Here is a 56,904-nt window from a genome sequence, read left to right on the forward strand (position 1 = left end):
GCCCGACGAGCTCTACCTCACGCTCGCGCGCTGGACCGACGACGTCGGTCACGGCGGCCACCGCGGCCCGGCCTCCGACTACGCGGGGCAGCAGGTGTTCTTCCGCTCCCTGCAGGAGCGCGAGACCGACCTGCTCACGATGTACGACTACCTGTGGCGCTGGGACACCGACTGGTTCTGGTGCTCGGGCGCCTTCGGTGCGCAGAACCCCCGGATCCGCCGGTTCTGGCCGCGCTCGCTGCGCCGTTCCGACGTCTACATGAAGCTGCTCGGGCTCGACCGCCGCTTCGACATCGCCGACCGGCTCGACCGCCGCGCCGGCCGGCCCCGGCGCGAGCGCGTGGTGCAGGACATCGAGGTGCCCAGCGCCCGGCTGCCCGAGTTCCTGACGTGGTTCGACGCCGAGGTCGGGATGCGCCCGGTGTGGCTGTGCCCGCTGGTCGCCCGACGCTCGTGGCCGGCGTACCCCCTGGAGGCGGGCGAGCCCTACGTCAACGTCGGCTTCTGGGGCACCGTGCACGTCGGTCCCGACGCTCCCGACGCCCCGCGCAACCGCGCGATCGAGGCCAAGGTCCACGAGCTCGGCGGCCACAAGTCGCTCTACTCCGAGGCGTTCTACGACCGCGAGACCTTCGACGACCTCTACAACGGGCCGCACGTGGCCGCGGTCAAGGCGCGCCACGACCCCGACCACCGCCTGACCGACCTCTACGACAAGACGGTCCGCCGTCTCTGAGCCGAAAGTGAGCACGCTCTTGCCCACCCCCTCCTTCAAGATCGCCGACGTGGTCGCCGATCTCACGCGCGGCGGCATGCCGCTGCGCTTCACCGCCTACGACGGCAGCGCCGCCGGTCCCGAGGACGCCGAGATCGGTCTCGAGCTGGTCAACCAGCGCGGCCTGCAGTACCTCGTGACCGCCCCCGGCGACCTGGGCCTGGCCCGGGCCTACGTCGCGGGCGACCTGGTCGTCCACGGCGAGCACCCCGGCAACCCCTACGAGGTGATGCAGAAGCTCAAGGACCACACCAAGTTCCGGGCGCCGTCGGCGTCCGAGCTGGTGACGATCGTGCGCGGGCTCGGCCTCTCCAACCTCAAGCCGCCGCCCCCGCCGCCCCAGGAGCACCTGCCGCGCTGGCGCCGGGTGATGGAGGGGGTCCGCCACTCGCTGAGCCGCGACGCCGAGGCCATCTCCCACCACTACGACGTGTCCAACGCGTTCTACCGCCACGTCCTGGGCCCTTCGATGGCCTACACCTGCGCGGTCTACCCGACCGCCGACGCCACGCTCGAGGAGGCGCAGACCGAGAAGTTCGACCTGGTCGCCCGCAAGCTCGACCTGCAGCCCGGCCAGCGGCTCCTCGACGTGGGCTGCGGCTGGGGCGGCATGGTCATGCACGCCGCCAAGGAGTACGGCGTCAAGGCGCTCGGCGTGACCCTGAGCCGCCACCAGGCCGAGTGGGCCAAGCAGGCCATCGACGCCGCCGGGCTCGGCGACCTCGCCGAGGTGCGCCACCTCGACTACCGCGAGGTGCTCGAGGACGGCTTCGACGCCGTGTCGTCGATCGGGATGACCGAGCACATCGGCGTCAAGCAGATGCCGGCCTACTTCTCCTTCCTGCGCGACAAGCTGCGCCCCGAGGGGCGGCTGCTCAACCACTGCATCACCCGTCACAACAACCTGCCCGCCCGCACCGGCGCGTTCATCGACCGCTACGTCTTCCCCGACGGCGAGCTCACCGGCTCGGGCCGGATCATCACCGAGGCCCAGGACGCCGGCCTCGAGGTGATGCACTCCGAGAACCTCCGCCACCACTACGCCCTGACCCTGCGCGACTGGAACCGCAACCTGGTCGAGCACTGGGACGAGTGCGTCGCCGAGGTCGGCCTCGGCACCGCCCGGGTCTGGGGCCTCTACATGGCGGCCTGCCGGGTGGGCTTCGAGCGCAACGAGGTCCAGCTCCACCAGGTCCTCGCCGTGCGCACCGCCGACGACGGCGCCGACGGGTTCGCGCTGCGCCCGACCTGGGGTTCCTGACGCACCCACTAGTCTCGACCCGATGAGCACCAAGGCAGCGACGTTCGAGGCAGAGGTGCTGTCGCGGACCCCGTTGGCGGCCCACCTCGTCCGGCTCGTGCTCGGCGGGTCGGGGCTGGCCGGGTTCACCAGCACCGGCATCCCCGACGAGTGGGTCGGGCTCGTGGTGCCCGGTCAGTTCCAGAGCCGCTACTACACCGTGCGCGCGTGGGACGGCGAGCGACTCACGCTCGACGTCGTCGTGCACGACGTCGGCCTGGTCACCGAGTGGGCCGCGGGGCAGTGCGTCGGCGACACGGTGACGATCACCGAGCCCAAGGGCTCCTTCGCGATGCCCGAGGGCGCTGCGTGGCTGATGCTGGTCGGCGACCTGACCGCGTTGCCCGCGATCGCCCGCATCGCCGAGACCGTCGAGGTGCCCACCCGCATCTGGGCCGAGGTGCCCGACGACATGTCGACCTATCTCCCGGCCGCCGAGGTCGACTGGCTCGGCCAGCCCGGTGACGGCGAGAGCCGCCTGGCCGACGTGGTCTCCGACCTGGTCTGGCCGCAGGGTGACGGCTACTTCTGGATGGCGGGGGAGTCCGCGCAGATGCGGGCGATCCGCAAGCACCTGATGCGTGAGCGGCAGCTGCCGAGCACGGCGTACGACGTGATGGGCTACTGGCGCGCGGTCGCCGGCCGGCAACCCCGCGCCGTCGACCCCGTGCGACAGACCGAGACAGGGACGAGACCATGACCGAGCCCACCCCCGAGGCCCCCGAGGCCCCCGAGCTGCAGGCCCACAAGAGCGGCTTCGCGTCGTTCGTCGGGCGGCCCAACGCCGGCAAGTCGACGCTGACCAACGCGCTGGTGGGCAGCAAGGTGGTCATCACCAGCTCCAAGCCGCAGACCACCCGTACCGTCGTGCGCGGCATCGTGCACCGGCCCGACGCCCAGCTGATCCTGGTCGACACCCCCGGCCTGCACCGGCCGCGCACGCTGCTGGGCGAGCGGCTCAACGACCTGGTCAAGACCACGCTCGCCGAGGTCGACGTGGTCGCCGTGTGCTTTCCGGCCAACGAGAAGATCGGTCCCGGCGACCGCTTCATCGTCAAGGAGATGGGCAAGGTCAAGCGCACCACCAAGGTCGCGATCGCCACCAAGACCGACCTCGCGACCCCCGAGCAGCTGGGCCAGCACCTCCTCGACATCGCGACCCTCGGGGCCGAGACCGGCACCGACTGGGCCGAGATCGTCCCGGTCTCGGCCCAGGCCGGCCACCAGGTCCAGCTGCTCGCCGACCTCCTGGTCGGGCTGCTGCCCGAGGGCCCGCAGCTCTACCCCGACGGCGACCTGAGCGACGCCCCCGAGGAGATCATCGTCGCCGAGCTGATCCGCGAGGCCGCGCTCGAGGGCGTGCGCGACGAGCTGCCCCACTCGATCGCCGTCGTCGTGGAGGAGATGAACCTGCGCGAGGACCGTCCCGCCGACAAGCCGCTGCTCGACATCCACGCCAACCTCTACGTCGAGCGCGACTCCCAGAAGGGCATCATGATCGGCCACAAGGGCGCCCGCCTCAAGGACGTCGGCACCCGCGCCCGCCAGCAGATCGAGGCGCTGCTCGGCACCCCGGTCTACCTCGACCTGCACATCAAGATCGCCAAGGACTGGCAGCGCGACCCGCGCCAGCTGCGCAAGCTGGGGTTCTAGCCGGCGCCGGAGGCGCACGAGGGCAGCGGCGGGCCACGCCCCCGGTGCGGCTGGTGTGGTCTCGAGACGGTCGCCAGGGCGACCTCCTCGACCACCGTGGGTGGCGGTCCGGGTCGACCTCAGTCAGGCGCCCAGCACCGGACGAACGTCTGGCCGGCCGCCCACTGCTCGGCGTCGGGGCCCTCGTAGGCCCACTCGTAGTCGAGCGGGTCGGCGGCCACGCCCGCGGCGGCGTCCTCGCAGGCGGCCCCGGTGTCGTCGACGGCCGGCGCCCCGGGGTAGCGACCGGGGTCGAGGGCGATGACCGAGAAGGCGCGCCAGGTGTGCGGGGCGCTGCAGGGCACGCGCTCGAAGGTGCGGGCGGCAGGACTGGCGGTGCCGCACATGCCGTAGCGGTCTCGTCCCGCGGGGGTGTCGAGCACGCCGGCCAACGACCCGCGGACGTCGAGGAGGTCCTCGGCTCCGGCGAGCGCGACGACGTCGCAGCGGTACCAGGCGGCGCCCTTGCCGGCCTGTTCGAGGCTGGGGGTGAACCAGACCGACCGCAGCATGCTGAGGCGCTGGTCCTGCAAGGTGCCGCCGACGACCGCCCCGAGGGCGGCCGGGCAGGTCTGCGCCACGTCCTTTTGGACCCGGTCGGAGTCGACGGCGAGCAGGTGGCCGCCGACGACGTTGTCGATGCGGCCGACCTGGTAGGTCTGGGCCGTGTGGGGAGCGGTGCACGGGACCGGTGACTCGCCGTTGGTGGGTGACACGGCCTGGCGGTAGGTCAACCGGTAGCAGGCGTCGTCCGCGGGGACGGTGACCGGGGTGGCCCGCGGTGGCGGCGTCGGCGTGGGCGTCGCGCTCGGGGTGGGTGTCGCGGTCGGTGCGGGGGTCGGGTCGTCACCGGAGCAGCCCGCGAGGACGCCCGAGGCGCCGACCGACACGAGGGCCGCCGCGAGGGCGGTCGCCGCGCTCTGTCGCCTACTCATCGGTCGCGGCCCAGCACACCGAGCGGCGGTTGCCGGCGGCCCACTCGGCCTCGTGGAACCACGTGTAGCCGTAGTTGAAGGTGGGTGGGTAGTTGAGGTAGGCCTGCACCGACTTCTTGCAGAAGTCGCGCGAGCGGACCTCGGAGAGCCGGTCGCCCGGGTAGGGGTCGTCGACCTCGCCGAGCTTGATGGTGGTCACCGCCCGCCAGGTGTGGGGCTGGCTGCACGGGATCTTGACCGAGTCGGCCACCGAGGGGCCGTCGACGCAGGCGACCCACCGGTCGTCGGGCCGTCCCTCGAGGAGGCCGCGGGCGGTCTCGGGCAGGGTGACCAGCGACGCGCTCTGCTCGCCCCCGCCGACCACGTCGCAGCGGTACCAGCGGGCGCCGGCGTCCCACGCCTTCTCCGAGGGCCGGAACCACGCCCAGCTCAGCACCGTGCGCATCGCCGTGCTCTCGTCGGCGCCCAGGAAGGTCTGCAGCCCGGAGCTGCACGTGTCGTAGGCGAACGCCCCCACCTCGGGCGAGTCGTACGCTGCGTCGCGCAGCCCGGTCGGCAGGTCGCCCACGGCGAAGGTCTCGGCCGTGTGCTTGGCGCTGCAGTCGACCACCCGGGTCGCGTTGGTCGGTGCGGACACGTCGGTCAGCGTGAGCTGACGGCACGCGCCGAGGGCGGGCGCCTCCACCGCGTCGACCTGCTCGGGGTCGGCGCCGGCCGGGGCCGGCCCTGCCGGGTCGCTGCACGCCGACAGCCCCGAGCCGAGCAGCACGAGCAGGGCGGCCGCCGCTGCCGACGTCCTGCCGCGAGTCGTGCGTTCCCGGGTTGCCACGAGGGGCGATGCTACCTGCGCACCGACACGCCCCCGCGCGGGTCAGGCCAGGAGCGCGGCCAGGGTGCCGCCGAGCTCGTAGGCCTGCTCGCGCTCCCGGTCGCCCACCTCGCCGAGCACCTCGAGCACCGGCGCCGCCTGCGCCCACGGCAGGGCCGCGACGATCGACTGCACGCTGCGCACCGCGCCGGTCGTGTCGTAGCGGCCGTGCACCCACAACCCGTAGGGCTTCCTGCCGGCCGCTGTCGCCGTCCCCGAGCCGTCGGCGTCCAGGGCGCCGCCCACCTCGAGGAAGACCGTGTCGAAGAAGTGCTTGAGAGCACCGCTCATGTAGCCGAAGTTGGCGGGCGTGCCGAGCAGGTAGCCGTCCGCGGCCAGCACGTCGGCGGCCGTGGCGTCGAGGGCGGGCCGCACCACGACCTCCACCCGCTCGATCGCGTCGTCGCGCGTGCCGGCAAGCACCGCGTCGGTCAACGACCGGACCAGCGAGGTGGGGGAGTGGTGGACGACCAGCAGGCGGGGCACCAGCGCAGGGTAGTGCGGTCCTGAGGGGCGGCCCCGGGGTGTGGCCTGCGTCGCACCGGCGGGGTGATTCCTCCCTGGTCCAATCCCCCGGGGGGTCGTCGACGAACACTGCACGTCCCCTCCCTCCGAACGTGAGAGGAGTTCGCCATGAACTCCACGCCCCGCAACCGCACCAAGAAGACCCTCGCCGCGATCGCCGGCCTCGCCCTGCTCGCCCTGCCGCTCGCGGCGTGCGGCAGCGAGGACGAGGACAGCGCGGGCGGCAAGCCCGAGGCCATCGCGATGATCGGCGACCTGAGCACCGACGGTGGCACCACCGCCGTCAAGCTCGACGCCGGCACCCTCGAGGCCCTCGACGGCCTCGGCGTCGTGCCCGGCACCTTCGGTACCGCCAAGATCACCGACGGCTCGATCATCTTCCCGATCACCGGCGGCAACGTGACCGTGTTCGAGAAGGACGCCGTGCCGCGCTACGTCGTCGGCCAGGTCCAGCACGAGGGCTCGGGGCTGTCGCTGACCGCCGGTGGCAAGACCGTCGTCGTCGGCAACTTCAACGTCGACCCCACCGTCTCGCTGGTCTACGGCGACGTGGCCCTCGACAAGAAGGTCGTCGCCACCAGCATCCCGATCCTGCGCCTCGACGGCCGCACCCTGATGACCCCGACCTTCAACGACGGCAAGGCCGTCCTCGAGGGCTCCGGCGTCTTCCTGACCGACGGCGCGGCCGACCTGCTCAACAGCACCTTCGGTGTCGACGCCCTCAGCGGCAGCACCAAGATCGGCGTCGCCAAGATCACGGCCAACATCCCGGCCGCTTCCTGATCCAGACCCCGGTCCCCCCGCCCGCACGGGCGGGGGCACCCACCCTGTGGCCCGCGACGCACGTCGCGGGCCACAGGTCGTTCAGCCCTCCTCCAGGCGTACGGCGGGCAGCGCGAGCCACAGCAGGCTGAAGAACAGCAGGGCGACGCCGCTCGCCGCGACGGCAGCGCCGGTGCCGACGGTGACGTCGAAGACCAGGCCGAGGACGCCGGCGCTGGTGAGCGCGAGCATCGTCAACCCGGCCCGGGCGGCCTTGTCGGCCGCCGCGACGATCCACCGACGTTGGTGGTGGTGGAAGAGCAGCCGGTGGAACGCCACCGGGGCCACGACGAACCCGGTCGACAGGACCGCCCCGCACAGCACGGCGAGGTACCACCGCACCTGGCCGTCGGTGAGGTCAGCGTACCGGTCGGAGAACGGCACCGTCAGCAGGAACCCGGCCGTGATCTGCGCGCCGGTCTGCGTCACGCGCAGCTCCTGGAGCAGCTCGTTCCAGTTGCGGGTCAGCCGGTCCTCAGGACTCTCGCGCCTGTCGCCGGGGCTGTCGTGCGGGCTGTCGCTCGGGCTGTCGTCCACCATCCGGGCACGTTAGCCCCCTCGTGCTCCCGCAGGCGGGCTATGGTGGAGGAGTCATGATGCCGCGTCCCCTCCTCCTTAGCCGCCGCAGCGAGGTCTGAACCGCCGACCTCCTCGCTGCGGAGAGCGTGCTGCGCCGGCGAACCGCCCAGCCACCTTGCAGGAGAAGATCGTGACCAGCACCCGTCCCCAGCCCGGCGTCCACCACACGGGCGCGCAGCGCAGCAGCGGCATGCCGCACCAGCGCTACGAGCCGTTCATCCCCGTCGACCTGGTCGACCGCACCTGGCCGGCCAAGCGCATCGAGAAGGCCCCGCGCTGGTGCGCGGTCGACCTGCGCGACGGCAACCAGGCCCTGATCGACCCGATGTCGCCGGCGCGCAAGCTGACGATGTTCAAGCTCCTGGTGCAGATGGGCTACAAGGAGATCGAGGTCGGCTTCCCCAGCGCGAGCCAGACCGACTTCGACTTCGTGCGCCAGCTCATCGACGAGGACCTGATCCCCGACGACGTCGTCATCCAGGTGCTGACCCAGGCCCGCGAGGAGCTCATCGAGCGCACCTACGAGGCGATCCGGGGGGCCAAGCAGGCCATCGTCCACCTCTACAACTCGACCTCGACCCTGCAGCGTCGCGTCGTCTTCGGGCTCGACGAGGACGGCATCGCCGACATCGCCGTCCAGGGCGCGCGGCTGTGCAAGAAGTACGAGGAGGGCGTGCCCGAGACCGAGGTCTTCTACGAGTACAGCCCCGAGTCCTACACGGGCACCGAGCTCGAGTTCGCCGTCCGGGTCTGCAACGAGGTGCTCGACGTCTTCGGTCCCACCGCCGACAAGCCGGTCATCATCAACCTGCCGGCGACCGTCGAGATGGCGACGCCCAACGTCTACGCCGACTCCATCGAGTGGATGGACCGCCACCTGCGCCACCGCGAGCACGTCGTGCTCTCGCTGCACCCGCACAACGACCGCGGCACCGCGGTCGCGGCGGCCGAGCTCGGCTACCTGGCCGGCGCCGACCGGATCGAGGGCTGCCTGTTCGGCAACGGCGAGCGCACCGGCAACGTGTGCCTGGTGACGCTGGGGCTCAACCTGCTCACGCAGGGCATCGACCCCGAGATCGACTTCTCCGACATCGACGAGATCCGGCGCACCGTCGAGTACTGCAACCAGCTGCCCGTGCACGAGCGCCACCCCTACGGCGGTGACCTCGTCTACACCGCCTTCTCCGGCAGCCACCAGGACGCCATCAAGAAGGGGTTCGAGGCGCTCGAGCGCGACGCGGCCGCCGCGGGCCACAGCGTCGACGAGCACCCGTGGGCGGTGCCCTACCTCCCGATCGACCCCAAGGACGTGGGCCGCTCCTACGAGGCCGTCATCCGCGTCAACAGCCAGTCGGGCAAGGGCGGGGTCGCCTACATCCTCAAGACCGAGCACAAGCTCGACCTGCCGCGGCGCGCGCAGATCGAGTTCAGCCGCGTGATCCAGCAGCGCACCGACACCGAGGGCGGCGAGGTCACCCCCGACGAGATCTGGGCCGCGTTCCGCGCCGAGTACCTCGACCGCACCACCCCCCTCTCGCTCGACTCCGTCCACACCAGCTCGGCGGCCGGCGAGAAGGACGCGCTCACGGTCGGCGTCCACGTCGACGGCGAGCTGCGCACCCTGGAGGGTGTCGGCAACGGGCCGCTGTCGGCGTTCTGCGACGCGCTCAACGGGCTGCCGCAGGGCTACGACGTCCGGGTGCTCGACTACAGCGAGCACGCGCTGAGCGCCGGCGGTGACGCGATCGCCGCGGCGTACGTCGAGTGCGCGGTCGGCGACCAGGTCGTGTGGGGTGTGGGGCTGGACGCCAACATCGTCACCGCGTCGCTCAAGGCGGTGCTCAGCGCCGTCAACCGGGTGGGGTGACCCAGCTAGGTCAGTGGCCGGCCCGCGCCGGCGCGCGCTGGGCGGCGAGGGGGAAGCAGACCCGGAAGGTGGTGCCGCGACCCGGCTCCGACTCCATCGCGATCTCGCCCTCGTGGGCCGCGACGATGGCGGCCACGATGGCCAGCCCGAGCCCGGTGCCGGGGATCGCGCGACTCTGGGCCTCCTCGCTGCGGTAGAACCGCTGGAAGACCGCTTCGTGGTCGCTCTCGGGGATCCCGATGCCGGTGTCGCGCACGGTGAGCACGGCGCGTGACCCGTCGCGGCCGAGCACGACGTCGACCCGGCCGCCGACGGGCGTGAACTTGACCGCGTTGCTGAGCAGGTTGGCGACGAGCCGGTCGAGCTGGGCCTGGTCGCCGGTGACCTCCAGCGGGGTCGTCCCGGGGTCGACGTCGATCCTCAGGCCCTGCCCGTCCTGGGGGAGCGCCCTCGGGTCGTGGGCCGCCGCGAGGCAGGCGCGCAGGTCGACGCGGGTGCGGACCCCCACGCTCGCGGGTGACTCGAACCCGCTGAGCAGCAGCAGGTCGTTGCAGATCGCCACCAGGCGCTGGCTGTTGCGCGCGATCGTCTCGAGCACGGGCACCTGGTCGGGCGACGGGGCGGTGATGCTCCCGTCGCGCAGCATCTCGGTGTAGCCGATGATGCTCGTGACCGGGGTGCGCAGCTCGTGGGAGACTGTCGAGACGAACTCGTCCTTGGCCCGGTCGAGCGTGCGCAGCTGCTCGACGGCGGTGCGCTCCTTCTCGAGCGCGGCGACCAGGGTCGCCTGTCCCTCGCGCTGCTCGGTCACGTCGCGACCGACGCACAGGAAGCCCACCCGACCCGCACCGAGGTCGTCGGTGACGCTCAACGTCATCGAGACGATCCGCTCGTGGCCGCGTCGGGTGCGCCAGGTCCAGTCCTGCGCCGGCGACTCGTCACGGTCGCCGATCATGCCCACCAGGCACATGAACGCGTCGCGGTCGCCCGTCGCCCCGGTGCGGGCGTGCAGCTGACCCCGGTCGAAGAGGTCGACGAAGGGGCTCCCCTCGAGGTCGTCGACCGACCGGCCGAGCATCTGCGCGGCCCCCGTGTTGGCCAGCGTGATGCGGCCCGAGCCGTCGACACCCAGCAGGGCGGTCGCGATCGAGGCGGAGAGCAGGTGCGACATCAGCCCGGTCATGCTGCGCTCGGTGGTGACGTCGATGCCGGTGAGGACGGCGTACGACGGCATGCCGTGCTCGTCGCGCACCACGTTGCTGTTCCACACGACGCGCACCGGCTGGCCGTCGGCCCGTCGGCCGACCCGCTCGGAGACGATGGGGAAGCCCGAGCGGTTGGGCCACACGAACATGGCCTCGGTCTCGTGGCGCGACAGCGGGGCGAGCGTGAGGTCCCACAGGTCGCGACCGAGGAGGTCGGCCTCGCTGAACCCCGTGAGGTCGCTGGTCGCCGCGTTGGCACGGATCACGGTGCCGTGGGCGTCGGTGACCAGGACGATGCAGGCGGTCGTCTCGAGCGTGGCGTCGTTGAGCCTGTGGGCGTCCACGAGCCGGCGCAGCACGTCGTGCTCCTGCGTGACGTCGAACAGCTGGGCCGAGAGGATCCGCGAGCCGTCGCGCCGGTCGATCGAGGCGACCGCGACCTCGATCCTGCTGCCGGGGCGACGGACCGCCGCGGCGTGGCCGTGCCACGCGTCGGCGTCGCCGTCCCGCAGGCCCGCCAGACCGTCGAGGCCGTCGAGGCCGTCGAGCGCGTCGAGCACGTCGACGAGGCGGGCGCCGACGAGCTCGTCGTACGACGCCCCGAGGGTGGTGCAGCCCGCGTCGTTGACCTCGTCGACCAGCAGGTCGCCGGACCCCTCGCGGAGCAGGACCATGCCCAGCGGCGACTCCGTGAACGTGCGACGGAACAGGTGCTCGTCGGCGGAGGCCTTGTCGAGCAGGTGCCGCCGGTGCTGCACGGTCAGGGCGAGCGGCAACGTCATGAGGGCCGCCGCCAGGACGAGCACGAGGACCACCGCGCCGGTCCCACCGTCGTCCAGTCGGGCTGCGGGGACGGGCCCGTAGCCCTGCGAGGTCGCCAGGGTCGCGGCGAGCGCGAAGCCGAGCAGCTCGAGCGCGACGACCCCGGGGTCGAAGCGCAGGCACGCCCACACCAGCAGGGGCAGCGGGGTGAAGAGCAGCGGGACCGCCTGCCCCGGCGAGAACACCACGGCGGTCACTGTCATCAGGGCCAGCACCTGCAGGACCAGCTCGGGCAGTGCCTGCGACCCGACCCTGGCCCGGTGGACCAGGAGCACCAGCGCGCACAGCAGGACCGTCGACACCGCGTGCTGCGCCGCCACCTCGGCCAGCGTGGCGGCCGTGGGGTCGGCGGGGAAGCCCCGCAGGAAGGGCTCGGCCAGCGCGACGGTGCCACACGTGGTCGCGGCCGCGAGCAACGCCACCAGGTCACGCAGGTTCGCCAGCCGGCCCGGCACCCGTCCCAGGCGCGTGAGGGCGGCGCCGCCCAGGAGCGCCTGCACCGCGTGGGCGGCGGCGATGGCCGACGCCGTGCCTGGTGAGGCTCCGAAGGCCAGCCTGACGGCACCCGCCACCACGACGATCCCCAGCAGCGCCACGGGCCAGGAACGGCGCGGTGTCACCGCCACGAGGGCGACGCAAAGACCGACGCTGCTCCACCACGAGGTGAACGCCGACCCGGGTCCGAACCCGAGCAGCAGGACGGCGTCGACGGCCCCGATCGCCACGAGCAGCGCCAGTGCGCGCCGGATCACGGTCGCGGATGCCCAGTCCACCCGCTGATTCTCGACCACGCGGTGCTCCGATCGCGGCACATCGTGGCGGGCGACACGCAGCGGTCCAGACCGATCGCAGCCGGTAGCCTCGAGGTCATGTTGGTCTCCGAGCGCATCGGGCAGTTCTTCCTCGAGAGCGGGTCGGGCCGCGACCGCCTCGAGTACACCGAGTACGGCTCGGGCGACGCGTGGGTGGTCCTGCTGCACGGGCAGCTGATGCCACGGCGCATGCACCAGCTGCTCGCGCGAGCGCTGGCGGCCGAGGGACTGCACGTCGTGGCCCTCGACCTGTTGGGCCACGGACGCTCCGACCGGCCCGCCGACCCGCTGGTCTACTCGATGACGGCGTTCGGCGAGCAGGTCGTGGCCCTGCTCGACCACCTCGGGGCCGCACAAGCGGTCATCGGCGGCACGTCGCTGGGGGCCAACGTCTCCCTCGAGGTCGCGGCGATCGCGCCCGAGCGGGTCCGTGGTCTGCTGCTCGAGATGCCGGTGCTCGACAACGCCCTCGAGGCCGGCATCGTCGCGTTCGCGCCGCTGCTGTTCGTCGCGCGGTTCGCGCCGTTCACCGTCAACGGCCTGCGTCGCGTGACCAAGGTCGTGCCGCGGGGGCTCGTGCCCTTCTGGGCCGGCATCGTGCTCGACACCTGCAACCAGCGGGCCGACTCGATGGCCGCGGTCGTCCACGGCCTGTTCTTCGGCCGGGTCGCCCCGGCGTCGAAGGAGCGCCGCGCGATGACCATGCCCGCGCTGGTCGTCGGGCACCCCTCCGACCCGATCCACCCCGCGGCCGACGCGGCGATGCTCGCCTCGGAGATGCCGCACGCCACCTTCGTGCGCGCCCACAGCATCCTCGAGTGGCGGTTCTGGCCGGCCCGGCTCGACCGGGCCGCCGTCGAGTTCGCGCTCGCCTGCTGGAAGCAGCCGGCGCGTGCGCGGCGTACGCGGGGCACGACCGCCTGAGTGGGATGATCGGGAGGTGCCTCTCTACCGCGACGAGGCGGTCGTGCTGCGCACCCACAAGCTGGGCGAGGCCGACCGCATCATCACCCTGCTGACCCGCCACCACGGCCGGGTCCGTGCGGTCGCCAAGGGGGTGCGGCGTACGACGTCGAAGTTCGGCTCGCGCCTGGAGCCCTTCACCCACGTCGACCTCCAGCTCGCCGAGGGGCGCAACCTCGACATCGTCACCCAGGCCGAGACCCGCTCGCTGTTCCACGCCCAGATGGGTCACGACTACGACCGCTACACCTCCGGCACCGCGATGCTCGAGACCGCCGAGCGCCTGGTCACCGAGGAGAAGGAGCCGTCGCTGCAGCAGTTCCTGCTGCTCGTCGGTGGCCTGCGCGCCCTGTCGGCGCCCGACCGGCGGCCCCTGCAGGTGCTCGACTCCTACATCCTGCGCTCGCTGTCGGTCGCCGGCTACGCCCCGACCTTCACCCACTGCGCCCACTGCGGCATCGAGGGCCCGCACCGTTGGTTCAACCCCTCGATGGGCGGTGCCCTCTGCGTGACCTGCCGGATCCCCGGCTCCGCCTCCCCGGCGCCCGAGACCTTCCTGGTCCTCGGCGCGCTGCTCGCCGGCGACTGGGACGCCGTCCACGCGGCCACCGACCGCACCCTGCGCGAGGCGAGCACGCTGGTCGCCGCCTTCCTCACCTGGCACCTCGAGCGACAGCTGCGCTCGTGGGAGCACGTCCAGCGCTGACGTCGAGCCGACGGCGTGGCCGGGACCTCGTCGCGTCGCGGCCTGGATCACCGTGCGGTCGCCGAGCGGAGCGCTCGGTCAGGGGGCCTCAGGTCGCGTCGGTCACGGGCAGCGGGCGCAGCCGCGCGATGCTGTAGCCGGTGGCTGCGGCCGAGGCCAGGCCCGACACGAGCAGCCCGACGGCCGTGGCGGTGCTGTGGAACGGCAGCGAGGGTCCGACGGTCAGGCCAGCCACCGTCGTACGAGGGATCGAGAGGTCGAGCAGGTACGTGCCCGAGAGCGCGGCGACCCACAGGACACCGAGGAGCGACACCGCGACCCGGGTCCTGGTCGCCACTCCCGCGCGAGCGGCGGCCACTGCCCGGTCACGCACCCGGTCGTAGCTCGCGGCGGCCCACGGGTGGTAAGGAACCAGGATCCGCAGTCCGGCGACCACGACCAGGGTGCCGGGGCCGGGCAACGGCATCAGGACGATCCCGACCACGACGACCGTCCACCCCGCCGCGCGCCCGAGGAGGTCGCGCAGCCACGGGCGTCGACGCTCCCTGGGCGGCGCGCCGTCGTCGTGGAGGAGATCGCCGGGCGTGGCCTGGGGGGCGAGGGTGCAGCTCACACCGCCAGCAAGCGGAGACCGACTCCATCTATTCCCGTCACGAGTCCGACGCTGCCGGTCCGGCAGCGGGGGGCCTGCCCTCAGGTCTGCATGGGATCGGTGCTGGTGTCGTGGGCGCGTGCGTGGTGGTAGGGGCACAGCAGCTGGGTGGTGCGCAGGTCGGTGCCGCCGCCTTGGGCCCAGGGGATTTGGTGGTGGGCGTGGCACAGGTAGCCGGGGACGGTGCAGCCTGAGTGGTGTTGGCAGTGGCGTTGCTCGATGATCGCGGCCAACCGTTGGGCGGGGGTGTGGAACCGGCAGGTGCGGCCCAGGGCGAGGACCTCACCGTTGGCGTTCATCCACGCCGGGATCACACCGGCGTCGCAGGCCATCCGGAGGTACTCGGTGTGGCTGATCCTGGTGCCGGTCTCCAGGGTCGCGGCCTTGGCCTTGCCCTGGAGGATCTCGTAGTCGCCGATGACGACGACGGTCGCGGACAGGCCCCCGACCTTCGGCAAGCAGGTCGGGTCGTAGCCGCCGATCCATTCGATGAACGCGTGGCCCATCCGCTCGGCCGACGGGGTCTTCCAGTCATAAGCCCCGGCGCCCTGGGCTGCGCGTACGTGCTTGGGGGCGGCGAGGGCGTGGAGCTGTGTGCGGAAGGCGTCGGCGATGGCGGTGGGGATGGCGAACCGGCCGTGGGTCAGCCCGTCGCCGGCGTTGGCCATCGACAGCGTGGTCCTGGCGCGGGCCCTGTCCTCTTGGGCTTCGAGGGCCTTGGCTTCGCGGGCTTCGTAGCCGGTGGGGTCGAGACGTTCCCAGATCGCCTGCCCGAGCCCGGTCCGGCGAGGGCGTCGGCGTCACAGCCGCCGGTGGCCTCGTGCGGTCGCCGCCCGCGTCGGTTCGAGGTCCGTGCATGCTTCGGCGAGCTTGACCTTGGCGCGTGCGGTGCGTCGGGTGACCCCGGTGGTGCGTTGGATCCACCGGGCGGTGTCACGGCATTGCGCCGCACCGGGCAGGTCCAGGACTGATGCCTGGCTGATCGCGCGGGCCTCGACCTCAGCCACCCCTGCAGCAACGCGCGCCGCCAGCGCCACGACCCGGGTGGTGGTGGCGGCGTCCATCGACCAGGTCGGCACGTCAGCGAGACCCTTCAGGTCGTCGAGCCCCGTGGCCAGCAGCGCCTCGATCGGGTGACCCGATCGGGGTGTCGTGGTGGTGTCGGTGTGCTCGGCCATGACCCCATCCCAGCACCTGCCACCGACAGTCCCGGGACGAGTTTCCCGCTCAACCACGGGGGTTGTGGACAACCAGCCGAGCATCCGTGGCTGTGGATGACTCCTGGTCATGTCCACGTGGATCCCCGCCGGGAACGAGCCTGGCGGAGGCCGGGTCGGGCCGCCGCCGCGTGTGCGGTCCCTCTCGCGGTGGGCGTTGCCTAGGGTGGGAGCCGTGAAGCGCGCTGTCCGTCCCCCCACGCCGCACCCGTCGGGCGCGCGGCCGCCGGCGATCCCGAAGGAGCTCGTGCCCCAGCACGTCGCGATCGTGATGGACGGCAACGGGCGGTGGGCGCAGCAGCGCGGCCTGCCGCGCACCCGCGGTCACGAGGCGGGGGAGGCGTCGCTGTTCGACGTCGTGGAGGGTGCGATCGAGATCGGGGTCAAGGCGGTGTCGGCCTACGCCTTCTCGACCGAGAACTGGACCCGCTCGCCCGACGAGGTCAGGTTCCTCATGGGCTTCAACCGTGACGTCATCCGGCGCCGGCGCGACGAGATGCACGAGCTCGGGGTGCGCGTGCGCTGGGCCGGCCGGGCGCCGCGACTGTGGAAGTCGGTGATCACCGAGCTGCAGGTCGCCGAGGAGCTCACCCGCGACAACGACGTGCTGACCCTGACCATGTGCGTCAACTACGGCGGCCGCGCCGAGCTCGCCGACGCGGCACGGTCGATCGCCCGCGAGGTCGCCGCGGGTCGCCTCAACCCCGACAAGGTCGACGAGAAGACCTTCGCCAAGCACCTCTACGTGCCCGAGCAGGCCAACGCCGACCTGGTGTGGCGCACGTCCGGTGAGCAGCGGCTGTCCAACTTCGTGCTGTGGCAGGCGGCGTACGCCGAGATGGTCTTCACCGACATCCTGTGGCCCGACGTCGACCGCCTCGCCCTGTGGCGCGCCATCGAGATCTACGCCGAGCGCGACCGTCGCTACGGCAGGGCCTGACCGTACGACGGTCGGTCGGCGTGGGTGCGCCGGTGGCGGTCGGGTGGTTTCGAGACGGTCGCGGGCGACCTCCTCAACCACCGTGGGGTGGGGCGCACGTCCTCGACCACCGAGGGGTAGGCACGCTGGGCGCCCGGGCCGCATGAGAAGGCGACCACACGGCGCACGTCACGGGACGGCTGCCGCCGTGCCGGCCCGAGCAGCCGGCCCGGGACAAAGAGCAACTAGTGCTCGTCGTAGTGGGTGTCGTGCGGGGCGTGCCGGTGGCCGTCGTGGACGTAGTCGACGTGGTCGTCGTGGGGCACGGCGACGTGGCCGCAGTCGGGGCCGTGGGCGTGGCGGTGGGGGCCGTGGTCGTGGCTGACCTCGTGGCCCAGCGGCTCGTCGGCGAAGGGGGTGCGCAGTCGGGCCCGGTGTCGGAGCCAGACCCCGACGGGCCAGGTGACCAGGAAGCCGAGCAGCGAGAGCAGCACGATGGTGGGGCCCGGCGCGACGGTGGCCCGGTAGGACGCGAAGGCGGCGATCACGAGTCCGCCCACCGAGGCCAGCGCCCCGAGCAGCATCGCGGCGCCGAGCGTCGTACGGAACGAGCGGGACAGCTGCTGGGAGGTCGCCACGGGCACGACCATGAGGGCCGAGACGAGCAGCAGGCCGACGGTGCGCATGGCGACGGTGACGCTGACCGCGGCCAGCACCGCGACGAGCAGGTTGTAGCCGCGGACCCGCAGCCCGGCGACCCGGGCGAACTCGGGGTCCTGCGCGACGGCGAAGAGCTGGGGCGAGAGTCCGACGCAGACGCCGATCACGATCGCGGCGAGCACCAGCGTGACGACCACGTCGCCGGCGGAGATGGTGGTGATCGAGCCGAAGAGGTACTGCTGCAGCTTGGCGGCGCTCTGGTTGCCGAGCCCGGTGACCAGGACACCGCCGGCGAGGCCGCCGTAGAACAGCAGGGCCAGGGCGACGTCGCCGTTGGTGTGGCCGCGCTCGCGGATCAGCTCGATCGCGACGGCACCGAGGGTCGCGACGACGACGGCGGTCCAGGTCGGCGACCAGCCGGTCAGCAGCCCGATCGCGACGCCGGTGACGGCGACGTGGCCGATGCCGTCGCCCATCAGGGCCAGGCGCCGCTGCACCAGGTAGGTGCCGACGGCGGGGGCGGCGACGCCGGTGAACAGCGCGGCCAGGAGGGCGCGCTGCATGAACGGCAGGCTGAACAGCTCGGCGGGGCTCACGGGGTGCTCACCTGTCGCGCTCGAGGGGGGCGGATACGTGGGGGACGTGGTCGCGACGGCGTACGTCGCCGGGCGCCGGGTGGTGGTGGTCGTCGGTCTCGGGTGCGGCGACCGGAGGGCCGTCGTAGGCGATCCGGCCGTCCTGCATCACGACGGCACGGTCGACCAGCGGCGCGAGCGGACCGAGCTCGTGGGCGACCAGGACCACGGTCGACCCGCGGGCCTTCAGCGCGCCGAGCGCGTCGGCGAGGACTTGCTGGTGGTGCAGGTCGACGCCGGCGGTGGGCTCGTCGAGGAAGAACAGCTCGGGGGCGCCGGCCAACGCCCGTGCGATCAGCACGCGCTGCTGCTGGCCCCCCGACAGGGTGCCCACGCCGTCACCGGCGCGGTCGGCGAGACCCACCAGCGCGATGGCGTCGTCGACAGCGCGCCGGTCGGCCGCGCCGAGGGGGCGCAGCAGGCGGCGGCGTGACAGCCGTCCGGAGCTGACGACCTCGCGGACGGAGGCGGGGACGCCGGACGCGGCGCCGCTGCGCTGGGGGACGAAGCCGATCCGCTCCCACTGGTCGAAGGAGTCGAGCGGGGTCCCGAAGAGCAGCAGCTCGCCGCGGGTCAGCGGGCGCAGACCGGTCAGGGCGCGCACGAGGGTCGACTTGCCCGAGCCGTTGGCGCCGAGGAGGGCGACGAACTCACCGGTCCCGACGACGAGCTCGATGCCGCGCAGCACGGGCCGCCCGGCGATGGCGACGGCACCGTCGGTGAGCCGGATTGGGCAGGTCTCGGTGTGTGTCAGCGACATCCGTTGGCCTTCCGCAGGGCGGCGAGGTTGTCGCGCATGAGGCTGAGGTAGTCGGCGTCGCTGTCGTCGGCGGACAGACCCTCGATCGGGTCGAGGACGGCGGTGGTGATGCCCATGTCGTCGGCGAGGCTCTCGGTCAGTCGGGGGCTGGCCAGGCGCTCGGAGAAGACGGTCGTGATGCCGTCGTCGTCGATCAGCTGCTGCAGGTCGGCCAGGTCCGCAGGGGTGGGTTCGGCGTCCGGGGTGAGCCCGGCTACGGGTGCCACCACGAGACCGTACCGCCCGAGGTAGCCGAAGGCGTCGTGCGAGACCACGATCGTGTCCCGGTCGCAGTCGGCGAGCCCCTGCGTCAGGGCCCGGTCCAAGGCGTCGAGGTCGTCGCGCAGGTCGGCGGCGTTGGCCGCGAACACCTCGGCGTGCTCCGGGTCGATCTCGCTGAGGGAGTCGGCCACCGCGTCGCCGAGGTCGGCCATCCGCAGCGGGTCGAGCCAGAAGTGCGGGTCGAGGTCGTCCTCGTGGTCGTGCCCGTCGTCCTCGGCGTGGCCGTCGGTGAACGGCTCGAGACCCACGACCGCGGCCGCGTCGATGACGTCGCCGCCGGCGTTCTGCGCCACGGCGTCGTCGACGGCCGGTTGCAGGCCCTTCTCGTGGATGACCAGGTCGGCCTGGGCGATCTCCGCCGTCTCGCGGATGGTCAGCTCGAGGTCGTGCGGCTCGGTGCCGGGCGTCGTGAGGTTGTCGACGGTCGCCAGGTCACCGGCGACCCGCTCGGCGACGTACTGCAGCGGGTAGAACGCCGCCGCCACCTGCAGGCCTGCCGTGTCGTCGTCGAACGCGCTGCAGCCGGAGAGGGCGAGGGTGCACACGAGGAGGCCGAGAGTGCGTCGCATGAGAATGATTCTCAGTGTTGATGAGAATGATTGTCAACTTCGGGTCCCACCTGCGGTCGGCCCGGCGCTGCGGTGGTTTCGAGACGGCGCAGGCAGTGCCGCGAGCGGCCCTGCCTCCGCCTCCTCAACCCCATTCACGGGTTGGTGACAACCAACGACGTGACCTCGCAAGCTCGGGCACGACGGTGGGTGTCACCAGTGAATGCCCTTGAAGACCTTGGCGAGCATGATCTGCTCGCTCTCGCGGGTGCCCCCGGTGCCGACCTGACCCTTGGCCGCGGCCGAGTCGGGGAACACGTGGTAGGCCATGTTGAGGATCCGGAAGGCCAGCTTGGGGGCGACGGTGTGGGCGATGGCGCCGGCGTTGCCGAGCGGGGTGTTGATCTCGTGGGGCCGGTCGACCATGGCGGTGATCACCGTGTCGGCGGCCTGGGCCGGCGAGATCGTGGGGAACTTGTCGTAGAGCTTGGTCGGCGCGATCATCGGCGTCCGCACGAGCGGCATGTGGATGTTGGTGAAGGTGATGCCGTTGCCGACCACCTCGGAGGCCACGACGTTGCTCCACGAGTCCAGCGCCGACTTGGACGCGACGTACGCCGAGAAGCGCGGCGGGTTGGTCTGCACGCCGATCGAGGAGATGTTGACGATGTGGCCGGACTTCTGGGCCTCCATCGCGGGGATCAGGCCCATGACCAGTCGGATCGCGCCGAAGTAGTTGAGCTGCATGGTGCGCTCGAAGTCGTGGAACCGGTCGTGGCTCAGGCGCAGCGAGCGCCGGATCGAGCGACCGGCGTTGTTGATGACGAAGTCGATCGTCGGCAGCTCGGCGACCACCTGCTCGCACAGCCGGTCGATCGCCTCGAGGTCGGACAGGTCGCACGGGAACACGTGGGCGGTGCCGCCGCGCATCTCGATGACCGACTTGGTCTCCTCGAGCTTGTCCTTGCCGCGGGCGACGAGTACCGGGATGCCGCCGGCCTGGGCGACCTTGAGCGCGACGACCTGACCGATGCCCGAGGAGGCGCCGGTGATCAGGACGTGCTTGCCGGACAGGGCGGAGCGGACCCGGGGGTCCTTGCCGGTCGACTCGTCGAGGTGCTCCTCCCAGTAGCCCCACAGCGACCGGGCGTAGCTCTCCAGGTCGGGGACGGCGATGCCCGACCCGGCCAGGGCCTGCTCGGTGAGCGCGGAGTCGAAGACGGCGGTGAAGCCGGTGTGGGCCACGACCTCGGCGGGGATGCCGACGCGACCCAGCGTCTGGTCGAGCGCGAACTGGGCGGCCCGGGTCTTGACCACGGCGTTGATGAGGTTGGCGGCCCGCAACGGCGAGGGGACCGGCAGCCGCGACGTCGGGGTCGCGAACTGCGGAGCACCGGCGGCCTTGCAGAACAGGTTGATCATCTCGACCGTCGACTGCGGCTCGGGGTTGACCAGGTGGAAGGCCTCACCGTCGCGCCCGGGCAGGTGGGCGAGGTGGTCCATCGCCTTGGCGACGTAGTCGACCGGGACGACGTTGGTCTCACCCAGCTCGACACCGACCAGGGGCAGCCACGAGGGGAGCCGGTCGCGCAGCATCTTCATGACCGGGAAGAAGTAGTAGGGGCCGTCGACCTTGTCCATCGCGCCGGTCTCGGAGTGTCCGACGACGATCGCGGGCCGGTAGACCCGCCACGGCACGGTGCTCTCCTCGCGCACGATCTTCTCGGACTCGTACTTGGTGCGGTGGTAGGGCGAGGGCAGGACCTGCCCCTCGTCGAACATGGTCTCGTCGAAGCGGCCGTGGTAGTCACCCGCGGCGGCGACCGACGACACCTGGTGGAAGCAGCCGGCCTCCAGCGCCCCGGCGAGCTCGACGGCGTTGCGGGTGCCACCGACGTTCATCACCTGGTTGGTGGCGTCGTCGGCGGTCATGTCGTAGATCGCGGCCAGGTGGAACACGTGGTCGACCTGTCCGCGGTGCGCGGCGACCCACTCCTCGTCGACGCCGAGCCGCTCCTCGGACAGGTCGCCGATCACGGGGACGACACGACTCGAGCCCCAGCGGCGCATCAGGGTCTCGAGGCGGCCCATCGACCCGGCCCGGCACAGGACGAAGATGTCGCCCTCGCGGTGGTCGACGAGCTCCTGGACGAGGTGTCGGCCGATGAACCCTGTGGCGCCGGTCACGAAGTAGGACATGCGCGCACCTTACTGGTCCGCAGCGCCGTCACGGAGTGTCTCGTGCGGTGCACCGCCGGTCACGTGCGCGCGGATACTCCCGGGGGCAACGTGGTCAGTCGCTGCCGGGCCCGAACATGATCTCGTCCCAGCTGGGCACCGACGCCCGGCCCTTCTTCTTCTGCACCGAACGGCGTACCGGTGCCTCCTCGGGCTCGCTCGGCGCGGCCTCGGCCTCGGCTTCGACCTCCACCTCGACCCGCGAGACGGGGTCGGCAGGGGCGGGGGAGTCGTCAAGGAGCACGTCGACGGGCACGTCGTCAGGCACGTCGACGGGCGCGTCGGCGTGGTCGGAGACCAGCTCGATGGCGTCGTCGCCCAGCGGCAGCTCGTCCTGGGGGATCGAGGTCAGCCGTCGCTCGCGCACCGACTGCAGGTCGTCGCGGGCCGGAGCCGGGGAGGCGACGGCCTCGCCGACCAGCCACCGGGCGTCGGCGTCGTCGAGGGCCACGTAGTTGCCGGGCACGTCGAAGGTGAAGTGGGCGGTGCCGGTACGCACCGGCAGGGCGTAGCCCGCGGTGAGGGTCCAGCGGCCGTCCTCGCGGCGCCAGGCGTCCCACTCGACGCCGTCGGGGTCTACGTTGAGCGAGCGCAGGTGGGTCTCGACGGCCTCGCCCAGGGTGCGGCCGCCGGCGGGGGCGGACTCTCCGGCGGGGCGGCGCACGTTGGAGCGCTGGGCGCGCTCGGCGACGTGCTGGCGCTCGGCCAGCACCGGGGCGACGAAGGCCATGATCTTGTCGACGCTGGTCTGGGCGGCCTGGGCCACGGCCTCGGCGCTCTCGCCGGCGCGGATGCGGGCCTGGATGTCTTTGGGACGCAGGACACTCTGCATGGGGATCTCCAACTGGCCGAGGCGTGAGGCATCGCCGCGCAGCGCGGCGCGAAGGCTGGGGGTGACGGCGAGGGTGAAGGTGCCGCCGCGGTCGTCGGCGAGCAGCAGGCGCGCACGGTCGTCGCTCACCCCGGCCAGGGTCAGCGGCACCTCGTGCGGGGGTCGCTGCGGGGACCCGGCGGACGCGGGAGACGCCGGGGTCGACGCGTCGACCACGTCGGGCCCGTCGTGCGCCCTGACCTGCTCGGCCCGCTCCATCTCGTGTCCCATCTCCTGCTGCCTCGTTCCGGTCGACACTACGCCAGCGGTGGGGCGTTGACGGTACGGCGCGCCCTAGGCTCGCGTGGTGCCCGGCACCCTCGTGACGCTCGACCTCGTCGGGATCTTCGTCTTCGCGATCTCCGGCGCCTTGGTGGCGGTCCGCAAGGACCTCGACGTGTTCGGCGTGCTGGTGCTCGCCGGCACGACCGGTCTCGGCGGCGGGTTCCTGCGCGACGTCCTGATCGGGGCCACGCCGCCTGCGGCGCTGGCCGACTGGCGCTACCTGACCGTGCCGGTGGCGGCCGGCCTGGTGACCTTCGCCTTCCACGGCGCGGTCGGCCGCATGGAGCGCCAGGTCGCGGTCTTCGACGCCTTCGGGTTGTCGCTGTTCTGCGTGTCCGGCGCCCTCAAGGCGCTGGACTACGGCCTCGGTCCGGTCCCGGCCGCGTTGATGGGCATGGTCACCGGCATCGGCGGCGGCATGGTCCGCGACGTCCTGGCCGGTCGCGTGCCCGTCGTCCTGCGTGGCGACCTCTACGCGACCCCGGCCCTGGCCGGTGCGGCGGTCGCCGTGGCCGGCTCACGTCTCGACCTGCCCCTGGTGGGGGTGGCCGTGGCCGGTGCGCTCGTCTGCCTGGTCTGGCGGCTGCTCGCGCTGTGGCGTGGCTGGCAGGCACCGCTGCCGACCGGGGCGGCGAGCGTCTGAGCCGGCCGGCCGACCGGCCGACCGGCCCGCCGGCCGATCGGTCAGCGTCAGACCTGTTCGACCGAGCACCACCAGGTCGTGCGCCCGCCGACGGTGCCGCGACTCATCTCGGCGCCGCAGCGCGGGCAGTGCCCGCCGCGCCGACGGTGCGCGATCACCTCACCGGTGTGGACGCCGCCGTGCCGGATGGCTGCGCGGGTCGCGCTGCGCAGCGCCCGGTGCAGGCCGGCGAGGTCGTCGGCGTCCAGGGTGTCGACCCGGCGCCGCGGGTCGAGGCGGGCCTGCCACAGCGTCTGGTCGGCCAGCAGGTTGCCGACCCCGGCGACCACCGACTGGTCGAGCAACCGGGCCTTGACCGGCGCGGTGCCGCGCGACATGCGCTCGCCGAAGACGGCCAGCGGCACCTCGGCGGCGTCGGGACCGAGCCGGTCGATCTCGGGGTCGAGCACGGCCCGCGACAGCCGGCGCTTGTCGAAGAGCCGGAGCGCCGCCCCGCCCTCGAAGGTGATCGTGAACCGGTCCCACTCGGGCTTGCGCTCGCCGCCGCCGCGGCGTACCGGGTCGCCGCCCTCCACCACGGTGCCGTCGGCCTCGGTCACGAAGATCCGCCCCGCCATCCCGAGGTGCAGCCCGAGCGACGGGCCGGACCGCGACGTCGTCACCCACATCGACTTGCCGCGCCGGTGTGCCGCGGACAGCTGGCGCCCGACCAGGGCCTCACGGATCTCGCCGGGGGAGTGCGGGCGGCAGACGTAGGTGTCGCGGTCGTCGACGTCGATGATCGTGCGGTGCAGCGCGGCCCGCTGGATCGCGGCGCGGGCGGTCTCGACCTCGGGCAGCTCGGGCACCGCTCGATCTTCGACCAGACAGGCACCGGTGCTGCTCACCCCGGTGAGGGTCGGTCCGGTCAGCTCGAGCCGGTCGGGGCCACGAAGTCGTCGCCGAGCTCGTCGAAGGTTCCGAGCTGCGCGACGGTCCGGCAGGAGGCCGCCACCACGTCGCAGCGCAGAAGCACCCCGACCCCGCTGCCTGGTGCCGACTCCGCGACGAGCGCCAGCGTCGTGGCGTCCCACCACTCCACGGGCTCGAAGAACCCGGTCAGCCCCAGGTCGACGGCCGTGCCCGTCGCGGTGTCGTAGACCCCGCCGTCGTCCTCGGTGAAGGCGACGAACCCGGCGTCGGGCGACAGGGAGCCGTCGTAGCCGCTCACCGCATACGACGGGCCCGCGGTGGACCGCGTGCGCCCCACCGAGAACGTGGGACCGGTCGTGTCGACGAAGGCCACCCGGCCGGCCGCCGCGTCGACCGGACCGGACTCGAAGGTCACGGCGTCGTCGACGACGCTGCGGTCGCCGCTGGCGAGGTCGATGGCGATGGCCCGGGTGTCGTCACGCACGTAGAGGACCCCGTCGGCGAGGGCGATGACCTCCGTCGGGTCCGTGCCGTCGGAGGGGCGCCCGCGGGGCACCGGGGTCAGCCCGTAGGTCGTCGTGGTGCCGTCGGCCTGGTCGTGCACGACCGCGACCGGGTCACGTCGCGCGCCCTGCGACCCGACCCAGGCGACCAGCGACGAGGACGGGTCGGACTCCACGCGGGGGAACTCGGCGTCGTCGACCGTGCCGACCTGCTCCTCGCCTGCGTCGACCACCGACCAGACCCGCCCGCGGTCGTCCACCGTGACGAACCCGAGGCTGGTGCGCACGTAGGCGCGCACCGGGTGACCGACCTGGATCTCCCGGTCGCCGTCGTGGATCGTCGTGCCCACGGCCCACGAGGGGCCCAGGGGCTGCGGCTGAGAGGGGACGTCGGTGGCGACGTCGGGGCCGGCGTCCACGACCCCACCACCGGTGGTCAGGCCCACCACCAGGGCCGTGACCGCCGCGGTCCCCGCCAGCGCGCCACCGGCGTTGACGGCACGCCGACGGCGCCGGCGCCGCGTGCCGGCCGCGCGGACGACGTCCAGGTCGGGCCGGGCGAAGTCGGGCGCGCTCGCGCGCTCGTCCATCAGGGCCTTGAGCGTGTCGGTCATCGGGTCACCACCATCGTCGAGGGGAGCAGGTCGGGGTCGTCGTCGCCGAGCACGTCGCGCAGCCGCGCGATGCCGGCGGAGACCTGGGACTTCACGGTGCCGACCGCGCAGCCCATGGCCTCGGCGGTCTGGGCCTCGGTGAGGTCCTCGTAGTAGCGCAGCACGATGCTGACGCGCTGGCGCACCGGCAGCGACTGCAGCGCCTCCCACAGCCACTGGCTCTGCGTGACGCTGCTCGCCGGGTCGGCGCGGTCGGCGGGCGGTGGCTCGGGCATCGTCTCGACGGTGCGCTCGTGGGTCCACCGGCGTCGCCGGAACCACGAGATGGCCGTCGTCGTGATGGCCTTGCGGCAGTAGGCCTCCGCCCTGCTGCGGTCGCGGATCCGGGGCCAGGCGGCGTAGGTCTTGACCAGCGCCTCCTGCACCAGGTCCTGGGCGAGCGCCTGCTCGCCGACCATCAGGTACGCCGCCCGGTGCAGGGCCGCGGACCGGGCGAGGACGAAGTCGTCGAAGGCGGCGGCACCGCCGTCCCGAGAAGGTCTCATGCCCACCCAGACGCGCTCAGGCGCGGGAAAGGTTCGGGGCGTCGCGCGTGGACGAGCCCGTGCGCACCGCGAGCGCCGCGACCAGCGCGAGCACGCCGCCCCCGACCGACACGAGGTAGGCCGGTGAGGCGCCCGCTGCGTCGACGACGATCCCGGCGAGGGCGGCGCCGGGGGCGACCCCGGCGACCAGACCGGTCTGCACGAACGCCATGCCCTCGGTCAGTCGCGACGCCGGCACGCTCTGCTCGGCCAGCGACATGGTCGCGATGAGGGTGGGGGCGATGGCGAAGCCGGCGACGAAGAGCACCACGCCCATCACCCAGACCTGCTCGATGAGCACGAGCGGCACCATGGCCACCGACATCCCCGCGGCACCCAGGCGCAGCCGCGCCAGCACCGTACGTCGCCAGGTGACCGCGCCGGTGAGGAAGCCCGCGATCAGGCTGCCGGCCGCCCACAGGGCCAGCAGCACACCGGCCAGGGCCCGCTGCCCGCGCTCCTCGGTGAAGGCCACGGTGGTGACCTCGGCGGCGCCGAACAGGGTGCCGAGGGCCAGCGACCCCAGGGTCAGCGGCAGCACCGTCGCCCACGGCATCCGCGCCCGGTCGCGGCGGTCGGCCAGCGGCGGGTGCGCCGGCGGCTCGGTGGCGCGTTGCGTGCTGAGGGTCAGGGTGCCGCCGACCCCCGCCACCAGCGCCGTCGCCAACCCCGCCACCGGGTGCACGGCGGTCGCCAGCAGCGTCACCACGATCGGCCCGGTCATGAAGACGGCCTCGTCGGCCACCGCCTCGAGCGCGAAGGCGGTCTGCAGCTCGTCGGCGTCCTCGAGCGCGTGGGCCCACCGCGACCGCACGCACGACCCGACCGAGGGCAGCGAGGCCCCGGCGACCGCCGCGACGACGTACGTCGCCGCGAGGGGCCACCCGGACTGGACCGACCACATCAGGGCCGCCAGGGCGGCGCCCCAGACGGTGACGGCCACCGGCAGCACCCGTGACTGGCCGAGCCGGTCGATCAACCGCGCCTGGGGCACCGCGCAGGCCGCCTGGGCCAGCAGCGCCACGCCCGAGACCGACCCGGCGAGACCGTAGGAGCCCGACTCCGCCTCCACGAGCAGCACGATGCCGAGGCCGACCATCGAGATGGGGAGACGGGCCACGAGTCCGGTGGCGGAGAACAGGGCCGTCCCGGGGCGACCCAGGATGCGGCGATAGGTGGCAAGCATCTTCTGCGGAGCATAGGACGCCGCCTGCCGGCCCGCGTAGGCTGCGACGGGTTCGGTCGTGCCGGCGCCTCTCCCTCCCGGGCGCTGCGACGGTGCGCTCCCTCCTGCCGCTCGTCGCGGCCCGACGCACGGACGACACACGATGACGCACGACATGGGGTCGACGCGCCGGGTGCGGCGCGCGCTCGGCGTGCTCGTGGTGCTGCTCGTCGTGGCGGCCGTGGCCGCCTCCGTGCTCACCTCCCGGGCCGTGGGCAGCGAGCAGCGCGCGCGTTTCGACCGGCAGACCGAGCGCCTCGACACGGCCCTGACCGAGCGGATGACGGCCTACGTGCAGGTGCTGCGCGGCGGCCTCGGGCTGTTCGTGGCCTCCGACGAGGTGACGCGCGCCGACTGGGCCCGCTACGTCGCGACCCTGCGGCTCGACGAGCGCTACCCGGGCTTCAAGTCGCTGAGCTACGCCCCGGCCGTGCGTCCGCAGGACCTCGACGACTTCGTGGCCGCCGTCCGCGCCACCGCGCCCGCGACCGTCGACGGTCGTCCCTACACGCTGCGGGCGCCGGCCGGCTCGAGCGGCACGCCCGCGCTCCACTCGCCGATCCTCTACGTCGCCCCCGACGTGCCCGTCAACCGCGCGGTCCTCGGGGTCGACATGATGCGGGAGCCGGCTCGTCGCGCGGCCATGGAGCGGGCCGCAGAGACGGGGGACGCGGTCGCGAGCCCGCGCCTGCGGCTCTCGGGCAGCGCCAGCGACGAGGCCGGGTTCATCGTCTACCTGCCCGTGGTCCGCGAGGGCCGGTTGCTGGGCTGGCTGACCGCGGCCTTCCTCGCGGAGGCCTTCACCGAGGGCCTCGAGGTCGCCCGCGCCACCGACGTCGCCTTCGAGATCTCCGACGGCGTCGGCCCGGGCGCGGCGCTGCTGCACTCCACGGCCGGCGTGGAGCCCGACGGGTCCCCGCGCCCCTTGCCGGTGTCGCAGGACGCGGCCTTCACCTCGACCAGCGAGGTCGCCGTGCCCGGTGGCACCTGGCAGGTCCACTACGTCGCCCCCGAGGGCTTCGTGCCGCGCTCGGCCGCGGCCGTGCCCTGGCTGGTGCTGCTGCTGGGCCTGCTGCTGTGCGTCGTCGTGGTCCTCCTGGCGCGCGGTGCGGAGCGGTGGCGACGGGTCGCGGTCGTGCTCGACCGGCAGTCGACCTCGTTGCGGGAGGCGACCGCCGCCGCGCAGGCCGCGACGTTGGCCAAGTCGACCTTCCTGGCCACGATGTCCCACGAGATCCGCACGCCCCTCAACGCGGTGCTCGGCGCCAACAGCGTGCTGCTCGAGACCCCGCTGCAGCCCGACCAGGCGTCGTACGCCGCGACCATCCGCGACAGCGGCCAGCACCTGCTCCACGTGGTCAACGACATCCTCGACCTGTCCAAGGCCGAGGCCGGGCGGGTCGTCCTCGAGCACGAGCCGTTCGACCTCGAGCGCTGCCTGGACACGGTGCTCGACCTGGTCGGCACCGAGGCCGGTCGCAAGGGCCTCGACCTCAGCGTGGAGCGGTCCGCCCCGGGCGCGGTGGTCGGTGACGTCGCCCGGCTGCGCCAGGTGCTGCTCAACCTGGTGGGCAACGCGGTGAAGTTCACCCCCGCCGGCGGACGCGTGGTGCTGCGGGTCCTCCCTGTGCCGCCCGAGGGCGAGGACCTGGTCGCCTTCGAGGTCAGCGACACCGGCACGGGCATCACCCCCGACCAGCTGGCCGGGCTCTTCGAGCCCTACGTGCAGGCCGCGGCGTCGGTCACCCGCACCCACGGCGGCACCGGCCTCGGCCTGACCATCGCCCAGCAGCTCGTCGAGGCGATGGGCGGCACCCTCACCGTCGACAGCACGGTGGGAGAGGGCACGACCTTCCGCTTCACCGTCCGGCTGCCGGCGGCGGTCCCAGAGCCCGAACCCGCGCCCGAGCCCGCCCCCGCGCCGACCGACGGCCCGCGGACCCGCGAGCCGCTGCGCGTGCTCGTCGCCGAGGACGACGACCTCAGCAGGGAGCTCCTCGCGCACATGGTCGAGATCCTCGGGCACCACGCCGACGTGGTCGGCGACGGCGAGGCGGCCGTCGCCGCCGCCGGGGCGACCGACTACGACGTCGTGCTCCTCGACCGCCGGATGCCGGGGCTCGACGGGCCCGAGGCGGCCCGCCGCATCCGTGAGCAGCACCCCGGCCCGCGCCCGCGGATCGTCTCGATCAGCGGCAGCGACGGCGGGTTCGGAGCGGCGGTCGACGACGAGGTCCCCAAGCCGTTCGTCCTGGCCGACGTCGCCGCGGCCCTCGACCGGGTCGACCTCACCCTCGGGGTGAGTGCGGCCGGACCGTCCTCCCTACGATGACGGCGTGCTGAATCCTGACGTGGCGCCCTACGACGCCCTGCTCCTGGTCTCCTTCGGCGGGCCCGAGGGACCCGACGACGTGGTGCCGTTCCTCGAGAACGTCACCCGCGGCCGCGGCATCCCCCGTGAGCGGCTCGAGGAGGTCGGGCAGCACTACCACCTCTTCGGCGGCCGCTCGCCGATCAACGACCAGAACCGTGAGTTCCTCGCCGCCCTGCGCGTCGACCTCGACGAGCACGGCATCGACCTGCCGCTCTACTGGGGCAACCGCAACTGGGACCCCTACCTGCGCGACACCCTGGCCCAGATGGCCGCCGACGGGGTCCAGCGCGTGGCCTGCTTCGTGACCAGCGCCTACTCGTCGTGGTCGAGCTGCCGGCAGTACCGCGAGAACCTCTTCGACGCCGTCGACGCGCTCCCCGACGGAGCCCCGGCGCCCCGCCTCGACAAGCTGCGCCACTACTTCAACCACCCGGGCTTCGTCGCCCCGGTCGTCGACGCGACCATGGAGGCGCTCGCCGAGCTGCCGGACGACGCACACATCGCGTTCGTCACCCACTCGATCCCGACCGCGATGAACGACTCCAGCGGCCCCCCGGACCGCGAGGGCACCTACGTCACCCAGCACCGCGACGTCGCCCAGGTGGTCGTCGACACGATCTTCGAGCGCACCGGACGCCGGCACCACCACGACCTCGTCTTCTGCTCGCGCTCCGGTGCGCCGCACATCCCGTGGCTCGAGCCCGACGTCAACGACCACCTCGAGGAGCTGGCTGCCGCCGGCGTCCCCGGGGTCGCGGTCGTGCCGGTCGGCTTCGTCTCCGACCACATGGAGGTCATCTACGACCTCGACACCGAGGCCGAGGAGACCGCCGAGCGGCTCGGCCTGCCGTTCCGCCGCGCCGCGACCCCCGGCAACGACCCGCGCTTCGTGGCCGTCGTGCGCGACCTGCTGCTCGAGCGGGCCGCCGTCGAGCGCGGCGAGGACGTCGCCCGGGCCGCCGAGGGCACCTTCGGCGCCTGCTGGGACCGCTGCCCGGTCGGCTGCTGCCCCAACCCGCGCGCCGACCGGCCCACGCTCACCGGCATGCCGGAGTGACGGCCCGCACCCCCGCCTCCCGCGAGCTCGTCGAGGAGCTGGCCGACCTCGCCGTCGCCGTGGCCCGCGAGGCCGCGGTGCTCGTGCGCACCCGCGCCCGCGGCACGGTCGTCGTCGCCGACACCAAGACCAGCGCGATCGACGTCGTGACCGAGGCCGACCGGGCCACCGAGGCCCTGGTGCGCGAGCGGATCCTCGCCCGCCGCCCCGACGACGCGATCCTCGGCGAGGAGGGCGACGACGTCGCCGGCACCACCGGGGTGCGCTGGGTCGTCGACCCGATCGACGGCACCGTCAACTTCCTCTACGGCATCCCGCAGTACGCCGTCTCCCTGGCCGCCGAGGTCGACGGCGAGGCCGTCGCCGGCGTCGTGGTCGACGTGGCCAAGGACGTCGTCTACGTCGCCCGCCCCGGCCCCGACGGGGCCACCGTGGCGCTGCGCGACGGCACGCCGATCTCGGTGGGGGAGCCGCGCCCCCTCGGCGAGCGACTGATCGGCACCGGCTTCTCCTACGTCACCGACGTCAAGGTGGTCCAGGCGGCCGCTGTCGGCGCCCTGCTGCCCCGCATCCGCGACGTACGCCGGCTCGGCTCCTGCGCCCTCGACCTGTGCCACGTGGCCGAGGGACTGCTCGACGGCTACGTCGAGGAGGGCGTCAACCTGTGGGACCACGCCGCCGGCGGGTTGGTCGCCCGGGCCGCCGGCGCGCGCACCGAGACCGGCCGTGGCGCCGGCGGCCTGACCCTGCTGCTGTGTGCTCCCTCACACGGGTTCGACGACCTGCGTGCGGCCACCCACGAGGCCGGTTTCTGGGCGGAATAGCCCGCCGTGGCGGGGCGTTCTCAGCCCCGTTCCCGGACCGGTGTTCCCTGGGGTGGACCGATGGTGCATGATCTGCCGCGCCGGGGCCGGGGGACACGGCATCCAAGGACCGTAAACGTGGAGGGGAGTGAGCGACGCGATGGCTACTGACTACGACGCACCGCGCAAGAACGAGGAAGACCAGTCCGAGGAGAGCATCGAGGAGCTCAAGGCGCGACGGCACGACAAGAACTCCGGCAAGGTCGACGAGGACGAGACCGAGGCCGCCGAGGCCTTCGAGCTGCCCGGCGCCGACCTCTCGCACGAGGAGCTCGCGGTCGAGGTCAAGCCGAAGCAGGAGGACGAGTTCACCTGCATGAGCTGCTTCCTCGTGCACCACCGCAGCCAGCTCGCCGACGAGAAGAAGATGATCTGCCGCGACTGTGTGTGATGGTCGCCTCCGACCGGCTCGCGCCTGGCTGGCCGACCTGGCCTGGTAGCGCTGCCGCCGGTCTGGTGGCGGCCGCCCGGGCGCAGGAGCCGGTCTCCGGCTCCGTGCGCCCTGTGGTCACCTCCTGCTGTGGCCCGGGCGCCTGTTTGCTGGTCGGCTTCGCTTCTGCGGTCGGAGCGAACCTATGGCCCGCCACTCCTCGTGGGTGGCGGGTCGACGTACGTCCACGGTGGTTGAGGTGCGAGGAGCCCTGGCGACGAGCCTCGAAACCACCGCAGCCGGTCTGCCCGACCGGACCGACGACGAGGCAGGCGGCCGCCACCCAGACCGGCGGCAGCCCTCAGCGACGACGGGCGGCCAGCCAGGCGCGGGTCAGCCAGAGGCGACCATCCAGCGCAGCTACTGGCCGTCCTTGTGGAGGCCCGGGGGCAGGTGGCCGGTGGAGCGGGCGTAGTAGGAGGCGGCCCGGCGCTGGGCGAGCATGCGGGCCAGGCCGACGAAGGCGCCGCTGAAGACCGCCCAGGCGACGGCCTCGCGCAGCTGCACGTCGGGGTCGGCGGGGTTCTCCGGGGGCTTCTTGCGGGTCGCGGTCCTCCAGGTGGCGTTGAGCCCCTTCTTGGCCACGGCGGCAGCGCCGAGCGCGGAGACGAGCGAGAAGACCGACCAGATCTTGGAGCTGTCGGGAGCGCCTGAGGCGTCTTTCTTGGCCATGCCCAGACCCTATAGCGCCGGGTCCGCGGGGTGAGGACCTAGGGCGTCGAGCCGTGCCCGGTGAGGGCTCGTACGGCGCCGGCGAGGTCGTCGGGGTGGCGGGTGCTGACCAGCCAGTACGGCGCCGGGTCGGCCGGGTCGGTGATCTCGATGCGGACCGCGCGCTTGAGGTAGGGACGCAGCAGCAGGAACGCTCGGGCGTCGGCCTCGACCCCGGCCGCACGGCGGGCCTGCTCGGCGTCGAGGGACTCGGCGGTACCGAGGTGACGAGCCTCGATACGGGCCCGCCCCACGCGCAGCGAGTCGTAGTCGACGACGATCCGGCTCGCGCCGTAGCTGCGCAGCAGCACCGTCAGCAGCGTCAGGGCCAGCGCGGTGACGACCCAGGCGAGGGGGCCCGGGACGGCGACGACGAGGGCCAGCCAGAGCGACGCGACCAGCATCCAGCCCTGGACCCACCAACGCAGCGGCACGGTGAGCTTCTCGTCGTACACCGTGGCCACCAGGCAAGGGTCCCATCCGGCCGGTCGCGAGTCACCACGAGGTCCCCACGCAGGTCCGACTAGGGTCCGGGCGTGCCCGACCTCGAGATCCAGGTGGTCCGACTCGACCCCGACCTCCCGCTGCCCGCCTACGCCCACCCGGGCGACGCGGGCGCCGACCTGCTCACCACCGTCGACGTCACCCTCGCGCCGGGGGAGCGCGCCCTGGTGCCGACCGGGGTGGCGATCGCACTGCCCGACGGCTTCGTGGCCCTGGTGCACCCGCGTTCGGGGCTGGCCGCGCGGCACGGGCTGTCGATCGTCAACACCCCGGGCACCGTCGACGCCGGCTACCGCGGCGAGATCAAGGTGCTCCTGGTCAACCACGACCGGCACGAGCCGATCGAGCTGCGTCGCGGCGACCGCGTCGCCCAGCTCGTGGTGCAGCGCTTCGAGCGCGCGGCGTTCGTCGAGGTCGACCGCCTCCCCGCGAGCGCGCGAGGGTCCGGGGGCTACGGTTCTACCGGTGGGTTCGGTGCTGCCGACCCCCCGCCAGACCCCCACGACAGCCCAGCCCCCTCCGTCCCCGTCCCAGGAGAGTCCTCGTGAAGTTCCGCCGCAAGTCCGCCGACGAGAAGGCGCAGGAGGCCCTCGACGTGGAGACCGCGACGGCGCACGACCAGGAGCCGCAGGAGCCGCTCGTGGGGCCCTTCGACGCCGAGGACCTCCCCGACGACGGGCTCCAGCGCGTCGACCTGGGCTCCCTGCTCATCGCGCCGCCCGACGACCGCGAGCTGCGCATGCAGGTCGACGAGACCACCGGCGAGGTGCAGTCGGTGATGCTGGCCGGTGCCGACGGGGCGCTCGAGCTGCGGGCTTTCGCCGCCCCGCGCCACGGCGACCTGTGGAGCGAGGTCCGGCCCAAGATCGCCGCCGACATGGCCCAGCGCGGCGGCACCGCCACCGAGCGCGAGGGCCGCTTCGGCGCCGAGCTCGTCTGCGCGATCCAGGTCCAGCGCCCCGAGGGCAACGGGGTGCAGAACTCCCGCATCATCGGCATCAACGGCTCGCGCTGGCTCCTGCGCGCGACCTTCCTCGGCACCCCGGCCCGCGACCTCGACGCGTCGGGCGACTGGGAGGACCTGCTCACCCAGGTCGCCGTGCGCCGGGGCGGCAACCCGATGATGGTCGGCGAGCCGCTGCCCCTGGTGCTCCCCGAGAGCGCACGGCGCGTGCAGGGCTGAGGTCCCGTGCCCGAGAAGAGCCGACTGAGGCGCAGCATCAGCAAGTGGGCCAACCCTGACACCGGCTACGCGCGTGACATGCGCGCGACCTACGTCGGCTCGGGCAACGTCTGCATCGCCGATGCCCCCGACCGTGAGCTGGTGACCCTGCGCGGCACGATCCGCACGATCACGGTCCGCCCGCGCGGCGGCGTACCCGCCCTCGAGGCCGAGCTCTACGACGGCTCCGGCGTGCTGACGATCGTCTGGCTGGGCCGGCGCCAGATCGCGGGCATCGACCCGGGCCGCTCGGTGCAGGTGCGGGCGCGCATCGGCGTCCACGACGGCCACCGGATCATCTACAACCCGCGCTACGAGCTGCTGTCGACGTGAGCGACGAGATCGATCGCCGGGCCGACAGTGCCCCGCACGCCGCGTCGGAGCCGACCGCGATGGTCGAGACCGTCGAGGCGATGGTGCGCCAGCAGATGGCCAAGGCGCTGGGCGGGCGGCGCGGCATGCTGGAGGCGGCGATCCCGGGTCTGCTGTTCACCGCCATCTGGCTGCCCACCAAGGACCTGCGCCTGGCCCTGGTCGTCAGCCTGGTCTCCGCCGGGGTCGCGCTCGTGCTCCGGCTGATCCAGCGCAGCACCCTGCAGTACGTCCTCAACGCCGTGTTCTCCATCGGCATCGGCTACGTCTTCGTGCGTCTGGCCGCCCGCGGCGGTGGCTCCGCGGACGACCAGGCCCTGGCGTTCTTCCTGCCCGGGATCATCTACAGCCTGGTCTACACCATCCTGCTGTTCGGCTCGGTCGCCGTGCGCTGGCCCGCGATCGGCTTCATGCTCGGCAGCGTGACCGGTGACCCCACCGCCTGGCACGCCGAGCCCCAGGTCGTCCGGCTGTGCGGGCGCCTCACGCTCCTGCTCGGTGCCCCGGGCGCGATCGGCGTGCTGCTGCAGGGACCGGTGTGGCTGCTCGGCTGGCAGGACGTCATCGGCACCGGCACCGCCGTCGCGATCATCGCCGCACTGCGCTACGGCCTGGGCTGGCCGCTGCGGATCGCGTCGTGGTCGGCGATGGTGTGGCTGCTGGCCCGCAACGCGACACCCCTCGACTCCGCTGAGGGCCGCCCCGCACCGGGCTGACCCGACCGGGCTGACCCGACCGGGCTGACCCGACCGGGCTGACCCGACCGGGCCGACCCGACCGGGCCGAGCGTGCTGCGTCAGCCGCCGTGCAGGCGCGGGGCCAGCATCCGCTCGAGCTCGTCCTCGCCCTCGGCGCCGACGACGAAGAGCAGCTCGTCGCCCGACTCGACCGGCTGCTCGGGGTCGGGCACGTAGACCTGGCCGTCGCGCAGGATCGTGACCAGCGCGCAGTTCTCGGGGAAGGGGATCAGCCCTACCGGCTTGCCGACGTAGGGGGAGTCGCCCGGCAACGTCATCTCGACGAGGTTGGCGTTGCCCTGGCGGAAGGTGAACAGCCGCACCAGGTCGCCGACGGTGACGGCCTCCTCGACCAGCGCCGACATGATGCGTGGGGTCGAGACGTTGACGTCGACGCCCCACGCCTCGGTGAACAGCCACTCGTTGTTGGGGTGGTTGACCCGACCGACGGTGCGAGGGACCCCGAACTCCGTCTTGGCCAGCAGCGAGGTCACCAGGTTGACCTTGTCGTCGCCGGTGGCGGCGATGACGACGTCGCACTTGTCGAGACGCGCCTCCTGCAGCGACGACATCTCGCAGGAGTCGGCCAGCAGCCACTCGGCGTCGGGGACGCGCTCGGGCATCACCGAGCGGGGGTTCTTGTCGATCAGCAGGACCTCGTGGCCGTTGCCGATCAGCTCGCGGGCGATCGAGCGGCCGACGGCGCCGGCGCCGGCGATGGCGACTCTCATGCTCGGGTCCTCATCCGGGTCCTCATCCGTGGTGCTCCTCTGGGCCGTTCTTGATGACCTCGAACACGTGTCCGGCGTCGGACTCGCGCATGACCAGGTGGATCAGGTCGTTCTCCTGGATGACGGTCTGACGGTCGGGCAGCATGCCCTCGCCGAGCCGGTCGATCCAGGCGATCCGTCCACCGGTCTGCAGCTGGAGGTCGACGGTGCGCTGGCCCACCCACACCTCGGGGATCGGGACCTGGTCGACCCGGATGGCGCCGCTGGGATCGCGGAAGTCGGGCTCGGCGCCGGCCGGCAGGATGCGGCGCAGCACCTGGTCGGCGGTCCACTTGACGGTCGCGACGGTCGTGATGCCGAGCCGCTGGTAGACCTCGGCGCGACCGGGGTCGTAGATGCGGGCGACGACCTGCTGGATGCCGAACTGCTCGCGTGCGACACGCGCGGCGATGATGTTGGAGTTGTCACCGCTCGAGACGGCGGCGAACGCGTCGGCCCGCTTGATCCCGGCCTTCTCCAGCACCTGCTGGTCGAACCCGTAGCCGGTCACCTTGTCGCCGTTGAAGGCCGGTCCCAGACGCCGGAAGGCGTCGGGCTCGCTGTCGATGACGGCGACGGTGTGGTTGCGGTCCTCGAGGCTGCGGGCCAGGGTCGAGCCCACCCGGCCACAGCCCATGATCACGACATGCACGACGTCACCCTAGTGCGGGGAGCACCGATCGCGTCGGGCACCGTACTCTTTCGGCTCGTGGGTGTCGGAGATGTCTCTAAGCGGATCCTGCTCGGACGCAAGCTCCGGTCCGCGCAGCTGGGCGAGACCCTGCTGCCCAAGCGCATCGCGCTCCCCATCTTCGCCAGCGACGCCCTGTCGTCGGTCGCCTACGCGCCCGACGAGGTCTTCATCATGCTGTCGCTGGCCGGGGCGTCCTACTACGTGTGGTCGTGGAAGATCGCGATCGCCGTCGCCCTCGTCATGGCGGCCGTGATCGCCTCCTACCGCCAGACCGTCCACGCCTACCCCAGCGGCGGCGGTGACTACGAGGTCGCCACGGTCAACCTCGGTCGCAAGGCCGGCACCACGGTCGCGAGCGCCCTGCTGGTCGACTACGTCTTGACCGTGGCGGTGTCGATCTCGGCCGCCGCGCAGTACGCCGGCGCGGCCATCCCTGTGCTCCACGACCACGAGGCCACCTTCGCCTCGGCGATGGTCATCCTGCTGATGTCGATGAACCTGCGCGGCATCCGTGAGTCCGGCACGTTCTTCGCGGTCCCGACCTACGCCTTCATGGCGGCGGTGATCGGGATGTGTCTCTTCGGGTTCCTGCGACTGGCCGAGGGCACGCTGCCCGACGTCGAGAGTGCCGACCTGACGATCCTGCCCGACCCGAGCTACGAGGGGTCGCTGACGACGGTCGCGCTGCTGTTCCTGCTGGCGCGCGCCTTCTCCTCGGGGTGTGCAGCCCTGACCGGTGTCGAGGCGATCTCCAACGGCGTACCCGCCTTCCAGCGGCCCAAGAGCAAGAACGCCGCGACGACGCTGCTCCTGCTCGGCATGATCGCCATCACGATGATGGTCAGCGTCATCGTCCTGGCCAAGCAGATGGGCTTGAAGTACGTCGACCCGGCCGACCTCGACCGGTTGGTGCAGGCTGACGGCACCCCGGTGCCGTCCGACTACGAGCAGAACGCCGTCATCGCGCAGATCGCCAAGGCGGTGTTCAGCGACTTCCCGCCCGGCTTCTACGCGGTCGTCGTGGTCACCGGCATCATCCTGGTGCTGGCCGCCAACACGGCGTTCAACGGCTTCCCGGTCCTGGGCTCGATCCTGGCCAAGGACGGCCTGGCCCCCCGCGCGCTCGGCTCGCGCGGCGACCGGCTCGCCTACTCCAACGGCATCCTGTTCCTGGCGGTGATGGCGATCATCCTGATCGTCATCTTCAACGCCGAGACCACCCGGCTGATCCAGCTCTACATCGTCGGGGTGTTCGTCTCCTTCAACCTCAGCCAGCTCGGCATGATCCGTCACTGGACGCGCCACCTGGCCACCGAGCGCGACAGCGTCACCCGGCTGCGGATGCAGCGCTCCCGGGTCATCAACACCATCGGGCTGTCGTTCACCGCGGTCGTGCTCGTGGTCGTGCTCATCACCAAGTTCCTGGCCGGCGCCTGGATCACGATCCTCGCGATGGCGTTCTTCTACGCGCTGATGGTCGGCATCCGCGGTCACTACGACAAGGTGGCGCTCGAGCTCGCGGCCGACGAGGGCGACAAGGTCATGCCCACCCGGGTGCACGCCATCGTGCTGGTCTCCAAGGTGCACAAGCCGACCCTGCGGGCCCTGGCCTTCGCCAAGGCCTCGCGCCCCAACGTCCTCGAGGCGGTCTACGTCGCCACCGACCCGCGCGAGACCAACGCGCTGGTCGAGCAGTGGGAGAGCCGCAACCTGGGCGTGCCGCTCAAGCTGCTGCACTCGCCCTACCGCGAGCTGGTCAACCCGATCGTCTCCTACGCCACCGAGATCCGGCGGGCCAACCCGCGCGGCGTCGTGGCGGTCTACATCCCCGAGTACGTCGTCGGGCGCTGGTGGGAGCAGCTGCTGCACAACCAGACCGCGCTGCGGCTCAAGGGCCGCCTGCTCTTCACCCCCGGCGTCATGGTCACCTCCGTGCCCTACCAGCTGCGTTCCTCGCAGATCGCCGTCGAGCGCGAGGAGCGCGAGACGTTCCGCATCAAGGCCGGCGACCTGCGTCGGGGCCAGGTCGACGAGCGCCCCCGCACCCGCGGCCCGCGCACGTGACCCCGTCCTCCGGCGGTACCCGGGGCCGCCGGCCCCGCACCCGCCAGCCCCGCGGCGCCTCCCGCGTCGGAGCGCGCTTCGAGGTCGAGGTCGGCCCGGTCGGCCACGGCGGGTTCTGCGTCGCGCGCCACGAGGGCCGCGCGGTGTTCGTGCGTCACGCCCTGCCGCGGGAGCGGGTCGTCGTGCTCGTCACCGAGGGCACCGAGGGCGACCGCTTCTGGCGGGCCGACGCCGTCGAGGTGCTGCAGGCCTCCCCGCACCGCGTCGAGCCGCCCTGCCCGTACGCCGGCCCCGACGCCTGCGGCGGGTGCGACCTCCAGCACGTGGCCGTGCCCCACCAGCGCGAGCTGAAGGCCGCCGTCGTCGCCGAGCAGCTGCGCCGTCTGGCCGGGCTCGAGGTCGACGTCGTGGTCGAGGAGGTGCCTGGCGACACGCCTCCCGGCAGCGGCCTCGGCTGGCGCACCAGGCAGCGCTACTCGCGGTTGCCCGACGGCGGGCGGGCCATGCGCAAGCACCGCTCCCACGACCTCGTGCCCGTCGACCAGTGCCTGCTCGAGTCGCCCGACCCGTCGCCGCACCACGTGCTCGGCGTCGACTTCGCCGTCGAGGCCGACGGGTTCTGGCAGGTCCACCCCAGGGCGCCGGCGATCCTGGTCGACGCCGTGCTCGCCGTCCTCGACCCGCGGCCCGGCGAGTCCGTGCTCGACCTCTACGCCGGCGTCGGGCTCTTCGCCCGCTTCCTGGGGGACCGGGTCGGTGACGCCGCGCTCGTCACGATGGTCGAGGGCGACCGCACCGCCGCCTCGCACGCGGCCGACAACGTGCCGGGCGCGACCGTCCTGACCGGTGACGTCGCGACCGTCCTGGCGGGCCTCCCTGCCGACCCCGTCGCGCCGGTCGACCTCGTGGTCCTCGACCCGCCCCGCGAGGGCGCCAAGCGCGCGGTCGTCGAGCAGGTCGTCGCCCGGGCCCCGCGCGCGATCGCCTACGTCGCCTGCGACCCCGCGGCCCTGGCCCGCGACGTCGCGATCCTCGCCGAGCACGGCTACGGCCTGGTGAGCCTGCGGGCGTTCGACCTGTTCCCCATGACGTCACACGTTGAGGTCGTGGCGTTGTTGTCGAGAGGCAGTTGAACGCTGTCGAGGGCGGCAGACAGCACCAGCACCAGCAGTAGTGCAACAGCCTCGATCACCGCGATCCAGGAGTACGGCGCGCAGACATCTGGAGCGGGCCGCGCCAGCCCACGTCGGCCCGAAGATCTCGCCCTTTCCGAGGAACTCGCACTGTGCGGACACCGGGGCGCGCAAGCGGGATATCGGGCAGCAGCGCAGTGAGTGAGGCTTGAGCGGCGGTGGCTCCGTTCCGAGGAGCCGGTGAGACAGGAGGACGTCCATGAGCGACTTACAGGTTCCGGCAGCCATCGAACAGGCCCTGACAGAGGCGGACGCATCGCTGGACCGACTCGGTCGTGCACTCGGGCAGCTGGCCGACGGTGACCTCCACCGTGCTCACCGCGACGGGGGCTGGACGGTCGCTCAGGTGATCTCGCACATCAACATGAGCGCGATCCTGTGGCTCGGCGACATCAAGCGCCTCGAGAACGACCCGGACCTCGACTTCGTGTTCCGCGAGGAGGTCGGACACGATCTGCTCGGCTATCCTCCGCCCACGATCGACCTGGCACTCAAGCAGCTGGCCAGCACCCGTCGCACCCTCACCACTGCCGGCCCGGCCGTCTCGGGCGAGGTGCTGGCGCGCACCGTCACCATCCCGGACCTCGGCACCATGACCGTCGAGGAATGGACGCCGCTGATCATCGGGCACGCCTCGGGTCATGCGGAGCAGGCCTTCGAGATCATGCGCGACCGCGAGTTCGCGCCCGAGGGGCTCTGATGAAGGCGGCGGTGCTCGTCGGCCTCGAACAGGTCGAGCTGCAGGAGCGTCCCGAGCCCGAGGCCCGCCCGGGGTGGGTCGTGGTGAAGGTGGAGTCGGCGTCGCTCTGCGGGACGGACGCCCACCAGTACGACGGTCGTATCGATACCCCCTTCCCACGCGTGCCCGGTCACGACTTCGCCGGCCGCGTGGAAAGCATCGGCGACGACGTCGACCCGACCTGGGTGGGCCGTGCGGTCGCCGTCAAGCCGTCGCTGCCGTGCGGTGAGTGCCTGGAGTGCGCCCAGGACAAGCCCTTCGACTGCAAGAAGAAGAAGCTCATCGGCCTGTGGTCCGACGGCTGCCTGACCGAGAAGATCGCCGTGCCGGTGGTGAACCTCATCCCGCGCCCCGACGACGTCGAGGCGTGGCAGGCCTCCTTGCTCGAGCCGATCGCGGTAGGACTCAACACCGTCGACCGACTCCGGATCCTGCTCGGTGAGACCGTCGTCGTGCTGGGTCAGGGCCCGATCGGCTTGGCACTCACCAGGCTGTGCGCGCTCTCGGGTGCCGGTCGGTTGATCGTCACCGACGCCCGCGAGGCGCCGTTCACGGTCTCGCGCTCCTACGGCGCCAGCGACTGCCTCGACGTCACCCAGGTCGACGCGAGGGACCGCGTCCTCGAGCTCACCGAGGGCCTTGGTGCCGACATCGTCATCGAGACCTCCGGCTTCCCGTCGTCGTCGGCGATGGTGCTCGACCTCGTCCGCAAGGAGGGCAAGGTCGCCCACATCGGCTGGGCCAACGACCTACCGCCCCTGCCGGTCATCCCGATCATGGCCAAGACCCTCACCGTCTTCGGTGTCGGCGGCAACGGCGGTCGCGGCCAGTACGAGCGGGCGCTCGAGCTGGTGCGCACCGGACGGCTCGATCTCGGTCCGATGGTCACCCATCGCTTCTCACTCGATGACATCGCCGAGGCGTTCGCGGTGGCCGCCTCGAAGTCCGACGGGGCGATCAAGGTCGTCGTCACCCCGTGATCTCCACCCGCCACGCAGGCGTGCCCCGCAAGGGGCCACGCCAGCGTGGCTGCGCTGACGGTCAGCCCGCTGCGCGCTTGTAGGGGTCCGGAGGGAACCACCCGCGCTCGACGACCCGCTGCGACCACGCCTCGAGTCGCTCCACGACACCGTCGAGGTCGGCGCCGATGGCGTCCACCGCACCCTGCGCCGATCGGTCGGTCGCCGACTCGAGGTCACGCCGTACCTGGGTGCCCGTCTCGGTCAGTCGCCCGTCTGCGACCCAGCCACGCTCCTCGAGGGCACCGGTCGCGGCGCTCATGGCGTCGGGACTCCAGGCCCGTGAGCCCGTGTATGCCAACGGGTCCCACCCGACCCAGAGCTCGGTGAGCTGGTTGGCCTGGACCCCGTCGATGCCGGCAGCGACGAGCACGGCGAGATGGCCGTCGCCCCGGTGCTCGCGCAGGATCGAGCACGCGTGCCAGAGCTGGCCGAGGAGGTCCTCAGGCCAGGGCAGGGCCGTGAGGCCCGCGTGCAGTGCGCGTCCCGTCGGGTCCGCCGCATCGGTTGCGCGGCGCAGCACCGCGACCACCTCCGCGAGGTCGTCGGGCCGGCCCAGGCACTCCTCCAGCGCGGCGATGGTCCCCCGCTCCTTGGCCGCGCGGACGTCCGCGATGTCGCAGACGGCTCGACCGGCAACGAAGAGCCCGGCCACCAGGCCGGGCTCGAAGACCCCGAACGCGGCGGCCACGACGGACGGCTCGGCGTCGCCGAGCACGCACCCCCGTCCGTAGACGTAGCCCTGGAGGAAATCCAGGCCCAGCGCCGCGTAGGCGTCGTAGGCAGGCTCGCTCCAGAAGCAGACGGTCGCGATCGGCTCGATCGCGTCCCGGAGCCGGCGTGCGGGGCTCGACCAGTCGAGCGTGCGAACATCACCATCGCGGCCACCGAAGAAGGCGGCCCGTGCCTCTGCGTAGTCCATGCGCCGGATCGTGCACCTCCGGCAGGTCCGGCACCAGAGCCGTCGCGAGAGTCTGCAGCGAGCGGACAACAGTGTGCAGCGGCCGGATACCCCCGACCCCCGCCGTCGGCGACGCTGCTGGCAACCGGCAGAGGAGGCAGGCGGATGGTTCCGGCGAACGTTCCCGTGACGGTGGACGTGGTGGAGGTGGGGCCGCGCGACGGGCTCCAGAACGAGGCCCGCACGCTCGACGTCGAGACGCGGGTCACGCTGATCGATCGGCTCGCCCGCGGGGGCGCCCGACGGATCGAGGCCGTGAGCTTCGTGCGTCCTGACCGTGTGCCGCAGATGGCGCACGCGGAGCAGGTGCTCGACGCGCTGCCACCGCTCCCGGGGGTCGACCTGATCGGCCTCGTCCTCAACCGACGCGGCGCCGAGCGCGCTGCGCGCACCCGCTGCGCCGAGCTGAACATGGTCGTGCCGGTGACCGACACGTTCGCGGTGCGCAACCAGGGAGCGCCGACCGCTGCCCTCCTCGAGCAGGCCGCCGGCGTGGTCGACGCGGCTCGTGCGTCGGGTCAGCGGGTCTCGGTGACGCTCGCCGTCGCGTTCGGCTGCCCGTTCGAGGGTGCCGTCGCGCCCGAGCAGGTGGCGCCGGTGGTGGACGCGGTCGTGGCGCTGGGCGTCGACGAGCTGGCCTTCGCCGACACCGTCGGCGTAGGCGTGCCGCCCCAGGTCGACGCGCTGGCGTCACTGATGCCCGCAGACGTCGCACCACCACGACTGCGCTTCCACTTCCACAACACCCGCAACACCGGGTACGCGAACGCCTGGGCCGCCACTCGCCTCGACCTGAGCCGTCACGGTGACCGTGTGGCGCTGGACGCCTCGGTCGGCGGCTTCGGCGGCTGCCCCTTCGCGCCGGCAGCGACGGGCAACATCGCGACGGAGGACCTGCTGCACCTGCTGCGGCGAGCCGGAGTCGCCGTGACGGGCGCCGACCCGAACGACCTCGGCGCGCTCGCGGATGCCGCGTCGTGGCTCTCCCAGCGGCTCGGCAGCCCGGTGCAGGCGCTGCTGGGCAGGGCCGGGGACTTCCCACCCCGGGAGCGCCGGTGACCGCCGGGGGGCCGGCCCGCGAACCGTGGCCGCTCGACCCCCTACGGCCCCTGACCGGGCTGCGCGTCGTCGAGCTGGGGAACTACATCGCAGCGCCCACAGCCGGGCGGTTGCTCGCCGACTTCGGCGCCGAGGTGATCAAGGTGGAGCGTCCGCACACAGGCGACGAGCTGCGCACCTGGCGGCTCTACGGCGGCGACACCTCGCTGCTCTACCGCACCATCAACCGCAACAAGCGTTCGGTGGAGGTCGACCTGAGCACCGAGGAGGGACGCGACACGATACTGACGCTGTTGCGAACCACCGACGCGCTGATCGAGAACTTCCGCCCTGGCACCCTGGACCGGTGGGGCCTGACCGCCGAGGTGCTCGCGGGGGCCAATCCCGAGCTGGTCGTCGCCCGGGTCTCGGCCTTCGGTCAGACCGGACCGATGGCCGAGCGTCCTGGGTTCGCGGCCGTGGCCGAGGGCTTCGGCGGTATGCGCGACCTGGTCGGAGACCCCGACCGACCACCGGCACGCGTGGGCGTCTCGATCGGTGATTCGATCGCTGGCCTCTACGCAGCCTTCGGTGTCGTGATGAGCCTGTTGGACCGCGAGCGTCGCCGCCATGTGGCGGCCGCCCCGGTCACGCCCGTGCAGCGCCACGTGGACGTCGCGCTGCACGAGGCGGTCTTCTCGATGATGGAGTCACTCATCCCCGACTACTCCGCCTACCAGGTGCTCCGACGGCGCACCGGCGGTCGGATGGAGGGGATCGCCCCGTCGAACGCCTACGAGTGCGCCGACGACTCGTCGGTCGTGATCGCCGGCAACGGGGACTCGATCTTCGTCCGGCTGATGCGCACCATCGGGCGCGACGACCTCGCCGAGGACGCCGGCCTGGCCGGCAACGCCGGCCGCTGGACGCGTCGTGACGAGCTCGACGAGGCCATCGAGGCCTGGACCCGCACGCGTCCGCGCGACGAGGTGTTGCGTCGGCTCGAGGAGGCGTCGGTGCCGGCCGGGCCGATCTACCGTGCCGCCGACATCGTCGACGACGAGCAGTACCGTGCGCGCAAGATGGTGCAGGAGCTGCCGGTCGAGATCGATGGGCGGGTGCGCGCCGTCGCGTTCCCCGGTGTGGTGCCGCTGCTGGGCGACACCTCACTGCCGGTCGCCCACCTGGGCCCCGACCTGGGCGCTGACAACGACTGGCTGCGAGAGCGCCTGGAGGAGGAGTCCTGACGTGAGCGAGATCCCGCGGGTGCAGGAACCCGACATCGAGGTGCTACGTGCGGTCTCCCGGAGGGTGCTGTGGCTCTCGAGCGCGATCGTCGACGCCGCGAACCGTGGCCGGCCGAACGTGAGCGGTGTCAAGGTGGGTGGCCACCAGGCGTCCTCCGCCTCCATGGTCGACATCATGGTGGCGCTGTGGTTCCACGACCTCACGTCGCTGGACCGGGTCTCGGTCAAGCCGCACGCCTCGCCCGTGCTGCACGCCGTCAATCACCTCCTCGGACACCTCGACGCCCGCTACCTGCCGACGCTGAGGCAGAAGGGTGGGCTGCAGAGCTACCCGTCGCGCCAGAAGGATCCTGATCCGGTCGACTTCTCCACCGGCTCGGTCGGTATCGGTGCGACTGCGACCCTGTGGGCCGCGATCGCCCACCGCTACGTGCGCAGCCAGTTCCCCGACGCCCCGCCCGCGGGGCGGTTCATCAGCCTGCTCGGTGACGCCGAGCTCGACGAGGGAGCCATCTGGGAGGCGGTCGCGGACCCGCAGGTGGCGAGCCTCGGCGAGCTGCTGTGGGTCGTCGACCTCAATCGGCAGTCCCTCGACCGGGTCGTCCCTGACATCCAGATCCAGCGGCTCCAAGCGATGTTCGAGGCCGCCGGTTGGCAGGTCGTCACGCTCAAGTGGGGGCGACTGATCTCTGAGCTCTTCGAGCGCCCCGGCGGGCAGGCCCTGCGGACCCGGCTCGAGGCGATGCCCAACGAGGAGTACCAGCGGATGCTACGGGTGGATCCGGCCGAGGTGGCCGCGCGGATCCTCGGTGCCGACCCGGCGCCGGGTCTTGCCGACCTGCTGACGTCCGTGCCGGCGCGGCAGCTGGCGGCGGCAGTCCGCGACCTCGGCGGCCACGACCTCGGCCTGCTGGTCGACACCTTCGCGGCGGTCGACGACCACCGGCCCACCGTGGTGTTCGCCTACACCGTCAAGGGTCGTGGACTGCCCACCGAGGGCCATCCCAACAACCACTCGGTGCTCCTGACCGAGTCGCAGATGGATGCGCTCGCTGACGCCACGGGAGCTGACCTCGCCTCCCCTTGGGCCCCGCTCCCGCAGGACTCGCCCGCCGCCGTACTCGCCGGGCGCAGACGTCAGGAGCTGGCGCGCCCGCCAGTCGCCCACACCGGCGCGGTCTCGGTGCCGACGTCGCTCGGCCGGCCCTCGCGCAAGGAGATCTCCACGCAGGCGGCCCTCGGGCGTCTGCTGGCCGACCTGGTACGCGACGCCCCGCAGCTGGCGTCACGGGTGGTGACAACCAGCCCCGACGTGGCGTCCTCCACCAACCTGGGTGGCTGGATCAACAAGACCGGGGTGTGGTCGGTGGCCGAGCGACACGATTGGTTCGCCGACGACGAGCAACGGTTGCTGCGCTGGTCGGAGTCCCAGAGCGGGCAGCACATCGAGCTGGGCATCGCCGAGGTCAACCTCGTCGGACTTCTCGGCGAGCTCGGCGCGACGTGGTCGCGCTGGGGCGAGCGGCTGATCCCGATCGCCACGCTGTACGACCCCTTCCTCAGCCGGGCGCTCGAGCCGTGGTCGTTCGGCCTGTATGCCGGCGGACAGTCGATCCTGGTCGGCACGCCGAGCGGCGTCACTCTCGCTCCGGAGGGTGGCGCCCACCAGTCGGTGTCCACGCCGTCGATCGGTCTGGAGCAGCCGGCGTGCATCGCCTGGGAGCCGGCCTTCGCCCAGGACCTCGAGTGGACCTTCCTGCACGCGATGCGACAGGTCGGGGTGCCGGACGGCACGTCCGCCTACTTCCGGCTCTCCACTCGACCGGTCGACCCGGGCCTGGCGCGCGTTCCCCACGACGACGTGCTTCGTGAGCGGCGCCGGCGCCAGGTGATCGGCGGTGGCTACCGCATCACCGACCACCCGCCGGTGGACGAGCAGGTCACCCTGGTGGGGACCGGCGCGGTGATGACCGAGGTGCTCGGCGCGGCACGGACCCTGGAGGAGCGAGGCGTCGTGGCGGGCGTCGTGTGCCTCACCAGTGCGGACCTGGTGTTCCGGTCGTTCCAGCAGCGCGGGAGCCGTGCTGCCGGAGAGGGCTCCGGGATCCTCGACCTGCTGCTGCCGCCGTCGCACCGCAGCCCGCTCGTCACGGTCCTCGATGGGCACCCGCACACCCTGGCCTTCCTCGCGGGCGCGCGCGGCGACCGTATCCGTTGCCTCGGCGTCAGCGAGTTCGGCCAGTCCAGCGACCTGGCGGACGCCTACGCGATCCACGGGATCGACGCCGCCTCGATCGTGGAGGCGGCTCTCGACCTGCTGGGACTGTGAGTTCCGGCTCCCGCTCGGGTCGTAGGGTGACCCACGTCACTGTCGAGCGTGGGAGGTGGGCATGAGGGAGTACCTGGCGGGTGACGCGGTGATGTCGACACGCAGCCTCGAGGAGGCTCGTGACGCCGTCACCCGGGTCTACCTGCCGCACGACCTCATCGGTCCGCAGGACGCGATGGACATGCGGCTCAACGCCACGAGCGACCGTTACCTCACCCTGGGGTACCTCACCTACCAGGCCGAGACCGAGCTGCGGATGCCGGCGGCGGAGCAGTGGTACCACATCAACCTGCAGCTCACCGGGAGCACATGGGCCTCGCGCAGCAGCGGCGAGCGCGAGCACACGCCCGCCCAGCACCGCGGCCTGATCCTCAACCCCGAGCAGGCCAACACCGTGCGCTGGTCGGCCGATGCCGAGCAGCTCATCCTCAAGGTGTCGCGCAGCAGCCTCGAGTCGCACCTGTCCGACCTCATCGGGCGTCCGGTCACCGAGATCGTCAACTTCGACTTCGGCCTCGACCTGTCCACGTCGTCCGGACAGTCCCTGCTGCGCTCGGTGGAGTTCCTGGCGACCGAGCTGGAGAAGCCCGGGGGAGTGCGCGACATGCCGCTCGCCCGATCTCAGCTGGAGGCCTACGTCCTCACCAACCTCCTGCACGCCGGGCGCCATCAGTACTCCGACGCGCTGTGCGGGCACGAGGACACCGCTCGGCTGGGCCGGCTCGCGCCGGTCGTGCGCTACATCGACGAGCACGCCGACACCGAGCTGACGCCCGAGCTCCTCGCCCGCGTGGGCTGTGTCAGCGTGCGCACCCTCCACGCCGCCTTCCAGGATCAGCTGGGCGAGTCGCCGATGGCCTACGTCCGCCGGATCCGGCTCGGCAAGGTGCGGGCCGACCTCCTGCGGGCCGACCCCCAGCGCACCCGAGTCACCGACGTGGCCCTTCGGTGGGGCTTCTTCCACCAGTCGCGCTTCGCGCAGCAGTACCGGGAGCAGTTCAGCGAGCTGCCCAGCGCCACGCTGCAGAGCTGAGCGGGACGCACGCCACGCTGCGCCCAGCGGACCTCAGCGAGCAGGAAGCGGATAGTCGGCGCAGGGACGCGCTCGTACCGTCGAGACAGACCACTCGAGCGAGGAGCAGCCCGTGTCCGACATTGCCACCGAGAGCCCCACCCGTGACACCGACGGACTCGAGACCTTCGGCCTCTTCATCGACGGCGAGCAGGTGCCCGCAGCATCCGGGAAGACCTTCGAGTCGAACAACCCCTACACCGGTCGGTCGTGGGCGGTGCTCGCCGACGGCTCCCACGAGGACGTCGACCGGGCCGTCGCCTCGAGTCGAGCGGCCTTCGAGGGCACCTGGCGCCCGATGTCAGGGTTCCAGCGCGCAGCCATCCTGCGCAGGGTCGCAGAGGCCATCACCGACAATGCCGAGCGGCTGGCCCTGCTCGAGGTACGCGACTCCGGCAAGCTCATGCGGGAGATGCGCGGCCAGCTCTTGGGCCTGGGCACGTGGTACTCCTACTTCTCCGGGCTCGCCGACAAGCTGGAGGGTCGCACGGTGCCGGCCCTCGACCCGTCGGCGTACTTCGGCTACACCCTGCGGGAGCCGGCGGGCGTCGTCGGTGCGATCACGCCGTGGAACAGTCCGCTGCTGCTCCTGACGTTCAAGCTCGCCCCACTCCTCGCGGCTGGCTGTACGTGCGTCGTGAAGCCTTCGGAGCACGCACCCGCCTCCACGGTGGCCTTCGCCGAGGTCCTCCACGAGGCGGGGCTGCCGCCCGGGGTCCTCAACGTCGTCACCGGCTGGGACCGCTCGACGGGCGAGGCCCTCGCCGCCCACCGGGGGCTCGACAAGGTCGCCTTCACCGGCAGCACCGCCACCGGCGCGAAGGTTGCGCAGGCGGCTGTCGCGAACATCAACAAGGTGACCCTGGAGCTCGGTGGCAAGTCGCCCCAGGTGGTCTTCCCCGACGCCGACCTCGATGCGGCCGCGAACGGTCTCGTCGCCGGCGTCTTCGCGGCCACGGGCCAGACCTGCATGGCCGGCTCACGGCTGATCGTCCACGAGGACGTGCGCGACGAGCTCGTGGCCCGCGTCGTGGCCCGGGCCGAGGCCATCGTCCAGGGCGACCCCACCGAGGCCGCCACCGAGATGGGACCGGTGGCCAACCGAGCCCAGTACGAGAAGGTGCTCGGCTACCTGCAGGGTGCGCGTGACGAGGGGTGGACCATCGCGACCGGTGGCGTCCCCAACGACGACCTGGGCGGGCTGTTCGTGCGTCCGACGGTCGTCCTCGCCGGGCCCGACGCCACCATCGCCCGCGAGGAGGTCTTCGGTCCGGTGCTGACCGCCTACACCTTCCGCGACGAGGACGAGGCGGTACGGCTGGCCAACGACACCCTGTACGGCCTGGCAGGGGCGGTGTGGACCAAGGACGTGCACCGTGCCCACCGCATGGCGTCTGCCATCCGCGCCGGGACGGTGTGGATCAACGCCTACCGGGTTGTCGCCCCCAACATGCCCTTCGGTGGATTCGGGCTCTCCGGCATCGGTCGCGAGAACGGTTCGGCCGCCGTCGACGAGTACCTGGAGAACAAGTCGGTCTTCGTCGAGCTCACAGGTGGCACCCGGGACCCGTTCAAGCTCGGGTAGCTCGATGTCGGCAACGACGACAAGGCGTCGGGATCGAGTCCGGGGACGCCGTCGATGATTCTCTCGACGGGGTCGTTCGGATCGCGACCGTCGCTGTGGCCGGTCCGTCGGTGGCGAACACGCTGAGGACAGCTGCACGACGCCCGACGACTCGAGCCGGAGGACGTACATCACTCGACGTCGACCAGGGATGGCGCCACCGGCCCTCACTGGCTCTCCGCAGGGTGGGCACCGTCGTGCGCGCTTGCGGACCCGCCGCATCGCGGTCCGGGTAGTGTCGGCTCGCGTTCGATGGCTCCGTTCCTGTAGCCGCGGAGGTATCCCATTGCGCTCGAAGGACGGGGGTCGCAGAGTGCCGGTCCTCCTCCTGGTGGGCGCTGGTCATGCCCACCTCTACGTCGTGAAGCGCGCACGGGAGTTGGCTGCCGCGGGATACAGGGTGCAACTCTTGTCTCCCCCGTTCTTCCATTACAGCGCGGTCGCGTCGGCCACCGCTGCCGGGGTGCTCCCGCAGGAGGCGGGGCGGATCGATGTCAGGGCGCTCGCGCGGGCCTCCGGGGTGGAGCTCTACGAGGCCACCCTGGTCCGGCTCGACCTGGACGCGCGGATCGCCGTCACGTCGGACGGTGCGGCGCTGTCCTACGACGTGCTCTCCTTGAACATCGGGAGCGTGGTCGCGGCGGTGCCCGGCATGCGCGTCGACCCCACCGCCGTGACGGTGAAGCCGCTGAGCGGTCTGGCGGAGCTCGACGAGCGCCTGCGCGATCCGGCCCGGTTGGGCGCCGACGTCACCATCGTGGGTGGCGGCGCCACGGGGTTGGAGCTCGCGGCACACCTTGCGGTGCGTCGAGACGTCGGCAGGGTCCGGGTGGTGGAGTCGGGACGAGACGTCGGCGCCGGCCTTCCCCCGGGTGCCCGGCGACGCCTCAACCGGCTCCTCGCCCAGCGGGGAGTGGAGGTGCGGACGCGGTGTGCGGTCACCGATGTCCGTGAGCGTCGCGTCGTCTGCGCCGACGGGACAGAGATTTCGCACGACGTCGCCCTGATGGCGACCGGTTTGTCGGCTCCGCCGTTGATCACCGAGCTCGGCCTGGGTGATGAACACGGTGTGCCGGTGCGAGACACCCTCCAACACATCGACCTCGACGAGATCTATGCGGTGGGGGACTGTGCTCACTTCACCTCCCAGGCGCTGCCCCGCATCGGCGTCCACGGGGTGCGGCAGGGACCTGTCCTGCTCCGCAGCCTCCTCGACAGGCGGCGGGGACGGCCGCTGCCGGTGTACGAACCCCGACGTCACGCCCTGTCGGTGCTCGACCTCGGTGAGGGTGTCGGGCTCGCGGTGCGGGGGCGCTGGTGGTGGTGCGGCGCCTCGGCGTTGCGACTCAAGCGGCGCATCGACCGGCGGTGGCTGGCGCAGTACCAGGTGGTGGACCCGGGAAGGTCCGCGGGACGTCAGTGGGTTTCTCCGTCGTGACACATCCACGGCACTCGGACGACTCCGCCCAGGGGCCCGCATTCCGGGAGCTGGTGGAACCCGAGATCGAGGTGCTGCTCAGGGTGGCGTTGACCATCACGAACGGCGCGGCCGATGCCGAGGACCTCGTGCAGGAGACGCTGCTGCGCGCCTACCGGGCCATCGACCGTTTCGATGGCCGACATCCGCGAGCCTGGCTGCTGACCATCCTGCGCAACACCAACGCCAACATGCACCGACGTCAGCGGCCGGGCGTGATCGGCGACTGGGAGCTGATCCGGACCGCCCGGCCGGCCTTCGGACGGCCGGAGCTGCCGAGTGCCGAGGACAGCTTCGTGCATGAGGAACTTCACGCCGATCTCGATGCCGCCGTGCGAGCACTCGACCCCCGATTTCGGGCCGCCCTCATCCTCGTCGACGTACACGACCTGAGCTATTCCGAGGCGGCCGCGGTCATGGGAGTCCCCGTCGGAACCTTGATGTCTCGACTCAGTCGCGCCCGTGACCGGGTCCGCAAGGCACTTCGATCCAGCCCACTCACCCGAGGAGACCTCTCATGACTGGGACTCTGCAGCAGATGCTGACCTGTCTTTGGTCCGCGCGACGCATCCAGCGCTATCTCGACGCCGACCCCGCGGCACGGTTGACACCGGGCGAGATCTCGCGCCTGGAGGGACATCTCGCGACGTGCGAGAAGTGCACCCGGGTCGCAGCCGAGCACCGTGCCCTGCACCGGGCGCTGTCGCTGTGGTCAGGCGGGACGGGTGTCGACCCACGATCGGTCGACCGGGTCCGTGATTTTCTGGCCGCCATCCACGACAAGGACACCGCGTGAGCGTCGACCGGGCAACCGTCACACCATCTGTAGTCGGCTTGCACGTCCAGCCGTGGGACCTCCTGGTCGTCGGGGGAGGCACAGCCGGGATCGTGGGCGCCAAGACCGCCGCCCGTCTGGGGGCTCGAGTCCTGCTCGTGGAACGTGATCGCACCGGTGGCGACTGCCTGTGGACTGGTTGCGTCCCGTCCAAGGCGCTTCTGGCTGCCGCGGGTGTAGCGGCCAGCGCGCGCAACGGGCACCGGTTCGGCATCGACGTCGGGGAGGTCTCGGTCGACTTCACGCGCGTGATGAACCACGTGCGAGCCACCATCCAGCACATCGCGCCGGTCGATTCCGTCGAGGCGCTCAACGAGGCGTCGGTCGCTGTTCGCAACGCGACCGCCCGCTTCACCGGGGCGTGCTCGGCCGAGATCGACGGGACCCCCGTGAGATTCCGACAGGCTCTCATCGCCACCGGGGCTTCGCCCGCGGTGCCTTCCGTTCCAGGCCTGAGCGAGGTCGACTACCTGACCAGTGACACCATTTGGGAGCTCAGTGAACTGCCCGATGACCTGGTGGTGCTGGGTGGCGGAAGCATCGGGTGCGAGCTGGGCCAGGCCTTCGCCCGCTTGGGCAGCAGGGTCTCTGTGGTCGAGGGCGCACCCTCGATCCTGCCCCGCGAGGACTCTCTCGCCGCGACCCGGCTCGCCCGGGCTCTGGTTCACGACGGCGTGGAGCTGCGTACCGGCTCCGGGGTCGCCAGGGTCGAGGCGACCGGGGCGGCGACCGGGGTGCTCCACCTGGAGAACGGGGATCGGGTGCGTTTCTCGTGCCTCCTGGTCGCTGTCGGACGAGCACCGCGCACCAACGACATCGGGCTCGCCGCGGCAGGCGTCGAGGTGGACGATCGCGGATTCGTGGTGGTCGACGACCTCCTGCGGACTACCAACCCGCGGATCTGGGCCGCCGGCGACCTCACCGGACACCCGCAATTCACCCACACAGCAGGCGTGCACGCGAGCCTGGCCGCGTCGAACGCCATCCTCGGAGTACGCCGCAAGGTCGACCTGACCACCGTGCCACGGGTGACCTTCACCGACCCCGAGCTCGCCGCGGTCGGCCTGTCGACGCAACGGCCCCGCTCACCCCTGCGCACCATCGACTGGGCGCACTCGCACGTCGACCGCGCAGTCGCCGAGGGGGCAATGGACGGCTTCACCCGGCTCGTCGTGGACAAGCGCGGCCACATCCTCGGGGCCACGGTGGTCGGGCCGCGAGCGGGGGAGACAGTAGGCGAGCTGACCCTGGCGATCACCCGAGGGCTCACGACTCGCGATCTCGCGGGCGTGACCCATGCTTACCCGACGTACAACGACGGGCCCTGGAACGTCGCGATCTCCGATGTCCAGGACCAGCTCGAGCGACCTGGCACACGGCGTGCCTTGGGGGCGCTGGCACGGGTCCGAACGTGGTGGGTCAGCCGGGACGACTGAGCATCCCTCGCCTCATGGTCACAAGAGGTCGCGAAACCCCGCCGTCATGCGCTGGGTGGCGCTGAGCCCCACGATGGTGGCCCACACGATGGCGATCAGCTCGGCGTGCGCTGGAAGGACGAGCCACAACGAGTGCACCGCAATGGTCTCGGTCCCCTCGGCGAGTCCCCCGAGGAAGCTGAACGAGCGACCGTCCTCGCGTTGTCGTCCCGTGCGCTCGGCGATGGAGGAGAACGCCAGGAAAGCGGTTCCGTTGATGTAGTAGGCCAGGAGCACCAGCAGGAACGGCAGCCAGTCGGCGCCGTAGCGGGCGCTGACACCGATGGCGACCCCGACCACCGTCGCCCCGTAGACGACGAAGTCGGCCGTGATGTCCAAGAATCCGCCCGCCTCCGACTTGGGTGACTTCTCGAGAGTGCCGGGCAGATGGGCCTTGCGTCGTCGGGCGAGCGGACCGTCGAGACCGTCCATGGCACGCGAGAACAACCACAGCCCCAAAGCCCACCACCACAGCTGCGTCGCCGCTACGGCGGCGCTACCCAAGCCAGTGGCCAGGCCCAGCATGGTGAGCCGGTTGGGAGTCACGAGGGGTCGGTCCAGGATCTGTGCCAGCCGCGTCAACGATCGGTCGAGAGCACGTCGGACAGGCGCGTCAAACACGGGTTTCGCCGTCAGCGTGGTGAACGGCAGCGCGCGCCTCGATCAGCCGCGCCCAGCGGGATCCGCCGAGGACCAGGACGACCAGGGCCGATCCGGCGGCTGCCAGGCCCCAGGGGTTGGTTCCGTAGGCCCCCAACGCGGCGTAGGCCAGGGTGCCGGGAATCATCCCGATGGCGGTGCCCAGCACGAAATGACGCAACCGGACCGCTGAGAGTCCGGAGGCGTAGTTGATGGCGATGAACGGCACCAACGGGACCAGGCGCACGATCAGGACTGCCGACAAGCCGTGGTCAGCCAGGAGAGCATCGACGCGCGCCACGCGGCCACGGATGAGACGGTCGACTGCCTCACGCCCCAGGAGTCTCCCGAGACCGAAGGAGATGACCGCGCCGACCAGGGCTGCAGCCCAGGCGAGTGCAGCGCCGAGCCACAGACCGAACACTGCTCCGCCCGCGGCAGTCAGGAGCGCCTTGGGGCAAGGGATCAGGGCCAGGCCCACGTAGAGGGTGAAGAACAGGGCAGGCCCCCACACCCCGGCTGCGTCGAGGCGAGACCTCATCGCACCGATGTTGGGGGTCCCGAGCACCAGGGCCATCGTGGTGGCACCGACCAGGATCAGGCCCAGAGCGCCTGCCTTGGCGAGGGCGGCTCGACTCATGCGGCATCCTGACTTGTCGGGAAGTGGACGTTCTGCATCGGGAAGTCCCTGAGCATCTCGAAGTGTTCCCGACGTGACATGTTCCCTGACTCGGAGGTCCGATGTACCCGCGCCTTGCCCGTCTGCTCCTCCCCGCCGCGCTGCTCGGACTGGCCGCCACCGCCTGCGCCGCCCCCGGCGCCCCGGCGGGCACCTCGACCGAGAACCGCTCCTGGTCGCAGATCACCGACCAGGCCGAGGGTCAGACGGTCGACCTGTGGATGTACGGCGGCGACCAGCAGGGCAACGCCTACGTCGACGACGTCCTGACCCCCGCCGCCGCCAAGCTCGGCGTGACCCTACGAAGGGTTCCGGTGGCCGACACGAAGGACGCCATGACGCGCATCCTGGCAGAGCGCCAAGCCGGCAGGACGGACGGCGCGGTGGACCTCGTGTGGGTCAACGGCGACAACTTCGCCACCGGCAAGCAGGCCGATTCCTGGCGCTGTGGCTGGTCCTCCCAGCTGCCCAACATGAAGTACGTCGCCCCGGACGACGCCCTCGTCGCCCAGGACTTCGGGACCCAGGTCGATGGCTGCGAGGCACCCTGGCACAAGGCACAATTCACTCTCGTCTACGACTCGGCGCGCGTCGCCGAGCCGCCAACCTCCCTGGAGGGCGTCCTGCGGTGGGCCAAGGACCACCCAGGACGGTTCACCTACCCGGCCCCGCCCGACTTCACCGGGTCCGTCTTCGTCCGCGAGGCGCTCTACAGCACCTCTGGCGGCTACGGGCAGATCCCGGCTCAGTTCAACCAGGACTCCTACGACCAGCTGACCCCCCCGCTCTGGGCCGCCCTGAAGGACGTGGCACCGTCGCTGTGGCGCCAGGGGAGGACCTACCCCCGCGACGCGGTGGCCCTGGACCGGCTCTACTCCGACGGCGAGGTCGACATGACCATGACCTACGGGCCCGCGACGCTCACCAAGCTCGTCGCCGACGGCACCTTCCCGAAGACCACGCGTGTCCTCCCGCTCGACGAGGGAACGATCGGCAACGCCAGCTTCCTGGCTATCCCCGCCTCGGCCGGCGACCCCGAGGGCGCCATGGTGGTGGCCAACCTCGCTCTCTCGCCAGCCCAGCAGGGGCTCAAGGCCGACCCAGGCACGTGGGGCCAGTTCACGGTCCTCGACACCACCCTGCTCAGCGAGGCCGATCGGGCACGGTTCGACGATCTTCCCGCCTCCGATGTCGTGCCGCCGTACGCCGTTCTCTCACGTAACGCCAATCCCGAGCTCGCCTCGTCCTGGGTACCGAAGCTCGACGAAGGCTGGCGACGGGCCGTGCTCGGATCCGGATCGTGACCCCACCCCTCACGCGC

General features: G+C 72.1%; 56 protein-coding genes and 1 pseudogene (2 of these 57 cut by a window edge). 33 read left to right on the plus strand and 24 right to left on the minus strand.

The genetic code is table 11. The annotated features are described in order from the left end of the window. The 4 genes in view from FZC61_RS04150 to era are tightly spaced (at most 22 nt apart) and all read left to right on the plus strand, a layout consistent with a single transcriptional unit that may run on beyond the window. Window positions 1-736: the 3' portion of an FAD-binding oxidoreductase gene (locus tag FZC61_RS04150; protein WP_211357084.1), read on the plus strand. The gene continues 650 nt to the left of window position 1, outside the view; only the last 736 of its 1,386 coding nucleotides appear in the window; its start codon lies beyond the left edge, outside the window; it ends in the stop codon at window positions 734-736. A gap of 7 nt (window positions 737-743) precedes the next feature. Continuing rightward, window positions 744-2,036, plus strand: coding sequence for a class I SAM-dependent methyltransferase (locus FZC61_RS04155; RefSeq protein ID WP_342780309.1), 1,293 nt, complete (start codon window positions 744-746; stop codon window positions 2,034-2,036). Between the two features lie 22 nt (window positions 2,037-2,058). Beyond that, complete coding sequence (locus FZC61_RS04160; protein WP_148612844.1) at window positions 2,059-2,775, plus strand: siderophore-interacting protein; 717 nt, start codon at window positions 2,059-2,061, stop codon at window positions 2,773-2,775. Continuing rightward, window positions 2,772-3,728 (plus strand): GTPase Era, encoded by a 957-nt coding sequence (gene era / locus FZC61_RS04165; protein WP_148612846.1) that lies wholly within the window; start codon window positions 2,772-2,774, stop codon window positions 3,726-3,728. Before FZC61_RS04160 ends, era begins: the two co-directional genes overlap by 4 nt. A 119-nt stretch (window positions 3,729-3,847) precedes the next feature. Here the strand turns inward: era and FZC61_RS04170 are convergent, their stop codons facing one another. The 3 genes from FZC61_RS04170 to FZC61_RS04180 are packed head-to-tail and all read right to left on the minus strand — an operon-like array spanning window position 3,848 to window position 6,056. Continuing rightward, entirely contained in the window at window positions 3,848-4,702 is an 855-nt protein-coding gene (locus FZC61_RS04170) for a septum formation family protein (protein ID WP_148612848.1), read from the minus strand. After that, window positions 4,695-5,531, minus strand: coding sequence for a septum formation family protein (locus tag FZC61_RS04175; protein ID WP_246142512.1), 837 nt, complete (start codon window positions 5,529-5,531; stop codon window positions 4,695-4,697). The genes FZC61_RS04170 and FZC61_RS04175 overlap by 8 nt, the downstream gene beginning before the upstream one ends. A gap of 42 nt (window positions 5,532-5,573) precedes the next feature. Continuing rightward, the gene (locus FZC61_RS04180; protein ID WP_148612850.1) at window positions 5,574-6,056 is read right to left on the minus strand and encodes a flavodoxin family protein; all 483 of its coding nucleotides are present in this window, start codon (window positions 6,054-6,056) and stop codon (window positions 5,574-5,576) included. 147 nt (window positions 6,057-6,203) lie between these two features. On the opposite strand from FZC61_RS04180, the gene FZC61_RS04185 reads away from it, so the two are divergent. Then, complete coding sequence (locus FZC61_RS04185) at window positions 6,204-6,878, plus strand: hypothetical protein (protein WP_148612852.1); 675 nt, start codon at window positions 6,204-6,206, stop codon at window positions 6,876-6,878. Between the two features lie 81 nt (window positions 6,879-6,959). On the opposite strand, the gene FZC61_RS04190 is transcribed toward FZC61_RS04185, so the two are convergent. After that, entirely contained in the window at window positions 6,960-7,457 is a 498-nt protein-coding gene (locus tag FZC61_RS04190; protein ID WP_148612854.1) for a DUF6328 family protein, read from the minus strand. A gap of 169 nt (window positions 7,458-7,626) precedes the next feature. Here FZC61_RS04190 and leuA point away from each other — a divergent pair, with 169 nt between their 5' ends. After that, entirely contained in the window at window positions 7,627-9,363 is a 1,737-nt protein-coding gene (gene leuA, locus FZC61_RS04195; protein WP_425465806.1) for a 2-isopropylmalate synthase, read from the plus strand. A 10-nt stretch (window positions 9,364-9,373) separates the two neighbouring features. On the opposite strand, the gene FZC61_RS04200 is transcribed toward leuA, so the two are convergent. Continuing rightward, a complete protein-coding gene (locus FZC61_RS04200; RefSeq protein WP_170285975.1) occupies window positions 9,374-12,163 on the minus strand; it encodes an ATP-binding protein in 2,790 nt (929 codons plus the stop codon). 96 nt (window positions 12,164-12,259) lie between these two features. Between FZC61_RS04200 and FZC61_RS04205 the strand changes: the two genes are divergently transcribed. Together FZC61_RS04205 and recO are read left to right on the plus strand one after the other, a co-directional pair. Beyond that, window positions 12,260-13,126 (plus strand): alpha/beta fold hydrolase, encoded by an 867-nt coding sequence (locus FZC61_RS04205; RefSeq protein WP_148612858.1) that lies wholly within the window; start codon window positions 12,260-12,262, stop codon window positions 13,124-13,126. Between the two features lie 16 nt (window positions 13,127-13,142). Then, complete coding sequence (recO, locus tag FZC61_RS04210; protein WP_148612860.1) at window positions 13,143-13,871, plus strand: DNA repair protein RecO; 729 nt, start codon at window positions 13,143-13,145, stop codon at window positions 13,869-13,871. 88 nt (window positions 13,872-13,959) lie between these two features. Here the strand turns inward: recO and FZC61_RS04215 are convergent, their stop codons facing one another. The 3 genes and pseudogenes from FZC61_RS04215 to FZC61_RS04225 all read right to left on the minus strand — a co-directional run bounded on the left by FZC61_RS04215 (window position 13,960) and on the right by FZC61_RS04225 (window position 15,701). Next, window positions 13,960-14,484 carry a PGPGW domain-containing protein gene (locus FZC61_RS04215; RefSeq protein ID WP_148612862.1) on the minus strand — a complete coding sequence of 175 codons (525 nt, stop codon included), beginning with the start codon at window positions 14,482-14,484 and terminating at the stop codon, window positions 13,960-13,962. An 80-nt stretch (window positions 14,485-14,564) separates the two neighbouring features. Next, window positions 14,565-15,302: pseudogene (locus FZC61_RS04220) on the minus strand (HNH endonuclease signature motif containing protein); the annotation flags it as partial. 21 nt (window positions 15,303-15,323) lie between these two features. Continuing rightward, window positions 15,324-15,701: a hypothetical protein gene (locus FZC61_RS04225; RefSeq protein ID WP_148612865.1), complete on the minus strand. Its 378-nt coding sequence runs from the start codon at window positions 15,699-15,701 to the stop codon at window positions 15,324-15,326. Window positions 15,702-15,915: 214 nt separating this feature from the next. On the opposite strand from FZC61_RS04225, the gene FZC61_RS04230 reads away from it, so the two are divergent. After that, a complete protein-coding gene (locus FZC61_RS04230) occupies window positions 15,916-16,680 on the plus strand; it encodes an isoprenyl transferase (protein WP_246142513.1) in 765 nt (254 codons plus the stop codon). Between the two features lie 224 nt (window positions 16,681-16,904). Here FZC61_RS04230 and FZC61_RS04235 read toward each other — a convergent pair whose 3' ends face one another. From FZC61_RS04235 to sepH, 5 genes are all read right to left on the minus strand, one after another. Next, complete coding sequence (locus FZC61_RS04235; protein ID WP_246142514.1) at window positions 16,905-17,915, minus strand: metal ABC transporter permease; 1,011 nt, start codon at window positions 17,913-17,915, stop codon at window positions 16,905-16,907. 7 nt (window positions 17,916-17,922) lie between these two features. After that, entirely contained in the window at window positions 17,923-18,714 is a 792-nt protein-coding gene (locus tag FZC61_RS04240; protein ID WP_148612869.1) for a metal ABC transporter ATP-binding protein, read from the minus strand. Continuing rightward, window positions 18,705-19,604: a metal ABC transporter substrate-binding protein gene (locus tag FZC61_RS04245; RefSeq protein ID WP_148612872.1), complete on the minus strand. Its 900-nt coding sequence runs from the start codon at window positions 19,602-19,604 to the stop codon at window positions 18,705-18,707. Before FZC61_RS04245 ends, FZC61_RS04240 begins: the two co-directional genes overlap by 10 nt. Window positions 19,605-19,796: 192 nt before the next feature. Next, window positions 19,797-21,782 carry an SDR family oxidoreductase gene (locus tag FZC61_RS04250; RefSeq protein ID WP_148612874.1) on the minus strand — a complete coding sequence of 662 codons (1,986 nt, stop codon included), beginning with the start codon at window positions 21,780-21,782 and terminating at the stop codon, window positions 19,797-19,799. A gap of 94 nt (window positions 21,783-21,876) precedes the next feature. Continuing rightward, complete coding sequence (gene sepH / locus FZC61_RS04255; RefSeq protein ID WP_148612876.1) at window positions 21,877-22,923, minus strand: septation protein SepH; 1,047 nt, start codon at window positions 22,921-22,923, stop codon at window positions 21,877-21,879. A 76-nt stretch (window positions 22,924-22,999) separates the two neighbouring features. Here sepH and FZC61_RS04260 point away from each other — a divergent pair, with 76 nt between their 5' ends. Continuing rightward, window positions 23,000-23,620, plus strand: a complete 621-nt coding sequence (locus FZC61_RS04260; RefSeq protein ID WP_246142515.1) for a trimeric intracellular cation channel family protein — start codon at window positions 23,000-23,002, stop codon at window positions 23,618-23,620. 47 nt (window positions 23,621-23,667) lie between these two features. Here FZC61_RS04260 and FZC61_RS04265 read toward each other — a convergent pair whose 3' ends face one another. From FZC61_RS04265 to FZC61_RS04280, 4 genes are read right to left on the minus strand one after another with little or no spacing between them, the layout of a single operon-like run. Next, the gene (locus tag FZC61_RS04265; RefSeq protein ID WP_148612880.1) at window positions 23,668-24,468 is read right to left on the minus strand and encodes an Fpg/Nei family DNA glycosylase; all 801 of its coding nucleotides are present in this window, start codon (window positions 24,466-24,468) and stop codon (window positions 23,668-23,670) included. Window positions 24,469-24,527: 59 nt separating this feature from the next. After that, entirely contained in the window at window positions 24,528-25,649 is a 1,122-nt protein-coding gene (locus tag FZC61_RS04270) for a hypothetical protein (RefSeq protein ID WP_148612881.1), read from the minus strand. Continuing rightward, window positions 25,646-26,194, minus strand: a complete 549-nt coding sequence (locus tag FZC61_RS04275) for a SigE family RNA polymerase sigma factor (protein WP_148612883.1) — start codon at window positions 26,192-26,194, stop codon at window positions 25,646-25,648. The genes FZC61_RS04270 and FZC61_RS04275 overlap by 4 nt, the downstream gene beginning before the upstream one ends. A 16-nt stretch (window positions 26,195-26,210) precedes the next feature. After that, the gene (locus tag FZC61_RS04280; RefSeq protein ID WP_170285976.1) at window positions 26,211-27,419 is read right to left on the minus strand and encodes an MFS transporter; all 1,209 of its coding nucleotides are present in this window, start codon (window positions 27,417-27,419) and stop codon (window positions 26,211-26,213) included. 142 nt (window positions 27,420-27,561) lie between these two features. Between FZC61_RS04280 and FZC61_RS04285 the strand changes: the two genes are divergently transcribed. The 4 genes from FZC61_RS04285 to FZC61_RS04300 all read left to right on the plus strand — a co-directional run bounded on the left by FZC61_RS04285 (window position 27,562) and on the right by FZC61_RS04300 (window position 32,143). Beyond that, window positions 27,562-29,790, plus strand: a complete 2,229-nt coding sequence (locus FZC61_RS04285) for a CHASE domain-containing protein (RefSeq protein WP_148612887.1) — start codon at window positions 27,562-27,564, stop codon at window positions 29,788-29,790. 4 nt (window positions 29,791-29,794) lie between these two features. Continuing rightward, window positions 29,795-30,889, plus strand: a complete 1,095-nt coding sequence (locus FZC61_RS04290; RefSeq protein ID WP_425465807.1) for a ferrochelatase — start codon at window positions 29,795-29,797, stop codon at window positions 30,887-30,889. Further along, on the plus strand, window positions 30,886-31,713 hold the full coding sequence (locus tag FZC61_RS04295) for an inositol monophosphatase family protein (RefSeq protein WP_148612889.1): 828 nt from the start codon (window positions 30,886-30,888) through the stop codon (window positions 31,711-31,713). The genes FZC61_RS04290 and FZC61_RS04295 overlap by 4 nt, the downstream gene beginning before the upstream one ends. Window positions 31,714-31,852: 139 nt before the next feature. Next, window positions 31,853-32,143, plus strand: a complete 291-nt coding sequence (locus FZC61_RS04300; RefSeq protein WP_148612891.1) for a DUF4193 domain-containing protein — start codon at window positions 31,853-31,855, stop codon at window positions 32,141-32,143. A 399-nt stretch (window positions 32,144-32,542) separates the two neighbouring features. Here the strand turns inward: FZC61_RS04300 and FZC61_RS04305 are convergent, their stop codons facing one another. After that, the gene (locus FZC61_RS04305; RefSeq protein WP_148612894.1) at window positions 32,543-32,854 is read right to left on the minus strand and encodes a DUF4235 domain-containing protein; all 312 of its coding nucleotides are present in this window, start codon (window positions 32,852-32,854) and stop codon (window positions 32,543-32,545) included. A gap of 38 nt (window positions 32,855-32,892) precedes the next feature. After that, entirely contained in the window at window positions 32,893-33,357 is a 465-nt protein-coding gene (locus FZC61_RS04310; RefSeq protein ID WP_246142516.1) for a DUF3093 domain-containing protein, read from the minus strand. Between the two features lie 72 nt (window positions 33,358-33,429). Here FZC61_RS04310 and dut point away from each other — a divergent pair, with 72 nt between their 5' ends. From dut to FZC61_RS04330, 4 genes are read left to right on the plus strand one after another with little or no spacing between them, the layout of a single operon-like run. Continuing rightward, window positions 33,430-33,945: a dUTP diphosphatase gene (gene dut, locus FZC61_RS04315; protein WP_148612896.1), complete on the plus strand. Its 516-nt coding sequence runs from the start codon at window positions 33,430-33,432 to the stop codon at window positions 33,943-33,945. Next, window positions 33,942-34,580 (plus strand): DUF3710 domain-containing protein, encoded by a 639-nt coding sequence (locus tag FZC61_RS04320; RefSeq protein ID WP_246142517.1) that lies wholly within the window; start codon window positions 33,942-33,944, stop codon window positions 34,578-34,580. Before dut ends, FZC61_RS04320 begins: the two co-directional genes overlap by 4 nt. A gap of 6 nt (window positions 34,581-34,586) precedes the next feature. Beyond that, on the plus strand, window positions 34,587-34,952 hold the full coding sequence (locus FZC61_RS04325; protein WP_148612898.1) for an OB-fold nucleic acid binding domain-containing protein: 366 nt from the start codon (window positions 34,587-34,589) through the stop codon (window positions 34,950-34,952). Continuing rightward, window positions 34,949-35,707, plus strand: coding sequence for a DUF3159 domain-containing protein (locus tag FZC61_RS04330; RefSeq protein WP_246142518.1), 759 nt, complete (start codon window positions 34,949-34,951; stop codon window positions 35,705-35,707). Before FZC61_RS04325 ends, FZC61_RS04330 begins: the two co-directional genes overlap by 4 nt. Window positions 35,708-35,787: 80 nt before the next feature. Here FZC61_RS04330 and FZC61_RS04335 read toward each other — a convergent pair whose 3' ends face one another. Together FZC61_RS04335 and FZC61_RS04340 are read right to left on the minus strand one after the other, a co-directional pair. Further along, window positions 35,788-36,459, minus strand: coding sequence for a potassium channel family protein (locus FZC61_RS04335; RefSeq protein ID WP_148612901.1), 672 nt, complete (start codon window positions 36,457-36,459; stop codon window positions 35,788-35,790). Between the two features lie 22 nt (window positions 36,460-36,481). Beyond that, on the minus strand, window positions 36,482-37,150 hold the full coding sequence (locus tag FZC61_RS04340) for a potassium channel family protein (RefSeq protein ID WP_148612903.1): 669 nt from the start codon (window positions 37,148-37,150) through the stop codon (window positions 36,482-36,484). Window positions 37,151-37,207: 57 nt separating this feature from the next. Between FZC61_RS04340 and FZC61_RS04345 the strand changes: the two genes are divergently transcribed. The 4 genes from FZC61_RS04345 to FZC61_RS04360 all read left to right on the plus strand — a co-directional run bounded on the left by FZC61_RS04345 (window position 37,208) and on the right by FZC61_RS04360 (window position 42,168). After that, a complete protein-coding gene (locus tag FZC61_RS04345; protein ID WP_246142519.1) occupies window positions 37,208-39,256 on the plus strand; it encodes an APC family permease in 2,049 nt (682 codons plus the stop codon). Beyond that, entirely contained in the window at window positions 39,253-40,389 is a 1,137-nt protein-coding gene (locus FZC61_RS04350; RefSeq protein ID WP_148612907.1) for a class I SAM-dependent RNA methyltransferase, read from the plus strand. The genes FZC61_RS04345 and FZC61_RS04350 overlap by 4 nt, the downstream gene beginning before the upstream one ends. A gap of 259 nt (window positions 40,390-40,648) precedes the next feature. Further along, window positions 40,649-41,149 (plus strand): DinB family protein, encoded by a 501-nt coding sequence (locus tag FZC61_RS04355; protein WP_148612909.1) that lies wholly within the window; start codon window positions 40,649-40,651, stop codon window positions 41,147-41,149. Beyond that, on the plus strand, window positions 41,149-42,168 hold the full coding sequence (locus FZC61_RS04360) for a zinc-dependent alcohol dehydrogenase (RefSeq protein ID WP_170285977.1): 1,020 nt from the start codon (window positions 41,149-41,151) through the stop codon (window positions 42,166-42,168). Before FZC61_RS04355 ends, FZC61_RS04360 begins: the two co-directional genes overlap by 1 nt. Window positions 42,169-42,229: 61 nt before the next feature. Here the strand turns inward: FZC61_RS04360 and FZC61_RS04365 are convergent, their stop codons facing one another. Beyond that, window positions 42,230-43,129, minus strand: a complete 900-nt coding sequence (locus tag FZC61_RS04365; RefSeq protein WP_148612913.1) for an SCO6745 family protein — start codon at window positions 43,127-43,129, stop codon at window positions 42,230-42,232. 165 nt (window positions 43,130-43,294) lie between these two features. On the opposite strand from FZC61_RS04365, the gene FZC61_RS04370 reads away from it, so the two are divergent. From FZC61_RS04370 to FZC61_RS04410, 9 genes are all read left to right on the plus strand, one after another. Further along, a complete protein-coding gene (locus tag FZC61_RS04370; protein WP_211357085.1) occupies window positions 43,295-44,227 on the plus strand; it encodes a hydroxymethylglutaryl-CoA lyase in 933 nt (310 codons plus the stop codon). Continuing rightward, window positions 44,224-45,453: a CaiB/BaiF CoA transferase family protein gene (locus FZC61_RS23605; RefSeq protein ID WP_148612917.1), complete on the plus strand. Its 1,230-nt coding sequence runs from the start codon at window positions 44,224-44,226 to the stop codon at window positions 45,451-45,453. Before FZC61_RS04370 ends, FZC61_RS23605 begins: the two co-directional genes overlap by 4 nt. 1 nt (window position 45,454) lies before the next feature. Continuing rightward, complete coding sequence (locus FZC61_RS04380) at window positions 45,455-47,782, plus strand: transketolase-like TK C-terminal-containing protein (RefSeq protein ID WP_170285960.1); 2,328 nt, start codon at window positions 45,455-45,457, stop codon at window positions 47,780-47,782. Window positions 47,783-47,843: 61 nt separating this feature from the next. Continuing rightward, entirely contained in the window at window positions 47,844-48,815 is a 972-nt protein-coding gene (locus FZC61_RS04385) for an AraC family transcriptional regulator (protein ID WP_148612921.1), read from the plus strand. 112 nt (window positions 48,816-48,927) lie between these two features. Continuing rightward, the gene (locus FZC61_RS04390) at window positions 48,928-50,439 is read left to right on the plus strand and encodes an aldehyde dehydrogenase (protein ID WP_246142520.1); all 1,512 of its coding nucleotides are present in this window, start codon (window positions 48,928-48,930) and stop codon (window positions 50,437-50,439) included. Window positions 50,440-50,791: 352 nt separating this feature from the next. After that, a complete protein-coding gene (locus tag FZC61_RS04395) occupies window positions 50,792-51,916 on the plus strand; it encodes an NAD(P)/FAD-dependent oxidoreductase (protein ID WP_170285978.1) in 1,125 nt (374 codons plus the stop codon). Then, window positions 51,913-52,476, plus strand: coding sequence for an RNA polymerase sigma factor (locus tag FZC61_RS04400; protein ID WP_148613322.1), 564 nt, complete (start codon window positions 51,913-51,915; stop codon window positions 52,474-52,476). Before FZC61_RS04395 ends, FZC61_RS04400 begins: the two co-directional genes overlap by 4 nt. Next, a complete protein-coding gene (locus tag FZC61_RS04405; RefSeq protein ID WP_148612925.1) occupies window positions 52,473-52,751 on the plus strand; it encodes an anti-sigma factor in 279 nt (92 codons plus the stop codon). The genes FZC61_RS04400 and FZC61_RS04405 overlap by 4 nt, the downstream gene beginning before the upstream one ends. Beyond that, window positions 52,748-54,226 carry a dihydrolipoyl dehydrogenase family protein gene (locus FZC61_RS04410; protein WP_281289794.1) on the plus strand — a complete coding sequence of 493 codons (1,479 nt, stop codon included), beginning with the start codon at window positions 52,748-52,750 and terminating at the stop codon, window positions 54,224-54,226. The genes FZC61_RS04405 and FZC61_RS04410 overlap by 4 nt, the downstream gene beginning before the upstream one ends. Before the next feature lie 18 nt (window positions 54,227-54,244). Here FZC61_RS04410 and FZC61_RS04415 read toward each other — a convergent pair whose 3' ends face one another. Together FZC61_RS04415 and FZC61_RS04420 are read right to left on the minus strand one after the other, a co-directional pair. After that, window positions 54,245-54,811: a CDP-alcohol phosphatidyltransferase family protein gene (locus tag FZC61_RS04415; protein ID WP_246142523.1), complete on the minus strand. Its 567-nt coding sequence runs from the start codon at window positions 54,809-54,811 to the stop codon at window positions 54,245-54,247. 67 nt (window positions 54,812-54,878) lie between these two features. After that, on the minus strand, window positions 54,879-55,544 hold the full coding sequence (locus FZC61_RS04420; protein WP_148612928.1) for a TVP38/TMEM64 family protein: 666 nt from the start codon (window positions 55,542-55,544) through the stop codon (window positions 54,879-54,881). Between the two features lie 101 nt (window positions 55,545-55,645). Here FZC61_RS04420 and FZC61_RS04425 point away from each other — a divergent pair, with 101 nt between their 5' ends. Further along, window positions 55,646-56,887: an ABC transporter substrate-binding protein gene (locus FZC61_RS04425; RefSeq protein ID WP_148612930.1), complete on the plus strand. Its 1,242-nt coding sequence runs from the start codon at window positions 55,646-55,648 to the stop codon at window positions 56,885-56,887. Further along, on the plus strand, window positions 56,884-56,904 hold the 5' portion of the coding sequence (locus FZC61_RS04430) for an ABC transporter permease subunit (RefSeq protein ID WP_148612932.1). It continues 855 nt past the right edge of the window; 21 of the gene's 876 nt are visible here — the first part of the coding sequence; it begins with the start codon at window positions 56,884-56,886; its stop codon lies off the right edge, out of view. The genes FZC61_RS04425 and FZC61_RS04430 overlap by 4 nt, the downstream gene beginning before the upstream one ends.

Source organism: Nocardioides rubriscoriae (genome assembly GCF_008087085.1).
Lineage (GTDB): Bacteria > Actinomycetota > Actinomycetes > Propionibacteriales > Nocardioidaceae > Nocardioides > Nocardioides rubriscoriae.

Bases quoted from the DNA above. Each gene is read 5' to 3' on its own strand.
- FZC61_RS04160 (WP_148612844.1), top strand. From the start codon at position 2,059: ATGAGCACCAAGGCAGCGACGTTCGAGGCAGAGGTGCTGTCGCGGACC.
- era (WP_148612846.1), top strand. From the start codon at position 2,772: ATGACCGAGCCCACCCCCGAGGCCCCCGAGGCCCCCGAGCTGCAGGCC.
- FZC61_RS04170 (WP_148612848.1), bottom strand. From the start codon at position 4,702: ATGAGTAGGCGACAGAGCGCGGCGACCGCCCTCGCGGCGGCCCTCGTG.
- FZC61_RS04185 (WP_148612852.1), top strand. From the start codon at position 6,204: ATGAACTCCACGCCCCGCAACCGCACCAAGAAGACCCTCGCCGCGATC.
- FZC61_RS04190 (WP_148612854.1), bottom strand. From the start codon at position 7,457: ATGGTGGACGACAGCCCGAGCGACAGCCCGCACGACAGCCCCGGCGAC.
- FZC61_RS04205 (WP_148612858.1), top strand. From the start codon at position 12,260: ATGTTGGTCTCCGAGCGCATCGGGCAGTTCTTCCTCGAGAGCGGGTCG.
- FZC61_RS04225 (WP_148612865.1), bottom strand. From the start codon at position 15,701: ATGGCCGAGCACACCGACACCACCACGACACCCCGATCGGGTCACCCG.
- FZC61_RS04240 (WP_148612869.1), bottom strand. From the start codon at position 18,714: ATGTCGCTGACACACACCGAGACCTGCCCAATCCGGCTCACCGACGGT.
- FZC61_RS04245 (WP_148612872.1), bottom strand. From the start codon at position 19,604: ATGCGACGCACTCTCGGCCTCCTCGTGTGCACCCTCGCCCTCTCCGGC.
- FZC61_RS04250 (WP_148612874.1), bottom strand. From the start codon at position 21,782: ATGTCCTACTTCGTGACCGGCGCCACAGGGTTCATCGGCCGACACCTC.
- sepH (WP_148612876.1), bottom strand. From the start codon at position 22,923: ATGGGACACGAGATGGAGCGGGCCGAGCAGGTCAGGGCGCACGACGGG.
- FZC61_RS04270 (WP_148612881.1), bottom strand. From the start codon at position 25,649: ATGACCGACACGCTCAAGGCCCTGATGGACGAGCGCGCGAGCGCGCCC.
- FZC61_RS04275 (WP_148612883.1), bottom strand. From the start codon at position 26,194: ATGAGACCTTCTCGGGACGGCGGTGCCGCCGCCTTCGACGACTTCGTC.
- FZC61_RS04280 (WP_170285976.1), bottom strand. From the start codon at position 27,419: ATGCTTGCCACCTATCGCCGCATCCTGGGTCGCCCCGGGACGGCCCTG.
- FZC61_RS04285 (WP_148612887.1), top strand. From the start codon at position 27,562: ATGACGCACGACATGGGGTCGACGCGCCGGGTGCGGCGCGCGCTCGGC.
- FZC61_RS04300 (WP_148612891.1), top strand. From the start codon at position 31,853: ATGGCTACTGACTACGACGCACCGCGCAAGAACGAGGAAGACCAGTCC.
- FZC61_RS04305 (WP_148612894.1), bottom strand. From the start codon at position 32,854: ATGGCCAAGAAAGACGCCTCAGGCGCTCCCGACAGCTCCAAGATCTGG.
- FZC61_RS04335 (WP_148612901.1), bottom strand. From the start codon at position 36,459: ATGAGAGTCGCCATCGCCGGCGCCGGCGCCGTCGGCCGCTCGATCGCC.
- FZC61_RS04355 (WP_148612909.1), top strand. From the start codon at position 40,649: ATGAGCGACTTACAGGTTCCGGCAGCCATCGAACAGGCCCTGACAGAG.
- FZC61_RS04360 (WP_170285977.1), top strand. From the start codon at position 41,149: ATGAAGGCGGCGGTGCTCGTCGGCCTCGAACAGGTCGAGCTGCAGGAG.
- FZC61_RS04365 (WP_148612913.1), bottom strand. From the start codon at position 43,129: ATGGACTACGCAGAGGCACGGGCCGCCTTCTTCGGTGGCCGCGATGGT.
- FZC61_RS04385 (WP_148612921.1), top strand. From the start codon at position 47,844: ATGAGGGAGTACCTGGCGGGTGACGCGGTGATGTCGACACGCAGCCTC.
- FZC61_RS04405 (WP_148612925.1), top strand. From the start codon at position 52,473: ATGACTGGGACTCTGCAGCAGATGCTGACCTGTCTTTGGTCCGCGCGA.
- FZC61_RS04420 (WP_148612928.1), bottom strand. From the start codon at position 55,544: ATGAGTCGAGCCGCCCTCGCCAAGGCAGGCGCTCTGGGCCTGATCCTG.
- FZC61_RS04425 (WP_148612930.1), top strand. From the start codon at position 55,646: ATGTACCCGCGCCTTGCCCGTCTGCTCCTCCCCGCCGCGCTGCTCGGA.